Source organism: Bartonella sp. AU16XJBT (assembly GCF_028618665.1).
Classification (GTDB): domain Bacteria; phylum Pseudomonadota; class Alphaproteobacteria; order Rhizobiales; family Rhizobiaceae; genus Bartonella.
Genome location: NZ_JAQITF010000012.1, coordinates 1 through 53,654, shown reverse-complemented (window position 1 = coordinate 53,654; position 53,654 = coordinate 1). Strand labels below are relative to the sequence as shown.

The window sequence follows — 53,654 nt, the reverse complement described above, 5'->3', positions numbered from 1 at the left end:
CACTTAATTCCACTTCTGTGGTATCAACGAGAAGACGATATTTAAAGATGTCTTTTCCAGATGCCGCGATAAAGCTATCAATATCTTTTTTACTGATCTGATGGTCAGCTTTATAAAACTTACATTGAATAGCCACATAGCCTTCTTGATGACGAAGCTTGGCAACCAAATCAATGCCGATATCATTTTTATTCCAACCTTCACGCTCTGTTGCCCATTCATAATAGCTCTCAACCGTTTCATATCGTCCAAAATGGAGAGGGTCATGCATAAGATAAGCCATGACAAGGTTTTCAAACAGCGTTCCCAATTCACGGGGTGATTTTGCTTGTTGACGATAATATTCTAAGAGAGAGCGTAAAGAGACATGTTCATTATCGGAATGATGAGGGCGAAGCATAAAGAATAAACTCCATAACAATATATTCTATTGATTAATTCTCTTCAAAAGAATCGAAATGAAGTTAATTAAATCCATTTTGAATGAATAGTGTGAAAAATTCGGAAAATGCTAAAAAGCGGATAAATTTTTTTCAAAAGGTTTTTTAAAGGCTGTTTATCCACAGCCCATGAGAGAGATCAGATCAGCAAAGTAGTGAAATTTGCTGTTTGTTTTATGGAAAAAAGACAAATTCACTATGGGCTTAAAATATCAGAATGAGTATTTTGATAAGTTTTATGAATTATTTTATAGAGAGGTTTTGTCTGTTTTTAAAACCCCCAAAACACCTACAAAACCCTCTTAGATATATATTAAAAATTGTATTTATGTGTTGTGTTTAGTATAGGTTGTTTATTTGAAAGATTAACTTATTGAAATATAATAACTTTTATTTTTGACTAAAAAATATATATAAAGGGGGGGGTAAAAAGAACACCCAAAACCCCCATAACCCCCCAAAACTAATGATGGGGAGTGCTTTGAAGGTTTACTGTTATATTGTTTAATGTTTTATAAGATTTCCAAATTGCCTCAGTGTGATGTCTTATGATCTTTCACTAAGGGGTGCCATTCATAGCGTATGGTAGGTCGACCACTTTGAGAGCACTTGTCTCCAGAGATTTTACGAATATAGTTACAACGACATAAAAGCTCTAAAGCTTGCTTAACGGTTTGATTGTCTGTTAAACATTTCCAATCACGTTTATAAACATCCCTTGCTGTAAAACCATCGGGTAAACAATCACAGCGTTCAACAATTAATTTTGCACGCTCTGCTGTTAATGTATCCCCCGCCGCATAAAGTCTTTTGACATGACTTAACAGATATTTTTCCCAACGCAACGCTGTTGTAATGGCATAGAGACCAATTTCAAAACCACCACTATTAAGAAGTTCAAAAATCAACGCAAGGCTTGCTATGGTCTTTGGCATTTTTAAAAGATGCGATTGTAAGCTTTCTGAGTGAGTACCTCCTTTTGCCTCTCTATGAAGGTTTTCTAACCATTCATAAAATTTCTCTTGTGCTTTTGGCATAAAACGCATGATCAGCGGGTGTTCTGGAGAACCTAATCGTTTATCACGAAAAGAGCGAAAAACACCTTCATACTTTTGCCAGCCCTCTTGATTGGGAGGTCTATCAATCAATTTCCATTCTTGATTTTCATCGGGCCACACAATCATTTGAAACCGTTGCAATAAACCGTCATCGTTTATTCCATGGTGGATTGCTTGAATGATGGGAAGAATTCGTGAAGGTTGAATGCCTCCAATTATTGATAACGTTACATGGGGGATAAAAATGGTTCCCCGCTCGATACGGTCATAGGTAAATTGATCATCTCCATTAAAAGATGTGAGATAAAAAGCACGGTCTGTTTGATATTCCTTTCTTTCTAGATTGGTTAAAAAACCAGATAACTCATCACGAACCATTAAGAGACCACGGGGGTTTTCTTTTAACAATTCCCCAAGCTTTTCGACCGTGACATCATTGACAATAAACCGAGAGACATCATCATCATGTGTATTATCTTTAGAGGGGGCTTCAGACAAAAGAGCACGGGCTGTTTCAAGATCTCCTTTTTTGATCGCTTTATGGGCTTGTTTTTTCTTTTCTGATTTATCTAAAATTTCAAGTATCTCTTCAATTTCTTGTTTTTCTTTCTGTTTTAACCAGTCTTTATACCATTGCTTTTGAAGGCAAGTGATAGGAGCTAAAGCGGCTTTCATGGCTGGTGTTTTCATGGTTGAAGGCTGTCCAATAAGAGCGCCCCAGAGATTAGGGACAATCGTCCAATCATCATGTTGTTTTGGAGCAACCCGCACGCCATTACCAATGACAGCCGCCAAACCGCATAAAGCAGAGACAGCAATAAAATCCATTGGAGCTTGTTGACGCTCTGAAACGTCATAAATATAGTCCATGAATGGCATTGGGAGCTGTAATGGATTAAAAGGTTCAACGGGTAAAAGAGCACTCTCAATCTGTTGTAATTCCTTCCAACCGTTTTGTTGCAAGGCGACTTCATAAGGAATGGCTTTTAAACAAGTATTTTCGTTTAAAGAGACATTATCGTTATCATTGACGGGAGTATTTTCATTCTTGTTTTGTAAATTACTATCTTTCATAGTTTCCCTCTTTTAAGAAAGTAATACGTTATTAAAATCAGTTCCTTTTGGAGCTTGCATGATAAAGACCTCAAAGCCTTGTCTATAGGCACGCTTTGCAAGGGTAAGACCTGCTTTACGACCCGCATCATCGCCGTCCATTGCAATTGTCAGACGTCCTTTTGTATGGGGTAAATTCACACGCATCATGCCACTGGTTGAAAGAGACGCCCATAAATTCACGGGCTCTGATAACAACCCAGACAGAAGAGATAGACCCGTTTCAATGCCTTCACAAATGACCAGATGTTTGGGATTGGTTTGACTTAAATGCACAGCACCGCCCATGACAGAACCCAACATGGCTTTTGCTGGTTTCTGATCTGTTTTGCAGCCATTGGCTTGTAAAAAGGTTCTATGAATGGCAAAGGAGCCAGCGCCCTTAACAAGAGCCACCAACGCGGGCAGTGTAATCCCTAAAGGGTGTGGACACTTGCTATGAAAGCGTAAATCAGTAGGCAAATCACATGTAATACCCCGCATACGTAAATAGGTTTCTGCTAAAGTATTTTTGATTGGTTGGCTTTGTTGCCAAATTGCTTTTGCTCTCTCTGTTTTCTGTTTTGCTCGTTTGAGATCAGCACAAAACTGTTTTGATAAAGAGAGCGTATGATCATAAGCTTTATCAAAAAAGGCTTGTTTTCCAAGCAAGCCAATTCTTCTGAGCGCTTGTATGATCTCTCTAAAAGAGCAGCCAGCATAACAAGTGAGTAAAAGACGCCCATCATATCCATTGGCAAGGGATAAGCTAGGCAGCCTATCATCATGAGCAGGACAACGGGCTATCCCATAATATCCATGCCAAACTCCACGTAATGCACAAGTAATTTTTTGAGCTGTTGTATGCAATGCATAAGCATTGCTTGTTGTAGCATTTGTAAAATGCATAAAATCCCTTCCTGCTACTTGCATTACAGGACAGATTCTGTTATTTCGGGATTTGCGAAAGTCGAAATACTTTGTCTGTCCTATAAGGCAAAGTTTTCTTTAGGCGGTGTCGTTGCCACGTTGGTTTTTTGCTTTTTCGATTACATCGCAAAGGTCAGATTGTAACCAGCGCGCTAAGGAACCAATCTTTAAAGGCTTTGGTACCGAGCCATCAGCGACCCGCCGCCAAAGTGTTGAAACGCTTATATTAAGTAGTTTTGCACTCTCACGTACTGTGAGGAGTGGTTCATTTGGAATCATGAAATCCCCTCTATATTAAATGATAGAATCACTGTTTATTAACTATATATAAATAGCAATTCGTAGCAAACTTTTCCAGCAAAAAAACAATATCTTGTGATTTTTTATCAAGATAAGCAATAATTTGTGATTGTATTATCCGTTATGGATAAAACAAGGAAAATGGAGACATAGAGCTATCCACAACTTTTATTGTTTTGACCAGTGATATAAGAAGCCCATCTATCCATAAAAATACGACGCTGTTCTAAATAGTCTGTACGACGATAAGCACGCTCCACTTTTCTCCCTACCGTATAACCTAGAATGGTTTCAGCGACCTCATAAGGGGCATTGGTTGTTTCTGCGAGCCAATCACGTAAACTAGAGCGAAAACCATGGGGGCAAGCTTCCAGAGCAGTTTTTTTCATGTATTGTAGCATGCTGTTTTGTGCAAGAGGACCGCGACCGGTTGCAGAAAAAAGAAACCCATTGCGAGATAAAAGGCGTGCTTGTTTAATCACTTTTAGTGCTTCTGATGATAAAGGAACGCGAAATTCTTCTGTAGCATCGCGTCGTCCTTTCATACTTTCAGCAGGGATAGTCCATATATCCCCATCAATCTGATCTTCACGCATATAACGCAAAGGGCGTGTACGAACACCTGTCAAAATAAGTAAACGCAAAGCCAGTTGTGTCATGGTTGTTGTTTTGCAGAGTGACTGATAAAAGGAAGGCACATCTTTCCAATCCATTGCAGGTAAATTTTGTGCTTTATGGCGTTGCTTCCCTAAAAGAGCGCGTGCTTTTATTGTTGCTTGTAAATCAACATCCAATCCTAATGCAGCCGCATGTTTAAGACAAAGATTAAGACGATTTATTGCTTTCTCTGCTGTTGCAGCTTTTGTATGCCATATGGGAGCAAGAACATTACGTATCTCTGTTTGTGTAATTTCTGAAATAGGAATACAGCCTAATTTGGGGAGAATATAAAGTTGTAAAGGTAGAAACCAATTCCCAGCCTTGCCATCTCCTTTTAATTCAGCTTTACGACTTTCAAAAGCATCTAAGGCAATGTCTTTTAGGTAATGGAGATTACTTATTGCCTCACGCTTTTGTTTCTCACGTTCTTTAATGGGATCACGCCCCTCATGCAAAACAGAACGCCATTGATTTGCTAATTCACGGGCTTTTTTTAAAGAAACATTTCGCAACGCACCCAAGCCCATTTCGCGGCGCCGACCATGAATGGTATAACGATAAAGCCATTGAGCACCACCATCTTTACGCTTATGGAGAAGCAAGCCGGCACCATCATTATATTTGCCAGCCCCCAATGTTGCGACAGCCCTTGCATTAAGACGATTCATAAGAGGCATTTTTACTCCTTTCTTTCCTCATTTTTACCCACACACCAGCCCCGCTTTTGACGTGCAAGCAAGTGATATTAATTGATTCAATCTGAGAGGGTTTGTGATGAGAAAATCTTACTATATTCGGAGTTATGATTCAAGTTGAAAAAGAATGATTTATTATTATAAATCAATGTGTTGCCAGATCCCGGATACTAATGCGAGGGCGCTCGCAACCGGAGGGGGCTTTAAGTGCAAAAAGTGCAAACTAAAAATCCACATTTTTACGATATTTCTTTGGGCAAGAAAATTCGCTTCAAAAGAAAAATCATGGGGATTTCTCAAAAACAATTGGGAAATCATTTGGGGGTAACATTCCAACAAATACAAAAATATGAAAAAGGTTTAAATCGCGTAAGTGCAAAATGTTTGCAGGAAATTGCTGATAGACTCGATGTTCCCATTTCCTTCTTTTACGCTGATAGCGCACAAAAAGAAGATAGCCTCTGTTATTATGATGACCAAATATCGAGTAAAGAAGAGTATTTACTTTTGAAAAACTTCAGAATCCTTACTCGTAAAAAACAAAAGGCAATCTTGCAATTGATTTCTGATGAAAAAAACAGCCTCTTATTTTCATGAATTTACGGAAAAGAAATCAATGTGTTGAATAACATTGAAAAGCATTTTCAACTGTCTCCCCCAAAGGACGAAGATTTTTATCCGATCTGGAAACAGTTTGAGTGGAAATCTTTGTCTTTAGAGAGGGAGGGAAGAGATCAAATAATTGAACACTGAACAAATAAAAGATTTAAAAAAACTTCCAACGCAATGCATCATACCATCTTTTAAAAATTAAAGAACGTGAAGAGAAACAATTGACAGAAGATAAAAAATTCACTTAAGTGCACTCTCAAAGAGATGAAGACTTCGCATAAAATATTCAATTTTTTCAATTCTGAAAGATTAAAAAAGACCGAATTATTTGAAATAAAACTAACTTATTGTGCGAACGATTATGATTGATGTGCACAAAATGGGATTGTTGAAGATATAATTTAATGATGTTCCTTGACCAACTCACTCTCTCCTGAGTATAGCGCGGGGAATAAACGTGGAGAGACACGAAGGAGTATAGAAAATGAGTTTTAAAGTTGCAATTGTCGGCGCAACAGGAAATGTCGGTCGTGAAATGCTTACAATTTTAGAAGAGCGTGGTTTTCCTGCACACGAAATCGTCCCTCTAGCTTCACGACGCTCATTAGGGCAAGAAGTTTCTTATGGAGACAAAACTTTAAAAGTAAAAGCACTGGATACTTATGATTTCTCTGACACAGATTTGTGTCTTATGTCTGCGGGGGGAAGCATTTCCAAAGAATATGCTCCTAAAATTGCTGCAGCCGGCTGTGTCGTTATCGACAATTCCTCCACGTGGCGCTATGATGCTAATGTTCCGTTGATTGTCCCTGAAGTCAATGCACAAGCTGTAACTGCCTTTTCTAAGCGTAATATTATAGCCAATCCCAATTGTTCAACCATTCAACTGGTCTTAGCTTTAAAACCTCTCCATGATGCTGCCACCATTAAACGGGTTGTTGTCTCTACATATCAATCGGTTTCTGGAGCTGGTAAAGAAGGAATGGACGAACTGTTCGAACAATCACGCGCAGTGTTTGTTGCAGATCCAATTACATCAAAAAAATTCACCAAACGCATTGCCTTTAATGTCATTCCCCATATCGATGTTTTCATGGAAGATGGTTATACAAAAGAAGAATGGAAAATGACGGCTGAAACGAAAAAAATTCTTGATCCCAAAATTAAATTAACAGCCACTGCTGTTCGGGTTCCTGTCTTTATCGGTCATGCAGAAGCCGTCCATGTTGAATTTGAAAAACCACTCAGCGTATCTGAAGCACAAGAGCTTCTCCGCGACGCCCCCGGTTGTCAGCTTATCGATAAACACGAAGATGGTGGCTATACCACACCTTATGAATGTACAGGAGAAGATGACACCTTTATTAGCCGTGTTCGTGAAGATATCACCGTTGAAAATGGTTTAGCTTTCTGGGTTGTCGCCGATAATTTAAGAAAAGGAGCCGCATTAAATGCCGTTCAAATTGCTGAATTGCTTATTTCTCGTAATTTGATAAAGCCTAAGTCTGTAAATTAACCATTTCTCTATCCGAAAGAATGAAAAGCTAAAGAGCCGGTCTGTCAAAAAGTCCGGCTTCTCTTCAGCAGGATCTTCCCCTACTAAGGGTTTATATCACCACCCTAAAGGACAGTAATTCGAGGCATTGATAAATTTTACTCTTAAATACCTCACCACCTTAAAGTTACCTCTCGCCGCCTTAAAAAACGAAGATCTCTATCTGCTCTTGTACACAATCGCACTTTTTAACGCGTTTGCACCGTTCACCGTCCTCATGCCGCCTTACGACACAACAGTAACAAGGAAAAAAAGCCCTAGCCAGTCTGTAAAAATCCAACTTTTCTCAAGCAAATTCCACTGAACGCCCCCCGAAAAGGGCAGATCTAGAGGCGTTGATAAATTTTACTCTGAATATTCTTAACTCCCGCCACCTTAAGTTACCCCTCGTCGCCTTAATGCCATTTTATGGTACAATAGGATCAGCAGCATAAAGCATTTTCTTCTTTATGCTGCCATCTTTTTTGTCATCTCTCTCGTGAGATTGACTTTATCCTTATTGAGCAGGATAGGTCACAACACGGTAACGCGTTTCATTGCGTTCAAAGTTTTTGTAATTGACATCACGAGGAAAGAAGGGATTATAAGCATTCACACGCTTTACAGAAACGCCTTGTGCTTTTGGCGAAGGATTTAAAATTGTCCGTTCATCCCTTTTTTTGACACCTGTGGCATCGATAATCACATCGGTTCTATACAATTTTTGCATGTTTTTGCGTGTTTTTTGCATCGCCGGAAGCGCTTTAAAGTCAGAAACAGCCTGTTTTACTTTTTCTTTTTTTACTTTTGGCGACTTTATCATGGAAGTTGATTTTACAGGCGCCTTTTTAAAAGCGATAGTAGGAACATTGTTGACATTGACATAACGTGCAGATGCCCAACCAACTTTTCCATGATAACCAAGAGAACACCAAGTTTTATTGGATAGACAGCCATAAATTTGTACTTTTGCTCCCATTGGAACCATTGCGATCACTTTATAAGCTGTCGCAGGACCTGTGCGTAAAGATACCTGACCTGATGCAACACGCGCAACGGTTCCAGCAATGGTCCCAGCTGCTTGCGCGTGAGAAGTAGTCACAGCCCCCCCTGATGCTCCCAAAGCGCATAAACTCCCCAAAGCCCATAAAGTCATCGTCGTTGATAAAAAATTCTTTCTTAACATTATTTTTCTTCCTCTCTAACATGTGAAGGGCAAAATATTCGCCTTTGCAAAAATTTGCTGCGTTTAAATCCAGTAATCATCAATCTTTCTTTTCCCCCCCAAAGCCCCCAACCACAGGCAACAAAATCTCTCTTTGTCCCCTCCACCGCTCTCCACAAACACGGGCCTTTTGATCTTGATTGCGCAGTCTATTCCTCATGAATTGACGACTAAAACATCATCTGATTGCTTGACTCTTCAACCAATCATTCTCTTAAAGAAGTTTTTAAAGTGTCATTGGTTCCCTCAACAAATCATTACAATAGAAGAATTGATGACCTGAATTTCAGAGATTTTCTATGAACAAATGATGATATTTCCCCAAAACTGCCGAAAATGGAGAGAAAAAGAATACTCTTTTTAAAATAAAAGTGATTGAATATTCTCTAAAGCTTGTATAGGCTCAGATCTTCCTAAAAAAATACAGAGTATATTGAAGATTTCCTCAAAAAATCTCTTATAAAAGAAAGTTAAAAGCACATGACATTAAAATTTTTTTCTCGTAGTTGTCTTAGAGGATTATTCCTCTCTCTCTTGGCACTTTTTTTGTCTACTGCTTTTTCCATGGCTGCAGACAAAACAAAAATCAAACTCGGTATTATGGAGGGACGGGATGCGATTATCTGGAAAATTGCTGCTGAACAGGCTAAAAAAGACGGTTTAGATATTGAACTCGTTTATTTTTCTGATTACGCTTTGCCCAACGACGCTGTTAACGCAGGAGAGATCGATGCGAATGCTTTTCAGCACGCACCTTATCTTAATGAACAAATGAAACAACGTGGCTATAAACTTTCAATTGTTGGCTATACATTTATTGCTCCAATCGGTGTTTATTCGCACAAAATAAAAGATTTAAAAGATCTGCGTGATGGTGCACATGTTGGTATTCCTAATGACCCATCGAATGGTGGAAGAGCCTTACTTCTTCTCAATTCTTTAGGTCTCATTAAGTTAAAAGATCCTCATAATATTCTTGCATCTCCACTTGATATTATTGAAAATCCTAAAAACCTACAAATTCGTGAACTCGATGCCGGTATGCTCGGGCGTGCAATCGACGATTTTGATATTGCAATTATAAACACAAACTGGGCTATTGTTTCTGGATTAAACTTCGAAAAAGATGTAGTCGCATGGGAGAGCGCAAAAAATAATCCTTATGATAATATCATCGTTGTACGCACGAGTGAAAAAGATGAACCATGGGTAAAAAAATTAGTTGCCGCTTACAACAATGAACTTATCCGTGCAAAAATCAAAGAGGTTTTTGGTACAACAGCCCAAACATCTTGGTAATTGTGCCAAATATCCCGGTAATCGTGAATGGAAAAACCTACTCTTATCTCCTTAAAAAACATCAGCCGTTGTTTTAACAAAACGGCTGGTGTTCCGGTAATCAATAATCTCTCTTTAAATATCCATGCTGGTGAAATCCTTGGCATTATTGGGCGCAGTGGAGCAGGAAAATCAACACTTATTCGCTGTTTAAATGGGTTAGAGAAAATTGATGCAGGGTCCATTTTTTTTGAAGGTGTTGATATTTCAAATCTATCAGAGATAGAATGGGCGCCTTATCGACAACGGATTGGAATGATTTTTCAACATTTCAATCTTCTCTCATCACAAAATATTCTTGATAACATTGCATTGCCCCTTAAATTAAGTGGTGTCAGTAAAAAACAACGCCACAAACGCGCCCTTGAACTGATTGAATTGGTTGGGTTATATGGGAAAGAATATTGTTATCCGGCACAATTATCCGGAGGGCAAAAACAACGGGTTGGCATTGCCCGTGCTCTAGCCGCTAATCCTAAAATATTGTTATCCGATGAAGCAACTTCTGCTCTTGATCCTGAAACAACACAATCTATTCTAGAGCTCCTTGCTAATATTAACAAACACCTCAATCTCACGATTGTGCTCATTACCCATGAAATGGAAGTTGTACGCACCATAGCGCATCGCGTCGTTGTTCTTAATCAAGGGCAGATTGTAGAAGAAGGACATGTGAAAGATATTTTTACATCACCGCAAGACGATACAACTATCGCCATGCTCAAACTTGTCACGCCACAACTTCCTGAAAAATTTGCGAAAAATCTCAAACCCATCGGACAAGAGGCTGTCATTGAAATCAATATTGCCGGTGAAATTGCCCAGCAACCTTTTCTTCATCTGCTAGAAAATGAGAGTGGTTTAAAAGCACGTATTTTGCATGGTGGCATTGATACAGTTCAAGATGAAACCATCGGGCGACTCTTCTTGGCTCTTCCTGGAGAAGATAAAGAAGCTTTAGACAAAGCTGTTCAATGGTTAACGAAAAAAGGACGATATTGTGAGGTATTAGGTTATGTTTAATGTTCTCACGCATGAACTTCCCCAAGCTGTTATTGATACAATATTGATGGCACTTAGTGCATCTTTTATGGCATTTATTATAGGGCTTCCCCTTGGTCTTCTTCTTCACACAACAGCACGTGGAGGGATTTTTGCCTCATGTCTCATCAATCGCCCTTTAAGCATGATCATTGACAGTATTCGTGCCATTCCCTTTATTATTCTTGCATTTTATCTTCTTCCCGTTACGCGTATCGTTGTAGGACGAGGGATAGGAATGCCTGCTGTAATTTTTATACTGACCATTTCAGCCATTCCTTTTTATGCACGCATGGCCGAACTCTCTTTTAAAACCGTTGAAAACGGCCTCATTGAAGCTATCCGCTCTATGGGTGCAAGCCGTCTGCAAATTATCAGACATGTTCTTATTCCTGAAGCTCTCCCTAGCCTAATTACAGGTTTTACAGTCATGGTCATTTCTCTCATAGGCGCCACCTCACTTGCCGGATATCTTGGTGGAGGCGGTTTAGGAGACATGGCAATCCGCTATGGCTATCAACGTTATAATACCTTCATCATGACCATCGTTATCATTCTTTTGATCATGCTCAATATTATAACCCAATGGACTTCTGATAAAATCGTACAAAAACTTGATAAAACGAAGCATTAAAAGACTTAGAATTTCACGGGCTTGCATTATCACTCTCTTTGCCACTTCCAAAGTGCAACACCTTGCAAGTAGAAACACCCCTTGGCGATCTGAAACCGCTCATAAAAAGCCAAGCACTTTTTCTCTTTTCTTAAACGATTTTATCGGCAAAAGCCCCAATTTGTAACCAAGCAAATAGTTTTAATGGCTTCAACATAAAAGGGGATAAAATGAGAGATCTTACAACATTCAAAACTCTCTCTCACCATAAAACGATAAATTATCTTGTTAAATCATTCTCTTAATCACGATCTGATCAAAACTTAGACAAGATATTGATTTATAGTGATAATATAGCGTTATTCATATTGAATGAGAATACCGAATATCGTAAGATCTTTTATTTCAAATCTCTCCATGTTGAATCAATCAAAATCGCCTGCACGTTACAAATGAGATTAGCGTGTGGATAAAAACTATTAAGAAAGGACTAAAAATGGCTCTTATGAACCGTCTTAAGAAAAGTCTGTCGCAATTGGGCGCTGGCAAATATAACGATGGTACCGACTTGTTACTTCATAAGCGTAAAGATGGGGGCTCAATGGCTTTATCGTTCTACCATTCACGGGCCCGTCACGAAATGGGCTTAGATGCCTTGAGAGGTGTTTCTTTTAAAAAAGCCAGTGAACGAGCAACCCAATAGCGTTCTGTTTTGCATGAGAGGCGTGACTCCATTAGCAACACCCCATCAAAACAATCGAACAGACAGAACAATCTGCTATCGCTATCAAGGCTATAACACCTCCACCATAATTATGATTGATCACTCTCAATGTATGATTGTTATCTTCCAAAGTGTTTGATAAAAAGAAGGAATCTCTCGCCAATCCATTGCTGATCTATTAATGGTTTTATGACATTATTTTCTTAAACAAGGTTTGTGCTTTAACTTTCTACCTGTAAATCAAAATCTAAACCAAATACAGCAGCATATTTTAAACGATATTGAGTTGGATAAAATCTCTAAACACTATTCCTGCTTTTGTATGCCAAAGTGCAAACAAGCCTATTGCATATCTTTGTAGACATAATTCTAAAACGGGAAAACTGCCTAATTTTAGAAGAATATTAAAGGCGTAAAGATGTAAACCAATTTCCATCTTTACCATCATTCTTTAGTTTGGCATTAAAACTTTCAAAAGCATCTAAAGCAATATCCTTTAAAATAATGGAGATTACGCATTGTCCCACGCTTTTTGTTTATCACGTTCTTTAATGGATCATAACCTGCTGGTAAAAACAGAAGTCCCCAAACGAAATAGACTTGGCTCACATATTCATACGCTTGTTTGAAAAAGGCATCAAAGCCTCTAAGTCCATTTCGCGACAGTATCCGTGAATGGTATAACAGTCAATCCATTGAACCTCCATCTTTACGCTTTATAAAAGAGCAGACTAACATCATCATACACTTTGCCAGTGCACAGTGTTGCAAATCACCCCTTAACACTCGAGACAGTTCATAAGAAGCATAGCTTTCTTGTACAGTTTCACTCCATACAAGACCCCCCGCTTTTAAACATGCAAATGAGTGGTTTTGATTGTTTCAACATAAAAATAGGTTTAGAATGAGAGAAGCTTACGATATTCTAGCCTCGCATTCCGGATGAATGACACGAAGCTATCCTTATAAATAAATATATCCTCAATGTTATCATCGAAGAAAATTCGAAGAAAATTGTATGAAAATTCTTCAAACAAAGCACTCAAATAATCTTAAAGGTTGGAAGATTTTTCTCCCATAACAGCAACAATAAGCCATTGAGCCGTAAGGGCTGGTTTTTTTAACTGTTCAACTTCCACTGTAACCCCATAATGGAAAACCACGCGACCAGAAGGGCGAATTTCTGCATCATCTAACACAAAACGCGCACGCACCCGTGCCCCTGTTTTCACAGGACTCATGAAGCGTACTTTATCAAAACCATAATTAATCCCCATTGTAGCCCCGTCTAACTCTGGAAGAGCCTCATAAGCAAGCGTAGACAAAAGCGATAATGTTAAAAAACCATGAGCAATCGTTCCCCTAAAAGGCGTCTCTTTAGCCTTTTCCTCATCAACGTGTATCCATTGATGATCATCTGTAGCGCATGCAAATTGATTAATCATATCTTGTGTAACAAGACGCCACCCCGATAATCCTATTTCTTTCCCAATAAAAGTAGTGACATCTTGTACTGCGATTTTTTGCTGCATAACGCTATTCCTATTTTATTTGATAAAACCCACCACCCCTCTTGCTTTTATAAAACCCATTGATTAGAGCATCAAGAATAAAAGATTAATTGTCTTAAAAACAAATACACCTTATGAATAAAAAAACTCTTTTAGTAAAATAGTTTTCAAATGGGAAAAAAGAATGGCGAGCAATGTGAACCTAACAGGTTTAGCGCATGATTTGAAGCAACGTGCAGAAAACCATCCCCCCATCCGTATTGGACTGATTGGCTGTGGTGAAATGGGCACAGATTTATTATCAAGTGTTGCGCATATGGAGGGTATAACAGTCGCCGCCGTAGCCACGAGGACACCATCGCGTATTTTTGATGCTGCAACACTCGCCTATGGTGAAGAAGGACATGTCTGTGAAGTTGAAAATGCTCATGCCCTCACGCAAAGCGTTGAAAAAGGTTTGATTGCAGCCACAGACGATATTGACCTTGTTTTGCGCCATGAACAAATTGACATTATCGTTGATGCAACAGGTTATCCTGAAGCAGGAGCTGAAATTGGTTTTAAAGCGCTTGAAAACAACAAACATCTTGTCATGATGAATGTGGAAGCCGATGTTACGATTGGTGTGTATCTGAAACATGAGGCAGAAAAACGAGGCCTTATTTATACCCTTGGTGCTGGTGATGAACCTACTTCCTGCATGGAACTCATTGAGTTTGTTTCAGCTCTTGGGCATAAAATTGTTGCAGCAGGAAAGGGAAAAAATAATCCTCTCCTCTTTGATGCCACACCTGATGCTTACGAAGAAGAAGCTCTCCGCCGTAATATGAATGTGCGTATGTTGGTTGAATTTATTGATGGTTCCAAAACAATGGTTGAAATGGCAGCAATTGCCAATGCCACTGGGCTTCTCCCCGATTGCCCAGGAATGCACGGCCCCCAAGCGGCGCTGCAAGATTTAAACAAAGTCCTTATCCCTAAACAAGATGGGGGCATTTTGCAGCAATATGGTGTGGTGGATTATTCAATAGGTCAAGGTGTCTCCCCAGGTGTCTTTGTCATTGCAGAAATAACACATCCACGTTTACGCGAACGTATGGAAGATTTAAAAATTGGTCAGGGACCTTATTTCACCTTTCACCGCCCCTATCATTTAACAGCTATGGAAGTTCCCCTCACCTGCGCACGCGTTATGCTTTACGGCAAAAAAGATATGGTTCCCCTTAGCCACCCAGTGGTAGAAGTCTGTGCTGTTGCTAAAAAAGATTTACACCCCGGCGATCAGTTAGATTTTATCGGTCTTTATAGTTATCGCGCTTGGATCATGAATATTGCAGAAGCACGCGCTCGCCAAGCCATTCCTTGTGGTCTTTTAGAAAAAGCAACAGTAACAGCTGAAATTAAAAAAAATGAACTCATTACAGTACACAATACGGCTATTCGTGAAGATCAATGGATTGCACGTCTTCGTGCCAAACAAGACCTTTTACTTCATTGTCCTTCTCTTGGCTAAGCTATAAATATCCTCTCCTTACCCTAATATAAAAATCCATTGATTTATAAGGAACAACGTTTCTTTTCTATATGAGAGTAACGCGTAAAAAATAAACGCATTCTGGATTAAGAATACTTCCTTCGTGAAGATTACATGAATTGAAAATCTTTATATCAAACAAGACCTTATGCTTGCCCGCTCCTCCCGCTCATGTATTCCCTCCTTATCACCTTACTTAACAGCATCCTTCCCTTTAAGCAACAGAACAACCCAGAATAAACTTGTATTGCAAATTCAAGTGTCTGTTTTAATAAAAACATTTTCCAACACCGCACATCAGCACCTCTCTCTCACAAGAAAGCCTGTAAATACTATAAAAACTCTCCATGAAATAATATAAAATTTATTATGTATCGATATCTTTACGCTATAAAAATACAAAACGGCATCATAATTTTATTTTCCAATTCCCAATACTACGATAGCCCTTGAGCCTTAGAGATGAATAATGAAAGAATTTTTACTCTTTTCTTAAAGAGTTTTTATCCATACACGAATGCACCTTGTGATAGGCAAAAAATGCTTTTGATGAATTCAACATGAACAGACTTGAAATGATGAATATTTATAAAGCAATAAGTTATTTTTAATTTAATATATTGATTTATAACAATAAATTTCATCAGTCACTTATATTCTAAGAAAAAATACAGAAATATTTTTTATTTTATCTCTTCTTATTTTACCCTATAAAAACATTGTAAAAAGGATAAATATACCTTTGATGAATAGCCTTTATATAAGAACAGCAAAACAATATTAAAAGGCTGATAAAGAGGGTGCAAGTGTTATGACGAGGAAATAACCATAGACTTAAAAAAATCAGGTTACACCACTTTGAAAAGAAAAAACATCAATTGTCGGGCGTTGAACTTTAATAACACCCAAAAAGATATGTTAAGTATTAAGAATAGTGATTTCCCATCCAATACAGCATATACTACTCCAAATATTGATTTTTTCAAAACAATGAAGTGAGAATAAAAAACTCATCGACTGTGTCGATGAGTCTTCTACTAAAGTGTAGAAAATATTCCTAAAAGAGATACAACAGTCCCCAATATATCTCCACCCCATAAAGAAGCAAGAAGTGATAAAATGCCTATCCCACCCCAAAAGGCTGAACCTGAAAATGCAGAAACTTTTTCAACTTTCCCAAAAGAAACGCCATCTTGTTTCTCAACGCCATAAATAACAGCTCTATCCGCAGCTTTAATAACTGCATTGTTGTCTTCTGTAGAAACAGTAACTGCCATTCTCTCTTGAAATTGATTTTTTACAAAACTTGCATTCCCCTCTATAATTTGTACAAAAAACAGAATAAATAGTGTAAAAGTAAATGAACATACACGATTTTTAAATATTTTAAACATAGCTTTATTTGCTCCTCTTTTTCTTCACTGTAAAAGTAAAAGAATATTCATATATATAAAAATATATAATACAATATGATATATTATATATAAATTTACGATAAATATAATACATTATGTATTACATGTAAAGACATAAAACAACATAATTTAAATGTTAAAAATAAACCTGATGAATTCAAAATAATAATAACAATACTAAAAAATGTCTGAACGGACTACTTAAGAAAATTTATTTTAAAATCAAATGATTATAAAACATATTGAACACCATAGAGCATCGCCTCACATTACAAAAAAACTTATTAAAGTAAAATGTATCGCTCATCTCTATTCTATTATCATTACCTAAAATTTTAAAAAGATTCATGAATATCAAAAATAATTTCTTCCTTTTACAATAGAATCATTGATCATTAATGCTATTAAATTAAAAGAAGACCAGCAATATTTTGTAATTTCTATCTCTCTACTTCAAAATAATAAAAATTCATCAACTTTCACATCAAAATAAAGATTTAAAAAGTAAATTTTCATTTGGAAAATTATATAATAAAACTTCTATAAATGCTTTGAAATGACAATAAATTTTAAAACAGTATAAACTTTAAAAATGACAACATAATAATATTTATCTCTTATATTAATAATACTTGTCTATTATTAAGATAAAAGAAAGCTGGAATAGCGCTTCGAATATCTTTTATTATATTACGCATCGATACGGCGCAAGTTCGCTATCGGTTGTCGAGAAATAAAATTTCTAGCAAGTAAAAACAGCGACCTAACACAAATATATCTCCATAAATAAGCCTTAAAAGTGTGTACTATTTTTTAACAAAACGGTTATAAATTGTAAAAGAGCTATCAAGATCTCTATTTCCAAACAGAAAAGACGTGAAGGAAATGATTTTCAACTTTTATTAATATATAAAACACACTATAGTATCTTCAAAAAGGTCACTCAGCCTCCTATCTCATACAGCATAAAGCATTGAAAACTTTTCAAAATTAACAAAATGCATTTATAAAATAAGACAACCTATTAACTTTACAAAAACATTATAAGCAACACGAGAGCGCTAGAAAACTACCTAAAACCAAATACTAAGAGTGTCATGAAAAATGAGATAATCCCCCAAAATACTGAAAAACAACTTTCCTGCTTCACTTTCATAAAAGTTAGCTGATTTTTTTCCTCAATAGGATAGATCACAGCCCTATCTATATTTCGAGTCACTATATTTTCTTCTTCATTAATAAAGAATAATTCTCTTTGAAAGAACTCTTTAGCAATATTCATATGCCTTTCTGCACCTTGTGCAAAAAAAGAATGAACGCTATAAAAATATAGAAATAAAAATTATTTTTAAATATTTTAAACATAATTTCATATTATCCTATTTTTCTTTAAATAAAAAAGTAAAATAATAATACAAGTTATAAAAATTATTTGTCTAATAATGTATTTTTATACATACAATTAATATATTATATATTTGATGCAAGTGTCATTAAAATTTTAATAAAAAGATTGATCAAATATTTGAAAGAAAAGTGATAAAGCAACCTATGAAAAAATCACGTTTTTGAAGGACCAGCTTCAAAATAAACAACTTAAAAAAATATGCCCTTGAAAACCGATATTAAATAATCAATTTATCAACCACTCATCTTAAAAGCAACCTACTGTATTTATAGTCATGATGCATTGTTTTGCATGTTGAATGAAAGACCTGACCATTATAAATCCCCCCTTAATCTTAATGCTGTTTATATTGAATCAATGAAATTTATTTGCTTACAGATTACAAGCAAGAGTGGTGTGTAGGGCGAAAAACTTAAAGAAAAAAATAGCACTTATGGGATATTTAAAGAGCCGAATGCTGTTGTAAAAATCGGAAATTGACCAAGTGTATGGTAGTGCCCCCTTTTTACTTCAACAAGTATAAAGATGATAGTGTACAACAGTTTTGTTATTATATGAATTTACCATTATATCATTCGACGTGCAACGCCGCAAAATAAGCTTGGATACCTGATGTTTTCTTTAAAACAAGCGATGTGCAACACGATGGGGTTCTGTTTATCATGGTTTCAACGGTGTTTCTTCTTTATCATCTTATAAGCTCATTAAGCTTTCTAGAATTTCGTGACGCTGCGCATAAAATGGTATAACTGTAAATTCACTGAGCGCCACCATCTTGACGCTTAATAAAAGAGCAAGCCAGCACCATCACACACTTTGCCAGCACCCAATATTGCAAACCAGCCCTTGGCACTTGAAATGGTTCATAAGAGGCAAGTCTTTCTTATACAGTTTCACGTCACATAGCTAATCCGCCCACACAGCTAATCCGCTTGTGATGTACAAGAGGCATGATTTTATTGCCTCAACATGAAACAAGCTTGGGATAAGAAAATTTTATGATATTCGAGACTCTCATGCAACATGAAAAAACAAACACTCTTTACAAATCAATATATTGTCATTATGCGATTTCATCTCACATAAATTCTTCTCATGACATTCATTTTTCTCATGAATACTAAAATCTGTTAAGACATTATTCAAAGTAAAATGAGTCAACAACCATTTCTATTCTTTTGTAAGATGTTGATGCAAACTTGAATTAAGAAACGTAAGAATCCTGATTGAAACCAAAGTCTGTATCCTCGTAGCCTTTGCTACAACACAAACGCTTTGGTTATCCTCGCTCCATAGCAGAAAGAAGAATATCCAACTTCATCTAAACTTACCTTTTTAAGAGATAATGAAAGAAATATTTTTCATTCCATGATATGAATTATTTAAATTTCCTAAATACTTACTTATCAAAAACAAAAAGACGCATCAAAAACGCTTACAAAAGATACCGATCTTTAGAGAGGCGCCACATATTCCATCAAAACTGTGTTAGCTTTTCTCAATAAAACCTTCACTATTTTTAATAAAGTTCTCATTTTTAGAATATCCCTATGGGATGTAAAAATACACTATTTGCGTTTCTCATATAGATAGATTAAATAGTGACAGCACCTTTGATCACTTTGTCTGTGTTAACTTCTCTTTTGGGCAATAATTTATGGTATCTAACACGCCTTTTCTCGCTCTTTTACCTTTGGGCGCACACGAATATCACGGAGAGCACCTTCCCTTTGAAACCGACTGGATTATTGCTGAAGCTTTTGCAAAAGCCCTCACTTTACAAACAAAAGAGCAATATCATATCGCACTTTTACCGGTTGAAAAAATTGGCTATTCTATAGAACATATGGATGTTACAGGGACACAGACCCTTACCTTTTCTGATGCGATTAAACGCTGGATAAAGATTGGTGAAAACTGCTATCACAAAGGGATCAAACGTCTTCTTATTCTCAATGCTCACGGAGGCAATTCACCTTTAATGAACATTGTTATCACCGAATTACGAAAGCGCCTTTCCATGCTCGCTGTCGCAACAAGCTGGAGCCGTTTTGGTTTGCCAAAAGGTCTGATAGAGCCTTCTCAACAGCATCTTGATATCCATGGAGGTTTTATTGAAACCTCTCTCATGCTCTATTTAGCTCCAGAAAAAGTCCATATGGAAAAGGCAGCAAACTTTCACAATAAACAAGCGGATATGATTGCCAATTATCGCTATTTACGCGCTTATGGTCCCCATGCCTTTGGCTGGACAATGCGTGATCTAAACACGCAAGGTGCAGTAGGAGATGCAAGCAAAGCGACACCACAAGCCGGTGAAGCAATCTTTTCTCATGTTCTATCTCAGCTTCGTGATTTACTTGATGATATCAAGCGATTTAACATAAACACATGGCAATAAAGAACAATAAAAGGTCCCCTTATGGAAACATCCCCCCCAAAAAAACTTCCTGTTACGGTTCTCACGGGCTATCTTGGTGCAGGAAAAACCACCCTTCTCAACCGCATTCTCAGTGAAAATCATGGCAAACGTTATGCCGTCATTGTCAATGAATTTGGTGAAATTGGGATTGATAATGACCTGATCATTGAATCAGATGAAGAAATTTATGAAATGAATAACGGCTGTGTTTGCTGCACTGTGCGGGGCGATCTCATTCGCATTCTGGAAAGTCTGATGCAACGTTCTCATCGATTTGATGCGATTATTATAGAAACAACAGGACTTGCTGATCCCATTCCCGTAGCACAAACCTTTTTCATGGATGATACTGTCCATGAAAAAACAGCTCTCGATAGTGTCATAGCTGTCGTTGATGCAAAGCATTTGCCCTCTCAACTGCAAAAAAGTCGTGAAGTTGAAGAGCAAATTGCTTTTGCAGACATCGTTCTTTTAAATAAGATTGATCTCGTCACAGCACAAGAACGTGCGCATGCTGAATCTCTTATTCTTGCCATTAATCCTCGCGCCATACTCTATACAACACAGCGCACCAATATTCCTCTTGATAAACTCCTCAATCGTGGTTTCTTTGATCTCCAACGTGCTTTAGACCATGAGCCTCATTTTCTTGATCACGAGCATACAGATCAACATGGAGATCATGTGTGTGGTCCCGATTGCCATCATGACCATCATCATCACACATCCAACATTCATGATATTACCGTCACTTCTGTTAGTTTAAAAACAGGTGCCCTGCAACCAGAAAAGTTTTTCCCTTGGATCCAACAGGTTACGCAACAACAAGGACCTGATATCTTGCGTCTTAAAGGCATCCTTGCCTTTCAAGGAGATGATGATCGTTATGTCATTCAAGGTATTCATATGCTTGTTGAGGGACAACACCAACGCCCATGGCGTGAGGATGAAAAACGAGAAAGCCGCCTTGTTTTTATCGGCCGCTCTCTTGATGGCGAAAAATTAAAAACTGATTTTGAAAATTGCGCATAAAATGAGTGACAATGTCAAACATAACCCATTATGATCTCCAAAGTTACTGCCTTTCCTGTGGTTTTATAGGCAATAAACCAGCCTTTGTTTCCGTGGAAGGTTTGATTGTTTTTTTAACCCCAACCCCACAAACCTTTGAAATTCACCAAGGAATAATTTCAAGTCATTTTTCCCATGATAATACCGCGATCATCACAGGGGGAGAAGATGGAAAAGTCTGTCAAACAAGAGCAGATGGTCACACAGAACTACTCAGTCAAAAAGAACGCAAATGGATAAATAACGTTGCTTTTGGTCCCCAAAAAGCTTTTGCCTTTTCCGTCTCACGTCTCGCATTTGTGCATGTTGGAAAAGAACAACAAGAGCTCACATATGAGCGTAGTGTAGAAGGTCTGGCTTTTGCCCCAAAAGGTTTACGACTTGCCGTTGCCCATTATAATGGCGTGACGCTTCATTGGCTCTCAACGCAAACATCTCCCACTAGATTGGTATGGAAAGGCGCTCATTGTGGTGTCACCTTTTCACCAGACAACCGCTATGTCATTTCCACGATGCAAGAAAACGCCTTGCACGGCTGGCGTCTTAGCGATCATCAACATTTACGGATGAGTGGCTACCCAAGTAAAGTCAAAAGCTGGTCTTGGAGTGCAAAAGGAAAATGGCTCGCAACATCAGGTGCTTCTGCTGCAATTGTTTGGCCCTTTCATACAAAAGACGGCCCCATGGGAAAAACACCCCTAGAACTTGGAACACGAGCAAATGCCCTTGTTAGCACCGTTTCATGCCATCCAAGCGAAGAAATTGTAGCCATAGGCTTCAATGATGGAATGATTTTAGCAGCACATTTTCGTGATGGAAAAGAAGTTCTTTTAAAAAGGTATGGAAAAAGCGCTATTTCAGCACTCAACTGGGATCAAACAGGGCAGATCCTCACCTTCGGCAGTGAAAATGGTGAATGTGGTATAATTAATATCACTGATTAAGCCAAACACCAACAAGCACAACCATCCCCGATAAAAATACCCACGCAATCCTCTAGAAATCTTAACCTCCACACATCTCTAGAACTCACAGAAGTTGCAAACACCCTCCCCCCAAATCCCCAAAGTCTTTATAATCATAAAGCCTTCCACCTTGCTAGCGGCTCCCTTTAGACAAGAAAAGGCCTCTTTATTCCTACGATAAAAAGAAGAAAACTCGACACTATTTTTTTAATAAAATTTTTTTGACCGCCGCTTGATACCTCAAAAAATAAAATTCCCTACCTGTTCTGATCGACAATCCGGTTTCTTTTCTAGACATATCAAATTGGTTTAATAAAGGGTGTTCATCGTTTTACACGTAGGAATGAAAGTCCTTCAAATCATAAAATTCTCTCGGTTCCAATCTGTTTATATTGAATCAACCAATTATGAATACTTTCAAATGCTAAAATCACTGCAATATTGGAATCCTAAAAAATAGAATGATGACACCCACTTATTAGAGCAATAACAAATACTCTATATCTTATCAAAATTTCTCTTGGCATCTATCATTTGCAAAAAAGAAAAAAAACTTAAAAACACGATAAAGCATACTTTAATTTTTTTATTATAGTTTGACCTTAAACTCTCTCTGTCTTTTCTAACAAGACAAATATTTCTCTAAAATTCTCAAGTAAACATCCTAAAACAGAAAACAAAAAATATACATATTGACGGTTATAAACGTGAATACAGTTTATATTTTTTTCTCTAAAACAAAATTCAAAACAATGTATAAAAACCACAAAATTAAAACGTGTGATCTATAAAATTAATAAAGAAACGAACAAAAATAACCATAACCACTCTTAAGAAAAACACCTAAAACACACCCTCGTCCACTTTATATTAACAAAACAACCATCAACACCGCTTCTTTTGAAAGATTACGTAACAAAGCATTCAGTATGAAAAATTCTCATATTCACAATAAAATCTGTCTCCATATCATACATCAAAAATTGTAGAAAAATTCCTCATCGCATAGAAGAAAACAACTTGTGTATCTTCAACCTATAAGTCAAAAAAATCATTTATTGTAACCTTTTATGTTTAAAAAATAACCATATTGATGAAGGAAAATAAATTCTAAGATATGAAAGGCAGAAAATCTTTCTGCCTTTCATATAAAAATACACAATGGACCACTTTTTCAAAAAAGGTAACGCAATCCCGCAGAGAAACTCGCTCCAGAAAAACCAATTTTCTTAAGCCTATGCTGATAAGTGACATCCCCATGAAGGGAAAGTTTTGAAGAAAGACGCGCATTAAACCCAAGTCCTGCTTCCAAAGAAGAACCAAAAGAACCTAACTGAAAATCATCTTTAAAAGAAACAAATTGCTTATCTTCAAAATTATGCAAATAAGAAAGCTTACTATAAAAAGAAACCTCTCGTCCCTCTTCCACAACTCCAAGCGTCTTGCTTAAACGCCCACCAACACGCCCCGCCCATTGATGAAATTTTCCCAAATCAACATCAATATCATCAACATCATACGCCTGATGAAACCGAAGATGCTGATAAATAACCTGAACCTGTGGATCAAAAACAATACCCTTATAGCCTATTGCAAACGTTCTGCCACTCGTTAAAGAGCCGCTCAACTGTTTTCCCTTTAACGCCAAAACCTTATCCCGTGCAAGGGTCAAAACATCTCCCTTAAAAAAACCATAGGATAACACCCCGTCAATATAAAAACCCGTATCATGCTGTAGACTTCCATAAGCCCCAACAGACCATTTATTAAAGGCACTTTTTTTGCTTTGTTCAACATTCTGAGGGTGTAGAGAAAGGTTTCCATAGTTTCCCAAAGCCCCAAAGAATGTACGCATATATAAACTCTCAATCTCTTTTAACAAAACACCTGCTTGAAATGCATTATAATCCAGCTCAGCATCATAGCCGTATTCAAAAGCAGATAAATTGGAAGCATAATGATGGCTTCCCCCATAAGCACGCAGAAAAAAGGCTGTGTTTTCATCATCTCTCCCAAAAGAATGAAAAGCACCCCGCATTGTCTCCAACCTCTTATTTTGCATAGTCATATCCATCAAACCAGCATGGAATAAGGCATTGGGCAAAAGGAGATACGTTGCTAATTGAGGAACAACAGCTCTAATTCCTTGTTCAGGCTGCACATCAAAGGACACAGGAAGATCAGATGAAGGAGCAGAAGGTTTAGAAGGCTTTGGCTCAACTGGTTCAGGAGGAGGAGCAACAGGTTCAGAATCCGTAGATGAAGGAGCTACCGGAACAGATGGCTCAGATGGCAAAACCTCATCAGTAGAAGGCTTCTCTGGAACAGTTGGTACAGAGGGAAACTCAGAAGGCTTTGGCTCAACAGGTACAGAAGGAGGAACAACAGAATCCGTAGAGATAAATGTTTCAGACGGTTCAGATCCTTCAGGCAAAGAAGGTGTAGATGGTATAAGCGGAGGCTCAACAGAAGGAGGTTTTTCAGGCAAAATAGTCTCTGTTGGTCGTTCAGAAGGGATCTTTTCTGCTTCAGATTGAGGGGGTAAAACTGTAGATGTGGGTTTAGAAGCAGTTTCAGAAGGATCTAATTCAGGACTAATGTAAACACTTTCAAGACGAAAATCCCAAAAATCCCCTTCCCCTGCAACCAATCTATTCTCTGGATCTGCATTTCCAGAAGAAGAATTTGGACCATAGCCACGAAGTTTATATTGATAAGGAAATCCATTCACCGTAGTATAACTATTGGCTAACTTAAAAGAACTTTCCTCTGCCGTCCCAGCAACTTGAACAAGTGAAATACTTTGCCCCCCTTTATTGCCAGCTTCTTTTTCTGAGGTTTTGGAAAGTTTTTCCATCCCAATGAGTGTGGTTCCAAAAACATTCCCGTAGATCAAAATGCGATCCGTTTGTTGAGGATCAAATGAACCATCATTATTCATAAATGTGCTCATCTTAATCTGAGTATTACCCTTTGCACTATATCCATAGTCTTCTTGGTCTGACATGACTGCATCTCTATCACTTTTTTTTCTAATTTGCAGCGTTTGATAACCAGGGGATTGATAGTGATCAAAAACAATTGTACTATCCTCAAGAGAAATACCTGAAAGCGATGAAACTATAGCATCTGTTTCCTGAGAATCTTGATATTTGCTTTTGATAAGGTACCATTTAGAACCATTCTTTAAATCCAAATAAATATCAGAGGTATCCTCGGTACAAGCATCTCCTGTAAGTGTAGAGGAATTTGCTTCAACGAGAAGATAAGAATTATTTTCAGCTTTTAACAACAAATCACCGGAGATTCTTGTCTTTTCTAATCTAACCTTAGCTTGGGCTCTATAAACATGTTTTCCGACACTATAAATGGCAATACCATCCGGAACCGCAAAATTTGTCTCTGACAAATGAACAAATGCCTTTCCCGGAGCAACTTTCTTTGCTCGCGAAAGCGCTCTATAACCATTGTACATATTGCCCCATACATCTTCTGGATTTAACCCATAAAAATACAGACCATAGGCTCCCTTACCCTGAACAGAAATATTGGATTTTTTAATCTTAATATTCGTCTTCTTAAACTCATCAGCTGAATTAAGTCCTTGCCACAACAACTTGCCTTTATTATCCTCATCATCTGAAAAATTTTTAACCAAAAAGCCATGCATATCACTAAGTTCAATAGAACTATTATTCAATTGAACAAAACCATCTTGAGATATATCAAAAGCTTCTGGTAATTTATTGACACTTTTCTCACCAATGATAACAGTTTCTTGTTTTCCTTTGCCCTTAATGACAGAACTATCGAAACTATACTCTCCCCCATAAAATGATGAAAATGCGCCTTTCCCATTAAAAGTAACGGTACTCCCTGACAGCCTAATCTTTGAACCAAAACTACTAATCAGACCTATATCTACACCATTCAATTCTTTTGGTGTAGTTTCAATATTGACACGCACTAAAGCAATATCGGTTCCTTTTCCCAATGCATAAATAGCGTGAGAAACTTCCGTAATAGTCCCATCTATCATTTGAATAACCGCATTTCCAGCATGAAGAGCAGGTACATTCTTAAAATTTGAATTTGTTAAATTAAGACGAGCACCCTCTTTTACAGATGCACCATATCCGAATATTTCATCTGAGTTATCACCCGTAACTGTTATCTGAGATGCATCAACAACTGTACCTGCTTTTTCTACATATAGAGCTGAAATAGGAGTAGAACTAGAAACATATTCTTGAGAATATTTTAAATGATAAGTTTTATTTTTAATCGTGTGTTTTTTACCATCATTGCATTTATAAAATTGAGCGTCTGGATCACAGGAGGTTGCAAAATTATTAGAATTTGCATTAACACTTACGATTGGCAAAAAAGAAACAATAGCCGTTGTGATAAATAAAAATCTATAATCCCTTAATACATTAACCATAACTTTATTCCCAATTTTCCCTTCTCCCCCTTTACTTAAAAATAAAAAATACTCGCAATAACGCTAAATCAAACACACAAAAGGTAAGAAGTATAAAACTTAAATATCCATTTTATACTTCACACAACACTCTATAACTTATGTAAAAATTACTCTATATTTCATAGGCACCTAAAAATGATAGCGTAAACCGCCTGAAAAAATCATCCCTGAAAAACCAGCTTTGCTAAGACGATGCTGATAAGTTACATCCCCATGTAATGCAAAGTTTGAAGACAACTGAGCATTCAACCCCATTCCAGTTTCTAGAGAAGAACCAAAAGCCTCTAATTGGAATTCATCTCCAAATTGCACACGTTGTTTTCCTCCGAAATTATTGGTAAGATAAAGTTTTCCACTGAAAGAAACAACTTGTCCTTCTTCAAAAGCAGCAAGCGTCTTGCTGAAACGCCCATCAACACGCATTACCCACTGATCAAGTTTTCCCATTTCAACATCAAAACCATCGATATCAGACGCCCTATCAAATCGCAAATTTTGATAAACGACCTGAACCTGCGGATCAAAAATAAGCCCCTTATGTCTGCTCATAAATGAATTACCCGCAATCACTGAAACACTCAAAGGTGCTCCCTTCAATGTTGTTGTCTTGCCTCTTGCTTTTGTCTGAACATCCCCTTTAAATAAACTATAGGAAAAAAGACCATCTATATAAAAGCCTGTATCATGCTGCATGCTGCCGTATGCTGTAATAGACCATTTATCAAATGTACTTTTTTTGCTTTCTTCAACATCGTGAGGTTGTAGAGAAATTTTCCCATAGTTCCCCATTATTCCAAAGCTTACAGTATGATGTGTATCCTCAATCGCATTGAGCAACACGCTTGCCTCTATAGCATTATCATTCAAATTTCCCCCATAACCATATTCAAGCGCAAATAGATCAGAAACATAACGGTAACTTCCACCATAACCTCGCACAAAAAGTGCCAGACTTTTACGATTTTCTTCCAAAGCCCCAGCAGCGCTACGCGATGTCTCCAACTGTTTGTTATGATTGTTCACATCCGTCAAACTGATTTGCAACAAAGTATTCGGCATCAATAGATAGGTTGGAACTTGTGAGATAACAGCTTTAACGCCCTCTTCAAGATAATGAGCAGAAGCATCATGACCGGCTAGCTCATCATTATGATGAGCATGAGTACTTAAAGAACGGGACACACGGCAATGAGACACATCATTTTTCAACTGAATATGAGGACAATGAGAAAAACTGTGAACATATTCAGATTCAAGTCGAAAATCCTCAAAATCTTCATTCCTCTTTATCGATTGCCCTTTAGCTAATTTATTTTCCTCTTTTGCGTGTCTAAAAGAAGACGTTGAACCATAAACACGAAGACAACACCGATAAGGCATCCTTTTTACAGTGACATAATCAGCAGCCAGTTTAAAAGAATCTTCCTCTGCCTTTTCATAAAACTGAATAATTGAAACGCCTTTATTATCTCCTTGGGTAGCTTTGTTATGGCTCCTTTCTTTCCCTGAAACTTCTATAATAGAAACTTTCGTTTTCCCATAAATATTATCATAGATTAAAACTTTATCGGCCTCGATCCCTCTCACTTGATTGTCTGTTGTCGCAAGAGATGCATTGATAAAAAGGCGTGAATCATTCCCAGCGTAAGCATAATCTAAGCCATTATCATCATCCAATTTCCCAATGCGAAGTGTTTTACAATGACCATCTCTTGGTCTCTGAAAGGAAATGGAACAATCAATATCCTTTACAAAGGAAACAGATGAAGCATGCCACTTATTATTTTTCCTTAACGTCACCGTCCATTGCGACTGATTAAATAGCCCAACTTCAACATAAAAATTCTTATCAATGCGTGTTCCCCCTACAAAAAAAGGCGCATCAGTTTCAACTGCTACATTCGCATTAACATCTAAGAACCTATCAGCAAAAAGATGCCCCCCCTCTAACATAGTAATATAAAGAAATCTTTTGGCATCATCGATATAAATCGCTGTATCATTAAGAACATTAAAGTTAGTCTTCTTGAACTGAATCCTCCCCAATGCAGCTAATGCCTCTGCTTCTATATATTCCTCTTGTGAGAAATTTCCTTTTAAATAAAGCCCACAAGTTTCACGCCCATGAAGAGTAATATCTGAATTCTCAAAAACAACGCCAGAATAATGCCAATCCCATGAATCAGATAAAGATTGACTATCCAACACGCCATATCGCACCGTGCCACCAGGAATGAAAACGCCCTCCTTGCCCTCCATCACGAGACCATCAATATTTGAAACATTAATCTTACCATCCTTAACGACAAGGGAGACGCCTTTCTTTACGCCCAAAACGGCCTGATTAAAGCCATTATTATAGGCGCTTATATTTTTATTATTGATCGTGTTCTCACCACTTCCAGTAACGGACACCTTATCTAAAACAATCTTCATTTTTTCCTGTGCAAACACTTCTGACGAAATTGTACCAGTGTTTTTTAACGCCAAAATCCCATAAATCTTCAAACTTCCTTTTTCGCCACCTTCATGCTTCCCTGACCATTTCTTTACCTTCAAAACATCAGAAAATCGCTATCAGCAGTATCTAAACGAACGTCACTCGCAGACCCCACGCTTCTCAAGAGCATCACATGAATAGGACTTTAGAAGAGAACGAGACGAAGATTCTTCTTGTGCATTCACATTTATATTGTACACAAAGAATAAAACAGACGCTATAAGAGCACATAAAGATACATGACCTCTTAATACTTTAACCATAATTGACTCTAAAATTTCCTTATTCATCTTTATCGAAAACCGCAAAGACACATGTAGCTCATCGATAGGTTGTTCCTATTATGTATCATCCACGTAATTCGTTTTGTGTTATATGTAAAGTTAAAAACAGAAAAATAACACAATAAAATCACGTTTTGTGCTTATAATTTTCACAAAGTATGAATTATAAAGAAAAAATACAGCTAAAAATGATAGCTTAATCCACCAGAGAAATGCGTTCCAGAAAAACCAGCCTTTGTAAATTTATGCTGATAAATGAGATCGCTATGAAAAGTAATTTTTGCAGACAACTGCGAATAAACACCAATTCCAGCTTCTAAAGAAGACCCAAAGGAACCAAGCTGAAAAGCATCTTTAAAATATACAAATTGTTTATCATTAAAACTACGAACGAAATAAAGCTTACCATAGAATGAAAGAACCTGTGCCTCTTTCGTAAATGTCACTGTTTTGGTTAAATGTCCACCAAGACGCACCCCCCAATGATCTGGCCTTCGCATATCAATATTAAAATTATCAATATCACGAGTCTTATGAAACTGGAGATTTTGATAAACAAACTGAACTTGTGGTTCAAAAATAAAACATCGACAGCCTATCATAAACGTTTTACCAGCCGTTAAGGAAAAACTTAAGGGCTTGCCTCTTAATGCAGCCGTTTTACCTCGCTCACGTGTGAGAACATTTCCATTAAACAGACCGTAAGAGAAGAGACCATCCATATAAAAACCCGTATCATGCTGCATGCTGCCATATGCTGTAATGGACCATTTATCAAAGATACTTTCTTGACGTTGTTTCACCTCTCGAGGACGCAAAGAAAGTTTGCCATAATTTCCCATAATTCCAAAAGATGTCGTACTGTATGCATTTTCGATTTTCTTGAGTAAAATACCTGCCTCTAGTGCATTATAATCAAGGTCGCCTCCATATCCATATTCAAGTGCAGATAAATTTGAAGTATAACGATGATGTCCACCGTAACTGCGCAAAAACAAAGCCGGATTTTCATTAGTTTTCAACACTCGACGAGAAAAAGTTCGCAGTGTTTGCAATTGCTTGTTTTGATTACTGATATCCATCAATCCAGCGTGAAATAAGGTATTTGGCACAAGAATATAAGTCAAAACTTGTGGTACAATGGCTCTCACATTTGGTTCAAAATGCGAAGAAAGCTCAGAAACAGGACGGATAACAACAAAAGGAGTGGAAAGAACAGGTGGCGGTAAAGGTGAACCAGATGCGGGGGGTGCAACAACAGAAGGAGTAGAAGGAACAGATGGCGAAACAGGTGAACCAGATGCGGGGCGGATAACAACAGAAGAAGTGGGAGGAACAGATGGCGGTAAAGGTGAACCAGATGCGGGGCGGATAACAACAGAAGAAGTGGGAGGAACAGGTGGCGGTAAAGGTGAACCAGATGCGGGGCGGATAACAACAGAAGAAGTGGGAGGAACAGATGGCGAAACAGGTGAACCAGATGCGGGGGGTGCAACAACAGAAGGAGTAGAAGGAACAGATGGCGGTAAAGGTGAACCAGATGCGGGGGGTACAACAACGGAAGGAGTAGAAGGAACAGATGAACCAACTGTCGGCACAACAGGATCAGCTTCAGCGACAACCGGAATAACCGGTGAAAGAGAGGGAGGAGGAGAAAAAGGAGGAGGATTTGGAACCTCAAGCACAGAAACATCAGGTGTATCAAATGTGGTCGTAAGATGGGAATCCCTATCAGGAGAATCTATAGGAGTAGAAAGACTTGGCTCTTGAGGTTCTTGCTGAGAGTTAGAATCGATAGCCTCCCCGTCAACTCCAGTAATACTAGGATGATTTTCAGGAAAAGAAGGAATATCATTAGAAGAAGGAGGAACAACGAAATCAATCACAGGAACAATTTCAGTGAGATCAAGAGAGGAAGAATCAACAAATTTACTTTCGAGGCGGAAATCCCAAAATGTTTCAGAGTTTTTAAGCACTCTTTGATTGGAATCTGCCGTCCCTAAAGCAGAGCTTGGACCATAACTCTTTAGATGATACTGATAGGGGGCGTCTTCAAGTGCGACATACCCTCCCTTTAACTGAAAAGAATCTTCAGCGGCTTGTCCATAAACCTGAACAATGGAAATCCCCTGATCATTACCGCCCTCTCCCGTCAATGCCCCTGGGCTTCCAGGAACTTTATAAACATGGACTGTTGTTTTTCCGTCAAGATCCCCATTGATTAAAAGTCGATCAGTTTTTTGCTTTTCAAGCTCTCCCCCTTGATCCAAATATGCATTAAGATAAAGGTTCACATCACCGTGCGCTTTATAGACAGTCCCTGAGCCTTTTCCGATGAGAAGTGTCTGATAACCATCTGTTGTTTTGGATTTTAATTCTTCAAAAATAAGAGAACTATCTGTAAGTTCGACCGATGAAATAGAGGAATAATCTTTTAACCTAGAACCAGACACATCAAAGTTTTGTAATTTTTCATATTTTGGTCGCGATAAAATCCACTTTGAACCATTTTTTAACACGATCTCAGCTGTAGAACTTTCATCAACATTTGCGCTTCCTACAAGGGTAGAAGCATCGGCCTCAATCTTGATATTGGAACGCTCAACAGCGTTCAGCAGTGAATCGCCAGAAACTTTTGAATTTTGTAAGAGTTTAACAGAACTTTCGAATTGGCGGCTATAAATAGCCGTACTTTCTGGAGCTATAAAAGTTGTCTGTGTCAAATGAACAGCCCCTTTTCCAGGTATAACTGTTTTTTTATCATCCAAGACAGCTTCCCAAAAAAAGCGCATACCATGAAATGCCTTCCCTCTCACAAAAACATTGGAATATTTAATATGAGCAGCATTATGATTATTCCCCTGCAACACAATGCCATGAGCATTGTTAACATTAACGTTGCCCTTCTCAAAATTAATCATGCCTTTCCCCTGAAGCATACTAAAAGCAGAAGCTTCACGATGATCATCTGTATTTGTCGTCTGTTTCCCCTTTCCGGTAATAGAAACACCCTCTAAATTAATTTCTCCATCCCCTCCTGTTTGAACGCCAATACCATCAGAAAAGTCAATCTTTCCTCCTTTCATATACATTTTTGCACCATTATGACTCAAAAGACCTATCGCATCAGCAGGTGTCCTAATCTCTGTCTTAGTCAAAGAAACCAACGACTGCTCACTCGAAACACTGATGCCTATTCTGGTTGCTTTAATCACCCCATCCTGCATTTCAAAAGCGCCATCCTCGTCAATATCGGCCCCTATCGACACTTCATTTAACATAGAATTAAAGAGAGCAACGCCTCCCCCTTTTGAAGCTTTTACACCTGTTGTCCAAGCGCCTTTTCCTGAATGGCCATTTACATTCGAAACACCGTTAATGATTATCGCCTTTCCCTCAATGAGTGTATTTTCCCCTAATGCCTCTAAGGCTGCCTCAGAACTTTTTCCCGTGAGTTGATAAGTTTTTCCAGAAATTTCATGCGTTTGGCCATCGTTACAGTGATAAAATGAAGCACTTTCGCTACATGAATATTGCTTCTTTTCAGAAGAAATTTCACCAGCATCAGCATTGTGTACAAAGAAAAAAATAACCGTTGTAAAATGACATAAAGAGAGATGTTTTTTGAGCATAATTTTCTACAAACTTTCTTCCCCTTCTCTAAAAACAAAAAAACACGCGTTCTATTTAATAATTTCGGGTACGCGTGATAATTTAAAATACATTTTGTATTTTATATATCCACGACGCTCCTTATGTAAAGCCATAATCTAAAAATATAACAATTTAAAATTGTATTTTTATAAAAACGCGTAAAAATAGAAATAATAAATCCACCATACCCCAAAACAATGATCTCAAGAGAATTTGTAAATTTACACAAAAGGAGATTATGTCTTGCCGCATACTTTATGTTTATCGCGTATTTAATAGATTAACGACCATCACAAAGAACAAAACAGCATTATATTGCTAATTCATGTGCTTATTTTTAAGACACATCTCTCAACCCACCTAAACCCATTTCACGATAACGCCCGTGAATAGTATAACGATAAATTCATTGAGCATCCCATCTTTATGCTTATGAATAAGTAAGCTGATCCCATCCCCCACTTTGCCAACCCTAAAATGTTGCGACAGCCCTTAGTACTTAAGACGGTGCATAAGAGGCATTTTGACTCTTTTCTTGTCTAGTTTTATCCACACGGCTCTGCCCACTTATAACATGGAAACGAATGGTTTTAATCAATTCAACGGAGAACAAATTTGAAAGGAGAAAACCCTACGATATTCGTGTTTCTCATTCAATATAAAACAATGAATTCTTATAAATCAGTATCTTGCATAGAGCAAAAACAGCATAAAAAGTCAAAACTGGAACCCTGAAAGCATTATCTCGTTTCTAAAAAGAAATAAATTTGCTCATGCAAAAAAACATTCTTTAAAAAATTTGTTTTAAAAATTGCAAACAAAACAATAAAAAAACACAAGCTGTACTTGTGGCTTTTTTTATGAATCCCGAAGGCAATCATCCTAAAAATGATAGCGCAATCCACCAGAAAAACTAATTCCAAAAAAACCACCTTTACTCAACTTATGCTGATAAACCAAATCACCATGAAACGCGAATTTTTGAGACAAGCGGGCATTAAGACCCAATCCAGCCTCTAGAGAAGAACCAAAAGCTCCTAATTGGAAAGAATCTTTAAAGCGCACAGATCTTTCTTTACCAAAGTCATGGGCAAAATGAACCTTCCCATAGAAAGAAACATCACGATCCTTTTCAGGTGCAGCAAGAGTCTTCGTCAAACGTCCACCAACACGCACCATCCATTGATCAAGCTTATCCATCTCGATATTAAAATTATCAATATCACGGGCCTCATTAAACTGAAGATGTTGATAAACAACCTGAGCTTGTGGATCAAAAACAACGCCTTCATATCCTGTGGCAACTTTTTGACCACTCATCAAAGAAAGACTTAAGGGATTACCCTTCAATGTTGCTGTCTTTCCCCTTGCCGTTGTCATAACATCACCTTTAAACAAACCATAAGATGCAAGACCATCGACATAGAAGCCTGTATCATGCTGCATACTGCCATAGACTGTAGCAGTCCATTTATCAAATGTACTTTTTTGGCTTTGTTCAACATTCAAAGGCTGTAGAGAAAGCTTTCCGTAAGAGCCCATAATCCCAAAGGATATGACATTCTCAACATTTTCAATTTTTTGTAACAAAACACCTGCCTCTAGTGCATAATATCCTAGATCACCTCCGTAACCATATTCAAGCACAGACAAATCTGAGGTATAATGGTAGCTTCCCCCATAACCACGCAAAAATGAAGCAGGATTTTCACGAATTTCCAACATTCCACGAGGATGAGCACGCTGTGTCTCCAACTGCTTGTTTTGATTGCTGATATCCATCAAACCAGCCTGGAGCAAACTATTGGGCAAAAGCAAATAAGTTGGAACTTGCGGAACAACAGCTTTATCGCCTTGGTTAGGACGAGAAGCCGACACAAGCTTAGAATTCTGAGTGGGTTTAGATGTAGTATCAGAATCAATATATCCATTTTCGAGGCGGAAATCCCAAAAATCTCCTTCACCTTCGACTAATCTTTGAGACACACTTGCATTTAGAGACGCATTTGCTCTTCCTAAATGAAATGCTGGACCATAAGCATAGAGCTTATACTGATAGGGGCCGTCTTCAAGTGTGACATACCCCCCCTCTAACTGAAAAGAACCTTCCTCTGCTTTTCCAGAAACCTGAATAATTGAGATACCTTTGTCATTTCCATGAAGCCCTGTACCACCTCCTGGACTTCCTGAAACGCTTTGCACATGTATTATGGTTTTTCCTTTAATATCACCATGAATTAACAACCTATCAGTTTTTTGATTTTTAATATCTCCCCCTTTATTTAAATATGTATTAAGATAAATATGCGCATCACCCTGCGCTTTATAAACAACACCCTCTCCTTTTCCAATACGAAGTGTTTGATAATCATTCATTGTATTATCTGCGGGTTTCTCAAAAATAATAGAACTATCAATAAGCTCGATCAACGAAACCGACGAAACACCTATAGCACCAGAAACTTGTAAAGTTTTATTTTTCGGTCGTGATAAAGTCCATTTCGAACTACCTCTCAACTGAAATTCAGCAGAAGAATTTTCATCAACATGCACTCCCCCTACAAGCATAGAATCATTAGCTAAAATCTTCACTAAAGAGCCACCTTCAGCCTTCAACAATAAATCTCCAGAAATTTCAGATTTTTCTGAAAACTTAATAGAACCACGAGATTTGTTGCTATAAATAGCTGTACTATATGGAACTTTAAAAGCAGTCTTTCTCACCTCAACATGCGGTGATCCTCCATTGAACAGATCAGCTAATGTTGTCATATTTTTAAAGTACATACCATAAAGTGCATTCCCTTTCACTGTAATATTAGAATCTTCAATATTAGCACGAGTATCATCAGCATGATCACCCTTTTTCTGCAATAAAAGCCCATGAACATCACTAACATCAACAGAACCGTTCGAAAACTGAACATAACCATTCCCAGATATATGAAAAGCAGCATGATCACTCTGATGCTCTGTATTCCGCCCTTGCCCCACCTTGTCGGGATTACCCTTGCCGTTCATAGAGACACCCTCTAAAATTAAATATCCATTTTCTCCTGCTTTAACCCCAACAGCACCGAAGTTCACCTGTGTATTCGTTAAATAAAGGCTACTGTAAGATTTCCCTTCTGCAAAAGCCCCCACTTCAATTGCATCAATCGATCCGCCAGATATTGAACTGCGTGCATCTCGAACTTCCATCCCGACTAAAACACCACTCAACGGGGAATTGATCAGATAAACTGACGCCGTTTCTGACACCTTTACGCCATATTTCCAAAAGTTCTTTTCCGAATTACTCTTTTCATCTAAAATACCTTTAACAGTTATATTCTTACCACGAATATATGTATTTGCCTTAGATACCTCTATGGCTCCATGATCACCATTAACCTTTTGGTCTGTAAGCGAATAAACTTTATTATTAATTTCATGCAGTTCACCATCATTACACTGATAAAATGCTGCATTCGGATTACATAAATCTTGCTTTTCTCTAGAGATAATTTGAGATTTAGCATTGTGTGCAAAAACATCAACATTATGTGTAAAAAAAAGAACTGCTGTTGTGAAAGTATATAAGGAGAAACGATTTTTAAATAAACTGGCCATAATTCCACCATAATTTGCCCCCTTGATTAAGAGCAATACATAACGTATCAAAAAAACTTAACTTAAGAGAAGATTAATACGTTTTGGGTTAAATATATGAGATTTATTAATATTTTTTGTGTTTTATGTAAATATGGAATTTTAAAAATTACTAAAAAATGCACTTTGAATCTGTCATTTTTACAAAAAAATTGTCAAAATAGAGCTGAAAAACGAGAAAAATCACTTTTAAAGTTGTTATTCAAAAACAGCGTTATAGGGTTACATGCATTTAAAATGCTTACTTTAACTCCTGCCTAATCAACACCAGAGCATATATAGTCAACATGTTTCGATAAATATTTATATTGAAACAATGAGCACTCTGTAAGCAGATAAAACTTAGTATATGCCAAAATTGGAAAACAAGGAGAGCACATATATCTGTTTTTAGGCAATCTTTATGGAAAGACAGCCTAATTTAGAATAGGAACGTGTAAAAATCAAAATCAATTTCTATTTTACCGCCTCCATTTAATTCAACTTTATAGCATTCAGAACGATAGCTTTAAAAAGTCAAAATTACACATGACTTCATCCTGTTATTTATTGCATTCCTTTTAAGAAAGCACATTTTCAAAAAACAATACTATGTTTCTCATTCACCAGATTTTTCAGATATCTCTCATTTTTTCTACCCCCATTGCACAACAACAGCAGATATAATATAAAGTATCTACCGGATACAGCGCTCATTGCGCTTAAGTTGCGTTATTTTCTTTACCAACTTCTAATATTGCAAGTCCTCTCTGATTAACACCATTCTCAAAACTATACTGTCTCCTTTCTTAAACGATTTTTTTATCCACCTACCAATCCTATACATGCCAATGAATGCTTTTTATGGATTCATAATAAGAACATTGAAAATATCTTTAGCATTCTCAGTTAAAAAATACCTTTATAAACCAGCATATTATAAAAAATATGAAATACATATTTTGAAACGATAACGTACAAACTTATTCAATTTTTCAAGCAAAATAAAAGAAGCCCAGCCCCTAAATATATTAAAAAGAGATGAAAAATCATACTCTATAAAAAAGCGATAACAACAAAATGAATAGAAATGAAAAAAGCCACAAGGATAACTTATGGCTTTTTCAAAGATTAAACAAAAACAGTAACAACTCTAGAAATGATAACGCAATCCACCAGAAAAACTCGTTCCAGAAAAACCAGCTTTCGTTAGCTTATGCTGATAAACCAAATCACCATGAAGTGCAAAATTTTGAGACAATTGAGCATTAAAACCTAATCCAGTTTCTAATGAAGAACCAAAAGCCCCTAGCTGAAAAGCGTCTTTAAAATGCACAAATTGTTTTCCTTCAAAACCATGAGCAAGATGAAGCTTGCCATAGAAAGAAATAACTTGAGCCTCATCAGTAGCAACCAGCATCTTTGTTAAACGCCCTCCAACACGACCTACCCACTGATGAAGCTTTCCTAAATCAATATCAAAGCCATCCACATCGCGCACTTTATTAAATGGAAGATATTGATAAACAACCTGAACTTGCGGATCAAAAACAAAACCATCCTCTCCCACCATAAATGTTTTTCCAGTCGTCAATGAAGCACTTAAAGGATTTCCCTTTAATGTTGCCGTTTTACCCCGTGCTGTTGTAAGAACGTCTCCCTTAAAAAAACCATAAGACACAAGACCATCAACGTAAAAACCTGCATCATGCTGCATGCCGCCATATGCCGCAACGGACCATTTATCAAATGTACTCTTTTGGCTCTGTTCAACATTCACAGGATTCAAAGAAAATTTCTCGTAAGACCCGATAATTCCAAAAGAAGCCGTCCCATACATATTTTCGATTGCTTTCAGCAAAACACCTGCCTCTAGGGCATTATAATCCAGCTCACCGCCATAACCATATTCAAGCGCAGAAAGATTTGAAGTATAACGATGATTGCCGCCATAACCGCGCACAAAAAAGAAAGGCTTTTCGCGGCTTTCTAACAAACTGCCAGAAGCAATTCGCAAAGTTTCCAAGCGCTTATTTTGATTGCTAACATTCATCAAACCAAGATGACGTAGGGCATTAGGCAAAAGGAGATAAGTCGGAACCTGCGGAACAACAGCCTTTACTCCCGGCTTAGGACGAGGATGAGGTTCCGGAGCTGGTCCTGGAGGAGGTGTCGGACCTGGAGGAGGTGTCGGACGAGGATCTGGTTCAGGTTTAACTTCAGAATCTATAGATTGACTTTCAAGACGGAAATCCCAAAACTCTCCGCTTCCTTCAACAAGTCTTTGCTTCGTACTTGCTTTTCCTAAAAGAGATCCTGGACCATAACCATAAAGCTTATACTGATAAGGCAATTCGTCTAACGCTACATAACCACCTTCCAACTGAAAAGAATCTTGCTTTGCTTCTCCAGAAACCTGAATGATTGAAAGTCCTTCATCATTTCCTCCCCTTCCCGTATACCCTCCTGGACTTCCTGCAACAGCATGCACACGGAGCATTGTTTTTCCCGAAACATCACCATGAATTAAAACACGATCCGTTTTTTGTTGATCAAGATCCCCTCCCTTATTCAGATATGTATTAAGAGAAATAAAGGCACCGTCCCGTGCTCTATAAACCTCACCTTTTCCATTTCCAATATGCAGGGTTTGATAATCATTAACAGAAGAAGATTCTTGTCTTTTAAAATGAATAGAGCTCTCGCCCATAAGACTGACCAATGAAATAGAAGAATCTTTTGCAGCCTTATGTTGATCTTTTTGCAACTGTTGTTGTAAAATCCATGTAGAGCGACCTCCCAAATAAAGTTCGGCATTAGAATCTTTATCAGTGTAAGCACGACCTTCAAGAGTAGAAGCATCAGCCAAAACCGTTATAGAAGCCCCTTTTTCAGCTTTTAATAAAAAATTCCCCGAACGAAGAGTGCTTTTCATTAAACTTACGGCACCAGAAATAAGGTTTTCACCGTAAAGAGCCGTATCGTCTAAAACAGAAAGCTCTGTTGTATCCAAATTAACAACTTCTAATCGTGGTGGCGCTTTTTCTTCCCCTAATGAGATATCCTCTTTTTTATCCCCATCTTCGCTCCATGGCTTTTTTCCCTTAAAATATATACCGTAAGATCCAGCGCCATTGACATTAATAGTAGAGGATTTAATATTAACTTCAGTCACAGGAATCCCAGATTCAGAAGGAGAATCCTCATTCGATAAATCTTTAACTTCCTGCAAAGGAATAGAATTGACTTTATTTTCTAATAATATGCCATGGACATCCATAGCATGAATAGTCGTACCCTTTAAATTAACAGCCTTCCCTAAATCCGTATATAAAACTGCATGATTATCCGAATTTTTTTCTTTACCCTTCCCAGTAATTTTAACATTCTCGAGATTTACTTTCCCACCTAACGTCGAAGAAATCCCATGGCTGTTCATAAAATCAACTGATCCACCTGACATCCAAACTTCTGAATGATCATAACTTAAAAGACTTGCATTCCCATTAGCCGTATTAATTTCTGTATCTTCTAAAAGAACAAATGAACGATCTGCTGCATCAACACCTTCATGACTTTCCCCAATCTTTCCATTTTTTACCTCAATCACTCCATTATTCGCACGAAGGGCTATAACTGTATTTTTGATAATCGGATCCTCCAAAACAATCTTACCGTTCTCTAATACGTGCACCCCCATTAGAAAAGTCTTATCAGCAACTTGACTGCTAACCGTTACATCCTTCCCACGAACTTCTGTCCCTATTCCCTTCACCGTTATAGCAATAGGATCAGGAGGGTAGTTGGAAGCATTTTCATTGGTAATTTTATAAGATTTATTATCAATTTTAGGCCCCTCTCCTGTAGGCTTCACATTGTTAGGATCCGTCCCGCAATTATCGCATACATAATACAATCCACTATAATAATAAAACGCAGGATTCATACCTATTGCATCAGAGCCCTCATTTCTAACCGTGTTATCGATATTTTTCACATACCCTTTTCCCCCATTTTGTTGTCCGTTCTCTCCCTCCTTTCCACTCAACTCATGATAGTTGCTCCCCCCACGAATACCCTCATCGTTATTGCCAATACTAGGATGATAATAACTGCCCCCACTCTCTCCACCCAGAGGCTTATTCACATTACTTCCACTAAGATGATGACCAGAAGTAACACTGATACCGTTAAGCGGAGTAACAGTTATAACATAAGGTTTACCCTCCTCATCCCGTGTCGCCGCATAAACTTCTCTTCCATTTTGGAGCAAAGAAAGGATAGCTGTTGTACAAGCACATAAACATACATGATTTCTAAACACTTTAATCATAGTTCCCTCGAAACTTTCCTACCCCTCTCATTGAAAAATAAAAGCACTTGCAAAACATCCCACTGCGCACCTCAAAATACGAAAGGTGTAACAAAAAAGACATGCCTCATGCTCACTTGAACCGTGCAATGAATTGTCCCTATAAACTTGTCAGAAGCTCTACGCGCAAAACCATCTATAGGAGAATAACAACAAAGCACAATTTATAAGTGTATAATGCATTCTGTATTTCGTGTAAAGAAAAAATAAAACCAGTGCGTGCAATTAATTTAAGTCACAATTTAGCCTTGTGAACTTTAAAAATTAATCCACAAAGAGATAAATGAAAAAATGATTTAAAACAGTGAAAAACAAACGCCAAAAAACGAGCCTTAGAAAGCATTAAATATTATGTTCGATAATATCAATACGGTACCAAAAAAGATAACATAACACATAATGGACTCATGAATGCTTAAAAAGCTCATACAAGTGAGTCACTCTATCGCATTATCAGTCGCAACAATTTTAAGAAAATTCGCTTGAGCGTAGGAAAACCGCGCTCATGCGCATAATAAACTACGTCTTTTTTTATTCATATCTAGAAGACGAAAAACCTTTTAAGAACAACACAAGTTGTTATAAAGAAAAAAGGCAGCACAATGTGCTGCCTTTTCTAAAAAGTACATACTGTACCTTATATTAGAACTGATAACGCACGCCTCCGGAGAAACTTGCTCCAGAAAAACCAGATTTATTAAGCTTATGTTGATAGAGAACATCAGCATGCAGAGAAAACTGCGGCAACAATTTGGCATTAAAGCCTAATCCAGCCTCTAGTGAAGAACCAAAAGCCCCTAACTTGAAAGCATCATTGAAACGTACAGACTGTTTCTCTCCAAAACCATGAGCAAGATAAAGCTTACCATAGAAAGCAACAGCATCCACGCCTTCAGAACCTGTAGGAGTCCTGGTTAAACGTCCACCAACACGTGCTACCCACTGATCAAGATTACCCATTTCAATATCAAAATTGTCAATATCACGGGCCTTATTAAACTGGAGATGTTGATAAACAACCTGAACCTGCGGATCAAAGACAAAGCCCTTATATCCTGTCTCAATTGTCTGACCACCAGATAAAGAAACACTTAACGGATTAGCTTTCAACGTTGCTGTCTTACCCCGTGCAAGAGTGAGAACATCACCTTTAAACAGACCATAGGATAAAAGACCATCGACATAGAAGCCAACATTACGCTGCATGCTACCATATACTGTAGCAGTCCATTTATCAAATGCACTCTTCTGGCTTTGCTCAACATCCAAAGGCTGCAGAGAAAGTTTTCCATAAGTTCCCATAACGCCAAAGGATAGAGCACTGTCAGCATTTTCAATAGTTTGCAACAGCACACCTGCCTCTACACCATGATAGTCAAGATCGCCACCATAACCATATTCAAGTGCAGATAAATTTGTAGCATAACGGTAACTTCCACCATAGCCACGTAAATATAAAGCAGGATTCTCACGAACCTCTACCATTCCTGTAGAAGTCATCCGCAACGTCTCCATCTGTTTGTTTTGATTATTAATATCCATCAAACCAGCATGGAATACGCTATTAGGCAAGACGAGATAAGTTGGCACTTGTGGAACAACAGACCTTACAAATTGTTCAGGAAGGGCAGCAAATCCAGCAGACTTAACATACTGATTTTCTAAACGGAAGTTCCAAAACTCTCCACCATCCCTAACAAATTTCTGCTGAACATGCTCCTGTTTCGAAGTCGCTTCTGGACCATAAGCACGAAGCGTGTATTTGTAAGGTGAATTCCTCAATGCGACATAATTGCCATTGAGTTGGAAAGAATCTTTCTTTGCTTGACCATAAACCTGAATAACTGAAACACTGTGAGCAATCTTGGCTTTCGCTTTAGCATCTCCACCATTGCCCGCATCACCTCGTACATGTATTTTTGTTTTTCCAGAAACATCACCATGAATGACAAGTCGATCAGTGACTTGCTGATCACTTGGATCATGAGGATTTAAACGCGCATTGAGATGAATTACAGCATCACCCTGCGCCTCATAAACTGTGCCTTTTCCATTTCCAATATGGAGAGTCTGATATTTCCCTTCAGATTCGGAAGATTTAAAATCAATAGCACTATTTACAAGACTTACAGAAGAAATACATGAATCCACACATCCTAAATCTGGAGTACCCAAATTCCTCTGTGCACTCCTTTTTAGAATCCACTGCGATTTATTGGCTAAACCTAATTTTGTATAAGAACTTTTATCAACGCGGACAGCACCTGTAACAATAGAATTATCGACTGAAACCAATACATTAGAATCATTCTCAGCCTTCAATAACAAGTCACCAGCGAGAGTCGTTTTATTTTCTAATGAAACCTGACCACCAGAATTATTACCATAGATCGCTATACCATTTGCAACTTCAAAATCAGTTTTTTTCAACGAAATTGCCCCTGTTATGCCTATAGGTGTTTTTTCCTGTTTGGATACAGTGCTCCGCTTAACAACATTTGCTTTCTCAGCGGCTAAATCCTTACTCCGATTTTGTTCACTTGCTTCTTTCTGTATTCCCCCATCAAAATATATGCCATAGGTTCCATCACCTTCCACTCTAACAGTAGAAGCCTCGATATTCGCGTGATTCATAGCAGAACGAGCCTCTGAAGATCTTCTCTTCCTAGAAGACCCCGTTTCAATCACATCATCACCCTTTCTAACCCACAAAGCGTGAGAATCAGTCACAACACTCCCATTCTTAAAATCAATAGAAGCATTATCACTCAACAGAAAAGCAGCACGTCCAAAATTCTCTGCAGAATCTAACTTCCCTGCTTCGTCTTTCACAGTAATGTTAACTTTGTCTAACTTAACACTTCCCCCAGCTTCTGACCTCACGGCCACTCCCTTTGCCAAAGTAATAGCTCCAGTATTCATGGTTATCTCACCAGCCTGACTCGCCAGACCAGCAGCAGCCAAATCTCCCGTTACGTTAATTGTCGTATCCTTTAGATTAACAGATGATCCAGAACCTGCCAAAGCGCCCACATAGCGAGCATTGACCGTTCCTCCTGTCATCTGGACCTTTCCGCCACTTTGCGCTTCAAGTCCAATCACAGAAGATTGAATTGTTGAGTTTTTACTCAAAACAACCTCTGCTTTTTTTTCTGCAAGTACAGCAGTCACAAGCATAGAAGGTACCAAATCAATACTACTGTCCAAATTAGAAGAATCCGCACTACTAATTGAGGCCCCTTCTAGGTTAATAATTGTATTCTGATTTGTTGCATGCACAGAATGTTGAGTTGCCTCACTTGCCTTCAGTGTAAGGTTTGTCACTGTACGTGTTTGGCCATCACTACACAAATAAGGAGTCTGAGATCTTCCCGCACCACTTCCTTGTGTAGCATCACCACACTGAGAAGAAATAGTTTTCTTAGCACCATTCAACACAAGAGTACGCCCAACAGCTCCATTAGAAGATGCCGCAGGTGTATCAGAAGAAGGTGCAGCAGATTTCTCAGAAACTACAGAAGCAGAAGAACTCATAGAAGCTACTGATTTTATAGGTATAATCCTATTTGATACAGTATGATACCCAGATCCTAAGGAAATCCCATCGGCAGATATTACACTCTCCCTACCTGTATCAGATCTCCCAACTGAATTAGCTCCTGAAGTTCTTAAAGTTACCAAACCTCTACCTCTAGATGAAGGAGATGAATTGGATAAAACGGTATTAGCAGATGTCTTCTCCTTAGATGCAGCAGGAGCAGACGCAGCAGGAGCAGACGCAGCAGGAGCAGACGCAGCAGGAGCAGACGCAGCAGGAGCAATAGAAGAAGAATTAGATGCTACTTCAGATATTCCAGCCCCTCCCAGATCAGTAGATGCATTCCCCTCAGATACAGTAGAAGTAACAGAGGACGTCGTAGAAGAAGGTATAGACGTTATAGTTTCAGATGCCTCATCCACTACTCCATCATATCCACCACCTGTATTATCTTCATCACCTGTATCAGATCTCAAAAGTGAATTAGGAGTAGAAGGGACTACAGATTGAGATCTCTCAGATACATCAGGAGTAACAGAAATTTCAACAGTCTGAGTAAGTCCATCTTCACCTGCTGTCACCATTAATCTATTTTCTGCACTCGGTAATGGAGTAGATACATCACCTAAGTTCATATCAGGATTATCTGTTCGTGTATCGTCTTCGCCAACCAATTCAGACCTCAAAAGTTGTGCAGGATTCCTATCTGTACCAGAATTAATAACTTGATTAGATTCTCTAGATTCAGAATCTCCAGATGGGAGACTTGATACTACAGGAGGCTCATCTACTTCATTTCTCACAGAATTATGAGATAATGGTACAGAAGGAGCATTTACCGTTGTCCCACCTAAGAAAAAAGTAACACCGCGTTCATAAGGCAAGTTTTCATCTTCCAAACGAAAATCCCAAACATCTTGACTGTTCCTCACCAAAGTCTTATCGAAATACTGCATTTGCGGAGGAATAGTTGGGCCATAAGCACGAAGAACATATTTGTAAGGTTGCCCTCCCAGCGTGACATAACCACCGTTTAAAATAAAAGAACTATCTTCTGCTTCTCCAAAAACTTGAATAAGCGAAATTCTATGTCCTTTTCCATTCTCACTATTTAGACCTGTGCTTTTATCCTGCACATACACCGTAGTACGTCCTTTAACATCACCGTGAATTAAAAGTCTATCAGATACTTGACCACTACTCGCATTATTAGCTACCAAACCTACATTAAAGTGAACACGAGAAGCTCCCTGAGCACTGTAAACTGTGCCTCTTCCTTCTCCAACTCGAAGAGTCCGATACTCAATATCTCCATTACCTCCATTTTTACCTCCATTTTTTAAAGAAGTAAAAAATCTAATATCACTATTTATAAGACTCACAAATGAAATACATGAATCTATACAACGTGGATCTGAATCTCCAAAATCTTCATATGAACTCTTTGTTACATACCACTCCGTCCCATGGGATAAAAAAAGCTTAGCATGAGCATTTTCATCAACGCGAGTAGCACCATTTATAACAGAGTCGCTAGCAAAAACTGATAGATCAGCAGATTTCTCAGCTTTCAACAAAAGCCCACCTGAAACTTCTGATTCTTCTTGCAAAAAAACGGAACTATTTAAACCATTACTATAAATAGCTATACCTTCTGGAACTTTGAGAGTAGTATTTTGTAAAAGAACAGTATGTAGCGATGTATCTTCATGGCGTTCCCCACGCGCACCATCAAAGTATATACCGTAGGATCCTTTACCTAGTATTTTATTAGTTGAATATCTTATAGCGGCATTTAAATCCAAGTCACTTGGTGATGCCTCAGTACCTAAAACAATATCTGCATGTCTTACAACATCACGTACCCCGAAAGTAATATCCCTAAAAGCTCTGGAATATTCTTCCGAAAGGCTGCCCTCATCATTATCTATTACACTTGGAAAAGTACCCATATTTTTAGCAATTTCAGCAAGATCTTCCTCGAGTGTATTTTCAAGAGAATCTACCTTGCCAACAATCTGCAGAAAAGTAGCATCTGAAACAGATACTTTTCCACCATTAAGAGCAATATAGCCTCCCTGTGATAGCAAAACAACACGATCATTCGTAGAAGAAGAACTGCCTTCATCAGAATCATCAGAACCACTGTACCGCCGCGCGAAAGACTCTTTTTGGGAAATCTTAGTCCCTCCTAATTGAACAATCCCCATCTCTGACGCGATAACCCCTACTCCAGATCTATCTAAAGTAATCCCGCCGTCCATAACTATTAAAGATTTACTATCACTCCAAAGACCAACTGATTTCACTTCAACCTCTACATCATCCAAAACAATGATCCCTTCAGAAGAGGCTAAAGCGTTTACATAATCATTTTCGAGAGAACTACTGCTCACAGCGATTTCTCCAGAATTAAAAGCTCCAAGCCCAAATATAAATCCATCAACCAATGCATCTTCCAATTCAATCTTTGCTCCAACTCCATCGGCCAATACAGCCCCCCTATCCCCACGACCAATCTGAATTTGTTTATTTACATCCTCAACGTTTAGAGCTTTACCGCCATCTTCTTCAGCTATTATATATACGTCCAACAGATCAACCAGTGTAGGAGAAGAACTTTCCGCAGAAGGAAGGCTTTTTACATGTATAACATGATCATACTTTCCTGCTTTAAGAATAAAGGAACCATTATCACTTCCTTCGTAGTACTTATGTTCCTCACCATCATTACAAAAAATCGGAGCCGTAGGTTTAGAATTACTCTGAAAACAAGTAGAAACTACTGAAGCTGATTTTAATTGAGGGACTCCTAGAGAACTAGGAATATCTTGACTGCCCCCTCCAACAGATGGCTCTCCAACAGATGGCTCTCCAGCAGATGGCTCTCCAGCAGATGGCACTCCAGCAGATGGCTCTCCAGCAGATGGCACTCCAGCAGATGGCACTCCAGTTATCTTCTCTGCTCTAGGCGCAGGAGGAGTTTCAACAGAACGCTCAGATGAACCAAAAGATGGAAGAACTTGTGTCAATGTTGATAGTGTTGATGAAAACCAACTAGCCCCTATAGAAGAATCAACACCTTGTAAAAGGAAGAGAGCGCTTGTTGTCAGTGCGTACAAACGTGTACGCTTTTTAAATACATTGATCATATGTCAAACTTTCTAAATAATGTTGCAAAAACACTAGAATTAAGTGAAAATGAGGTAAGTGAACGATTTGTAACATATGTTAGTCTATTTTACAACATAGTGTTATTTATTGACGCATCATTTTGTGCATAAAACTGCCTAAGTTAAAGTTTTTAAATGCACAGAACCTTGTCATATCAAATAAAAGGATAAAATCACGATGATAAAATATATGAAATGGATGACTTCTACCTTACTGGTTGCAATCAGCTTTGCAACATTTTTATGGACAAAAACGAGTATTGCAAATACGAGTACTCAGACAAATGTAATGATTAATCATGTTTCAGGAACGACTCCTGTTCCAGCTTCTCCACAAAAGGTTGTTGTGTTTGATCTTGCCGCGCTTGATAATATGAATCGCCTTGGTATCAAAGCAGTTGTCGGTATTCCTGAAGGGAAAAAACCATCCTATCTGCAACAATTTAATGATGAAAAATATGAAAAAATTGGCACCCTTTTTGAACCGGATTATGAAAAAATTGCTACTCTTCAACCCGATTTGATTGTTATTTCCTCCAGAACCCAAGCAAAATATAACGATTTATCCAAAATCGCTCCTACGATTGATCTAACGGTAGGAAACGAAAATTCTCTTGAAGATATTAAACGAAATGTGTCTACCCTTGGAAAAATTTTTGGCAAAGAGCAGGAAGCAGAAAAAGAAATTGCAAAACTCAATGAAACTTTAGCTGAAGTCCGTAAAAATACCCAAGGAAAAGGCACAGGGCTCATACTCATGACCTCTGGTGGAAAAATCAGTGCCTTAGGACAAAAATCACGTTTTGATATTTTCCATTCCGCTTTTGGAATTGCCCCTGCAACCGATAAACTTACCGTACAAAAACATGGACAACTCATTTCTCCTGAATTTATTCTTGAGACAAATCCTGATTGGTTGTTGGTGATTGATCGGGATGCAGCAATTGGACGGGAAGGACAATCTGCAGCGCAATTGCTTAACAATGAGCTTGTTCACCGTACAACAGCGAGCAAGAAAAACCAAATTATTTATCTGGACTCTTGGAGCTGGTATCGTGCAAGTGGTGGTTTAACGGGACTCCTTGAAACCACTAAGCAGATCAATGAAGCCTTTACAAAGAGCAAATAAGCATACAAAAGAACTTGCTTGCTCTATAAATTAAATTTAAAAGCAGAGGTTGTTTATTAAGCAACCTCTGCTTTTATTAGGTTTTATTAGAAAATGATTTAACGTGAAGAATTATTGGATAACCATAATATTTCTAATTTTCTTATCCATCTTCAGCATTTTTGTTGGTTATTCGGATGTCACGCCGTCTAGCCTCTTCGCAGCCGATCCCCATGCGTGGTTTATTTTTTGGCAAACGCGTCTTCCTCGTACCATTGCAATCCTTTTAGTAGGCGCAGCACTTGCACTTTCAGGCATGATTATGCAACTGTTGACACGTAATCGTTTTGTCGAGCCATCAACCGCTGGAACCGTTGAATCTGCTTCCCTGGGCATTCTTTTTACTATGATTTTTCTGCCCGATATTCCTGTTTTAGGGAAAATGGTCATTGCGACACTTTTTGCCATGACGGGCACTTTACTTTTCATGTTTTTATTGCGCCGCATTCCTCTAAAATCTGCTCTCATTGTACCCCTCACAGGGATTATGCTAAGCTATATTATTGGCTCTTTAACCAATGCCATTGCAGATTATGAAATGTTACTTCCTTCTCTTCAAGCTTATTTATTTGGTAGTTTTGCCATGATTCTTGAGGGAAAATATGAACTTTTATGGTTCTCCCTTCCCCTTTGTATTTTAGCCTATTGTACTGCTGATCGCTTTACTGTTGCAAGCTTAGGAGAAGATTTAACCAATAACCTTGGATTGAATTATCGTGTTGTCATGTTTTTTGGTCTTTTTATTGTTGCTTCAATCACTGCTGTTGTTGTCTGTACCGTCGGCCGTATTCCTTTTGTTGGATTGATTATTCCAAATATTGTTTCAAGTTTCATGGGAGATAATATGCGCTATACCGCTCCTTGGGTAGCCATCAGCGGTGCAGGATTGGTCTTGATTTGTGATCTTTTAGGACGAACCATTCATCCATCTCTTGAAATTCCCATCAGCACCATAATGGGCGTGATCGGTAGTTTTATTTTTATGATACTGCTTTTACGCTGGAGAAAGCATCTTGGATAGAAGAAAAAAAACAATATGTGTACTAACAATGCTCATCATCATGGCATGTACCGTCATGAGTCTTTACATGACGTGGAATATCAATGTTTATACATGGACATTTCGTCTTACAAAACTTTCCTCTCTGCTTCTTATTGCTTATGCAATAAGCGTTTCTACGGTTTTATTTCAAACAATCACGAATAACCGCCTTCTGACCCCTTCAATTATGGGATTTGATCAGCTTTATATTTTAATAAAGACTGTCCTGATGTATTTTGTAGGCTCTCTTTCTTTGCCCTTTTTAAATGAAGAAGGACAGCTCATTCTCGAAGTCTTCATTCTCATTCTTTTTTCCATAAGCCTTTTCCGCTGGCTCTTTTCAGGAAGCTTAAAAGGACTTCACTTAACGCTCTTGATTGGTGTTGTTTTAGGCGGCTTTTTTTTCAGTTTACGAATGTTTATGCAATTGCAACTCAATCCAGACCAAATGATGAGTTTAACGGATATTATGTTTGCAAATTTTAATAAATTTAATACGTCCCTCATAAGCTTTGCTACAATCATTGTTTTCATTGTGAGTCTGATTGGATGGCATTCCCGTCATCTTCTGGATATTTTGGCTTTAGGACGTGAAAATGCTCTCAATCTTGGCGTTAATTACTACAAAAGTGCGACATCTATCCTTATTTTTGTTTCCATTCTCGTCTCTATTTCCACCGCATTAGTAGGCCCCGTCACCTTTTTGGGACTTTTAGTTGCCAACCTTTCCTATGAACTTTCTCCTCAAGCAAAACATAGTGTTGTTGTGCCAATTGCAATATTATTAGCGATTATTTGTTTGGTGGGGGGACAATTTATTTTAGAACAAATTTTTCACATGGCAGGACGTTTAAGTTTTATCATTGAGTTTTGTGGAGGGATTGTTTTCTTAATGTTACTGATGAAGGGAAAACTAAAATGATTGAGATCAATCATCTTTCCAAGGCTTACGGAGCACGATTGATTATCGATAATTTATGCCTTCATCTTCCCAAAGGGGGGATTATTTCTCTTATTGGGCCCAATGGTTCGGGAAAATCAACGCTTTTAATGCTGATAAGACGTCTTTTACCGCACGACAAAGGAACAATTAATATCGACGGTTTTGATATTGATAAAATGCCTCATGACATTTTGGCTCAAAAGCTCTCAATTTTGCGTCAAGATAATCCTTTATCTTTCCGGTTAACTGTATATGATTTAGTGAGTTTCGGTCGCTATCCTTATTCAAAAGGCTGGTATACACATGAAGATAGACAATTTATAGACAGTGCACTACGCTATCTCGGCTTACAAGATTTAAAAGACCGTTTTTTAGATGAGCTTTCTGGGGGACAGCGTCAACGGGCTTTTATTGCCATGGTTATCTGCCAAGATACTGATTATCTTCTCTTAGATGAACCATTAAACAATCTGGATATGAAACATGCCGTTTCTATGATGAAGCAGCTACGCCGCACAGCTGATGAACTGAAAAAAACCATTCTTATTGTTATGCACGATATTAACTTTGCCTCATCTTACTCAGATATGATTGTAGCACTGAAAAATGGAAAAGCGGCCTATTGTGGGACTCCAAAAGAAATCATGCAACCAGAAATTCTTAAAGATATTTATGATGTCGATATTCAAATCAAAACAATCAACGACATCCCTATAGCTCTTTATTACCGATAATCATAAAGATTTTTTGCACTTGCCTAGACTATAGAATCTGCTAGAGATGATAAAATTGGCTTATTGGGGAATAGTTTAATGGTAGAACAGCGGACTCTGACTCCGTCAATCTTGGTTCGAATCCAAGTTCCCCAGCCAAGGTATATGTAGCTGTAGCTTGCCTGTTGTAGCTTGCCAGCGTGTTTTGTATATTTTGACACTATGTTTTGTACCAATTTATTTTCTTTTAGATGATTTTAAGAGGTTCTCAAAGGGTCTTCAAAGACCTTTCAAAGATTGTTTAAATCCCTTTAATAGATCTTTTTCTCTTCTCCTAAATATCACAATTGGTAATGATGAGTTCCTTTGCCGGAATCGCATTATTTGACAAATTACAGGAATAAATTGTTCTTACCTCTTTTATATGGAATTGACTGAAGGTTTTTCGAATCTCTGGCACATCATTGAGAGAGAGAAGAAACTTCCCCTTTAATTGTGCAAGCAGCATAGACATCGTCTGGTAATCCTCCCGCTTAAACAAGTCTTTGCCATAATAATCCTCAACACCAAAATAAGGTGGATCAAGATAAAACAAGGTATTTGGCCGGTCATAACGCACAATAAAATCAGACCAATCTAAATGTTCAATGATAACTCTCGCTAAACGGCGGTAAATAAGCTTTAATATACCTTCAAGTTTGAAGGGATTAAACCGTGCACTACGGTCTGTCTCAACTCTAAACGTACGCTCTGCTACTTTCCCACTAAAACTTAAACGCTGCAAATATAAAAACCGCAAAGCCCGTTCTAAATCCGTAAGCGTTTCTGGATTTTGTGTCTGTAAGCGTTCAAACGTCTCACGGCTGCTTATTTGAAACGCTAACAGTTCTATAAAAGGGTGATAATGGCGTTGTAACACCCGAAAAAAATTCACCACATCTCCTGAAAAATCATTGATAATTTCAGTAGATGGTATCAGTTTCCGTCTAAAGAATATTCCACCCATACCAACGAAAGGCTCGGCATAAATGCTATGTGGAATATCTTCAATGATTTTGACAATGGTTTTGGCTAATCTTCTTTTTCCCCCAATATAAGCAGCAGCTGGTGAAATAGGTTCAACAGATTTTAATTTTTCCTTATGAAGTATATCCATTATTTTTTTACACTCTTTCATCTATGTTAACCGTCTTCTCATTGCTTTAAGTGATAAGAAGTGGCTGCGATGTTAAGTTAAGTTGCATCGGATGGGGTTGTCGCTAAACTGTTCCCGTTGGCTGGGTGACCAGCCCAGCCTCTATTTTTGTTCCTTTCCTTGATTTGGTGCTTCTAGCGTAATTTCTGTTGTGTAACCGCTTTGCTTTTCATAGCGGTGGGTGACGGTAGCGGCTTTCCATGACCCATTAATTTCTTTACGGAACCCTTGAAGCAGCAGCGGTTGATCCGCCATGATTTCGGGGCGCCCCGCAAGGGTCAAAGAACCACTGCCCACAGCACGGCAAAGTCGGTCTGATTCTGATGCAGCAGCAGCTTGTGCTTCTTCCTTGCAGGTGTAACAAGTGC

Annotated in this window: 30 protein-coding genes, 1 tRNA gene and 3 pseudogenes; 15 read left to right on the top strand and 19 right to left on the bottom strand. The window is 38.0% G+C overall.

Annotated features, from left to right (window positions below; translation table 11 throughout):
- The 5 genes from PVV66_RS07355 to PVV66_RS07335 form a co-directional block, all read right to left on the bottom strand.
- On the bottom strand, window positions 1-400 hold a 400-nt coding region (locus PVV66_RS07355; RefSeq protein ID WP_273719136.1), incomplete at its 3' end, for a restriction endonuclease.
- Between the two features lie 573 nt (window positions 401-973).
- Window positions 974-2,572 carry a YfjI family protein gene (locus PVV66_RS07350; protein WP_273719135.1) on the bottom strand — a complete coding sequence of 533 codons (1,599 nt, stop codon included), beginning with the start codon at window positions 2,570-2,572 and terminating at the stop codon, window positions 974-976.
- A 12-nt stretch (window positions 2,573-2,584) separates the two neighbouring features.
- Window positions 2,585-3,499 carry a toprim domain-containing protein gene (locus PVV66_RS07345; RefSeq protein ID WP_273719134.1) on the bottom strand — a complete coding sequence of 305 codons (915 nt, stop codon included), beginning with the start codon at window positions 3,497-3,499 and terminating at the stop codon, window positions 2,585-2,587.
- 99 nt (window positions 3,500-3,598) lie between these two features.
- Window positions 3,599-3,799: an AlpA family transcriptional regulator gene (locus tag PVV66_RS07340; protein WP_273719133.1), complete on the bottom strand. Its 201-nt coding sequence runs from the start codon at window positions 3,797-3,799 to the stop codon at window positions 3,599-3,601.
- Window positions 3,800-3,975: 176 nt separating this feature from the next.
- Window positions 3,976-5,157 (bottom strand): site-specific integrase, encoded by a 1,182-nt coding sequence (locus PVV66_RS07335; protein WP_273719132.1) that lies wholly within the window; start codon window positions 5,155-5,157, stop codon window positions 3,976-3,978.
- A gap of 234 nt (window positions 5,158-5,391) precedes the next feature.
- Here PVV66_RS07335 and PVV66_RS07330 point away from each other — a divergent pair, with 234 nt between their 5' ends.
- Window positions 5,392-5,772, top strand: a complete 381-nt coding sequence (locus tag PVV66_RS07330; RefSeq protein WP_273719137.1) for a helix-turn-helix transcriptional regulator — start codon at window positions 5,392-5,394, stop codon at window positions 5,770-5,772.
- Window positions 5,773-6,271: 499 nt separating this feature from the next.
- Window positions 6,272-7,303, top strand: a complete 1,032-nt coding sequence (locus PVV66_RS07325; RefSeq protein ID WP_273719131.1) for an aspartate-semialdehyde dehydrogenase — start codon at window positions 6,272-6,274, stop codon at window positions 7,301-7,303.
- Window positions 7,304-7,838: 535 nt separating this feature from the next.
- On the opposite strand, the gene PVV66_RS07320 is transcribed toward PVV66_RS07325, so the two are convergent.
- Complete coding sequence (locus tag PVV66_RS07320; RefSeq protein ID WP_273719130.1) at window positions 7,839-8,507, bottom strand: SH3 domain-containing protein; 669 nt, start codon at window positions 8,505-8,507, stop codon at window positions 7,839-7,841.
- 519 nt (window positions 8,508-9,026) lie between these two features.
- On the opposite strand from PVV66_RS07320, the gene PVV66_RS07315 reads away from it, so the two are divergent.
- The 4 genes and pseudogenes from PVV66_RS07315 to PVV66_RS07300 all read left to right on the top strand — a co-directional run.
- Window positions 9,027-9,845, top strand: a complete 819-nt coding sequence (locus PVV66_RS07315; protein ID WP_273719129.1) for a MetQ/NlpA family ABC transporter substrate-binding protein — start codon at window positions 9,027-9,029, stop codon at window positions 9,843-9,845.
- A 27-nt stretch (window positions 9,846-9,872) separates the two neighbouring features.
- Complete coding sequence (locus PVV66_RS07310) at window positions 9,873-10,907, top strand: methionine ABC transporter ATP-binding protein (protein ID WP_273719128.1); 1,035 nt, start codon at window positions 9,873-9,875, stop codon at window positions 10,905-10,907.
- Complete coding sequence (locus PVV66_RS07305; RefSeq protein WP_273719127.1) at window positions 10,900-11,559, top strand: methionine ABC transporter permease; 660 nt, start codon at window positions 10,900-10,902, stop codon at window positions 11,557-11,559. The genes PVV66_RS07310 and PVV66_RS07305 overlap by 8 nt, the downstream gene beginning before the upstream one ends.
- Window positions 11,560-12,034: 475 nt before the next feature.
- Window positions 12,035-12,316 (top strand): annotated as a pseudogene (locus PVV66_RS07300) (integrase); the annotation flags it as partial.
- Between the two features lie 350 nt (window positions 12,317-12,666).
- Here the strand turns inward: PVV66_RS07300 and PVV66_RS07295 are convergent.
- Together PVV66_RS07295 and PVV66_RS07290 are read right to left on the bottom strand one after the other, a co-directional pair.
- A complete protein-coding gene (locus tag PVV66_RS07295; RefSeq protein ID WP_273719126.1) occupies window positions 12,667-12,789 on the bottom strand; it encodes a hypothetical protein in 123 nt (40 codons plus the stop codon).
- Window positions 12,790-13,314: 525 nt separating this feature from the next.
- Window positions 13,315-13,794, bottom strand: a complete 480-nt coding sequence (locus PVV66_RS07290) for a MaoC family dehydratase (protein ID WP_273719125.1) — start codon at window positions 13,792-13,794, stop codon at window positions 13,315-13,317.
- Between the two features lie 163 nt (window positions 13,795-13,957).
- Between PVV66_RS07290 and PVV66_RS07285 the strand changes: the two genes are divergently transcribed.
- Window positions 13,958-15,286, top strand: coding sequence for an NAD(P)H-dependent oxidoreductase (locus PVV66_RS07285; RefSeq protein WP_273719124.1), 1,329 nt, complete (start codon window positions 13,958-13,960; stop codon window positions 15,284-15,286).
- Window positions 15,287-16,344: 1,058 nt separating this feature from the next.
- On the opposite strand, the gene PVV66_RS07280 is transcribed toward PVV66_RS07285, so the two are convergent.
- Both PVV66_RS07280 and PVV66_RS07275 read right to left on the bottom strand, forming a co-directional pair.
- A complete protein-coding gene (locus tag PVV66_RS07280; RefSeq protein WP_273719123.1) occupies window positions 16,345-16,701 on the bottom strand; it encodes a hypothetical protein in 357 nt (118 codons plus the stop codon).
- A gap of 1,090 nt (window positions 16,702-17,791) precedes the next feature.
- On the bottom strand, window positions 17,792-18,004 hold the full coding sequence (locus tag PVV66_RS07275) for a hypothetical protein (protein ID WP_273719122.1): 213 nt from the start codon (window positions 18,002-18,004) through the stop codon (window positions 17,792-17,794).
- 1,783 nt (window positions 18,005-19,787) lie between these two features.
- On the opposite strand from PVV66_RS07275, the gene PVV66_RS07270 reads away from it, so the two are divergent.
- Genes PVV66_RS07270 through PVV66_RS07260 form a run of 3 tightly spaced genes read left to right on the top strand, consistent with a single transcriptional unit; the run spans window position 19,788 to window position 22,567 of the window.
- On the top strand, window positions 19,788-20,531 hold the full coding sequence (locus tag PVV66_RS07270) for a creatininase family protein (RefSeq protein WP_273719121.1): 744 nt from the start codon (window positions 19,788-19,790) through the stop codon (window positions 20,529-20,531).
- A gap of 21 nt (window positions 20,532-20,552) precedes the next feature.
- A complete protein-coding gene (locus tag PVV66_RS07265; RefSeq protein ID WP_273719120.1) occupies window positions 20,553-21,584 on the top strand; it encodes a GTP-binding protein in 1,032 nt (343 codons plus the stop codon).
- A gap of 11 nt (window positions 21,585-21,595) precedes the next feature.
- Window positions 21,596-22,567, top strand: a complete 972-nt coding sequence (locus PVV66_RS07260; RefSeq protein WP_273719119.1) for a WD40 repeat domain-containing protein — start codon at window positions 21,596-21,598, stop codon at window positions 22,565-22,567.
- A gap of 1,195 nt (window positions 22,568-23,762) precedes the next feature.
- Here the strand turns inward: PVV66_RS07260 and PVV66_RS07255 are convergent.
- From PVV66_RS07255 to PVV66_RS07230, 7 genes and pseudogenes are all read right to left on the bottom strand, one after another.
- Entirely contained in the window at window positions 23,763-27,032 is a 3,270-nt protein-coding gene (locus tag PVV66_RS07255) for an autotransporter outer membrane beta-barrel domain-containing protein (RefSeq protein WP_273719118.1), read from the bottom strand.
- A gap of 171 nt (window positions 27,033-27,203) precedes the next feature.
- Window positions 27,204-29,633, bottom strand: coding sequence for an autotransporter outer membrane beta-barrel domain-containing protein (locus PVV66_RS07250; protein WP_338070267.1), 2,430 nt, complete (start codon window positions 29,631-29,633; stop codon window positions 27,204-27,206).
- Window positions 29,634-30,040: 407 nt separating this feature from the next.
- Entirely contained in the window at window positions 30,041-33,490 is a 3,450-nt protein-coding gene (locus PVV66_RS07245; protein ID WP_273719117.1) for an autotransporter outer membrane beta-barrel domain-containing protein, read from the bottom strand.
- A gap of 362 nt (window positions 33,491-33,852) precedes the next feature.
- A pseudogene (locus PVV66_RS09745) lies at window positions 33,853-34,034 on the bottom strand (integrase); the annotation flags it as partial.
- A 360-nt stretch (window positions 34,035-34,394) separates the two neighbouring features.
- A complete protein-coding gene (locus PVV66_RS07240; RefSeq protein WP_273719116.1) occupies window positions 34,395-37,124 on the bottom strand; it encodes an autotransporter outer membrane beta-barrel domain-containing protein in 2,730 nt (909 codons plus the stop codon).
- Window positions 37,125-38,295: 1,171 nt separating this feature from the next.
- On the bottom strand, window positions 38,296-41,475 hold the full coding sequence (locus tag PVV66_RS07235) for an autotransporter outer membrane beta-barrel domain-containing protein (RefSeq protein WP_273719115.1): 3,180 nt from the start codon (window positions 41,473-41,475) through the stop codon (window positions 38,296-38,298).
- Window positions 41,476-42,156: 681 nt separating this feature from the next.
- On the bottom strand, window positions 42,157-48,204 hold the full coding sequence (locus tag PVV66_RS07230) for an autotransporter outer membrane beta-barrel domain-containing protein (RefSeq protein WP_273719114.1): 6,048 nt from the start codon (window positions 48,202-48,204) through the stop codon (window positions 42,157-42,159).
- A 199-nt stretch (window positions 48,205-48,403) separates the two neighbouring features.
- On the opposite strand from PVV66_RS07230, the gene PVV66_RS07225 reads away from it, so the two are divergent.
- From PVV66_RS07225 to PVV66_RS07205, 5 genes are all read left to right on the top strand, one after another.
- Window positions 48,404-49,354: a siderophore ABC transporter substrate-binding protein gene (locus PVV66_RS07225; protein ID WP_273719113.1), complete on the top strand. Its 951-nt coding sequence runs from the start codon at window positions 48,404-48,406 to the stop codon at window positions 49,352-49,354.
- 103 nt (window positions 49,355-49,457) lie between these two features.
- The gene (locus PVV66_RS07220; RefSeq protein WP_273719112.1) at window positions 49,458-50,414 is read left to right on the top strand and encodes an iron chelate uptake ABC transporter family permease subunit; all 957 of its coding nucleotides are present in this window, start codon (window positions 49,458-49,460) and stop codon (window positions 50,412-50,414) included.
- A 40-nt stretch (window positions 50,415-50,454) separates the two neighbouring features.
- A complete protein-coding gene (locus PVV66_RS07215) occupies window positions 50,455-51,357 on the top strand; it encodes an iron chelate uptake ABC transporter family permease subunit (protein ID WP_404977243.1) in 903 nt (300 codons plus the stop codon).
- Window positions 51,354-52,112, top strand: a complete 759-nt coding sequence (locus PVV66_RS07210; RefSeq protein ID WP_273719110.1) for an ABC transporter ATP-binding protein — start codon at window positions 51,354-51,356, stop codon at window positions 52,110-52,112. The genes PVV66_RS07215 and PVV66_RS07210 overlap by 4 nt, the downstream gene beginning before the upstream one ends.
- A 64-nt stretch (window positions 52,113-52,176) precedes the next feature.
- A tRNA-Gln gene (locus tag PVV66_RS07205) sits at window positions 52,177-52,250 on the top strand.
- Window positions 52,251-52,425: 175 nt separating this feature from the next.
- Here the strand turns inward: PVV66_RS07205 and PVV66_RS07200 are convergent.
- Window positions 52,426-53,247: a DNA adenine methylase gene (locus PVV66_RS07200; protein ID WP_273719109.1), complete on the bottom strand. Its 822-nt coding sequence runs from the start codon at window positions 53,245-53,247 to the stop codon at window positions 52,426-52,428.
- Window positions 53,248-53,388: 141 nt separating this feature from the next.
- A pseudogene (locus PVV66_RS07195) lies at window positions 53,389-53,654 on the bottom strand (late control protein); the annotation flags it as partial.

Excerpts from the sequence above, each read along its gene's own strand:
- PVV66_RS07350 (WP_273719135.1), bottom strand. The coding sequence starts at position 2,572 with ATGAAAGATAGTAATTTACAAAACAAGAATGAAAATACTCCCGTCAAT.
- PVV66_RS07345 (WP_273719134.1), bottom strand. The coding sequence starts at position 3,499 with ATGCATTTTACAAATGCTACAACAAGCAATGCTTATGCATTGCATACA.
- PVV66_RS07340 (WP_273719133.1), bottom strand. The coding sequence starts at position 3,799 with ATGATTCCAAATGAACCACTCCTCACAGTACGTGAGAGTGCAAAACTA.
- PVV66_RS07335 (WP_273719132.1), bottom strand. The coding sequence starts at position 5,157 with ATGCCTCTTATGAATCGTCTTAATGCAAGGGCTGTCGCAACATTGGGG.
- PVV66_RS07325 (WP_273719131.1), top strand. The coding sequence starts at position 6,272 with ATGAGTTTTAAAGTTGCAATTGTCGGCGCAACAGGAAATGTCGGTCGT.
- PVV66_RS07320 (WP_273719130.1), bottom strand. The coding sequence starts at position 8,507 with ATGTTAAGAAAGAATTTTTTATCAACGACGATGACTTTATGGGCTTTG.
- PVV66_RS07315 (WP_273719129.1), top strand. The coding sequence starts at position 9,027 with ATGACATTAAAATTTTTTTCTCGTAGTTGTCTTAGAGGATTATTCCTC.
- PVV66_RS07310 (WP_273719128.1), top strand. The coding sequence starts at position 9,873 with ATGGAAAAACCTACTCTTATCTCCTTAAAAAACATCAGCCGTTGTTTT.
- PVV66_RS07305 (WP_273719127.1), top strand. The coding sequence starts at position 10,900 with ATGTTTAATGTTCTCACGCATGAACTTCCCCAAGCTGTTATTGATACA.
- PVV66_RS07290 (WP_273719125.1), bottom strand. The coding sequence starts at position 13,794 with ATGCAGCAAAAAATCGCAGTACAAGATGTCACTACTTTTATTGGGAAA.
- PVV66_RS07285 (WP_273719124.1), top strand. The coding sequence starts at position 13,958 with ATGGCGAGCAATGTGAACCTAACAGGTTTAGCGCATGATTTGAAGCAA.
- PVV66_RS07280 (WP_273719123.1), bottom strand. The coding sequence starts at position 16,701 with ATGTTTAAAATATTTAAAAATCGTGTATGTTCATTTACTTTTACACTA.
- PVV66_RS07275 (WP_273719122.1), bottom strand. The coding sequence starts at position 18,004 with ATGAATATTGCTAAAGAGTTCTTTCAAAGAGAATTATTCTTTATTAAT.
- PVV66_RS07270 (WP_273719121.1), top strand. The coding sequence starts at position 19,788 with ATGGTATCTAACACGCCTTTTCTCGCTCTTTTACCTTTGGGCGCACAC.
- PVV66_RS07265 (WP_273719120.1), top strand. The coding sequence starts at position 20,553 with ATGGAAACATCCCCCCCAAAAAAACTTCCTGTTACGGTTCTCACGGGC.
- PVV66_RS07260 (WP_273719119.1), top strand. The coding sequence starts at position 21,596 with ATGTCAAACATAACCCATTATGATCTCCAAAGTTACTGCCTTTCCTGT.
- PVV66_RS07255 (WP_273719118.1), bottom strand. The coding sequence starts at position 27,032 with ATGGTTAATGTATTAAGGGATTATAGATTTTTATTTATCACAACGGCT.
- PVV66_RS07245 (WP_273719117.1), bottom strand. The coding sequence starts at position 33,490 with ATGCTCAAAAAACATCTCTCTTTATGTCATTTTACAACGGTTATTTTT.
- PVV66_RS07240 (WP_273719116.1), bottom strand. The coding sequence starts at position 37,124 with ATGGCCAGTTTATTTAAAAATCGTTTCTCCTTATATACTTTCACAACA.
- PVV66_RS07235 (WP_273719115.1), bottom strand. The coding sequence starts at position 41,475 with ATGATTAAAGTGTTTAGAAATCATGTATGTTTATGTGCTTGTACAACA.
- PVV66_RS07230 (WP_273719114.1), bottom strand. The coding sequence starts at position 48,204 with ATGATCAATGTATTTAAAAAGCGTACACGTTTGTACGCACTGACAACA.
- PVV66_RS07225 (WP_273719113.1), top strand. The coding sequence starts at position 48,404 with ATGATAAAATATATGAAATGGATGACTTCTACCTTACTGGTTGCAATC.
- PVV66_RS07215 (WP_404977243.1), top strand. The coding sequence starts at position 50,455 with ATGGCATGTACCGTCATGAGTCTTTACATGACGTGGAATATCAATGTT.
- PVV66_RS07210 (WP_273719110.1), top strand. The coding sequence starts at position 51,354 with ATGATTGAGATCAATCATCTTTCCAAGGCTTACGGAGCACGATTGATT.
- PVV66_RS07200 (WP_273719109.1), bottom strand. The coding sequence starts at position 53,247 with ATGGATATACTTCATAAGGAAAAATTAAAATCTGTTGAACCTATTTCA.